General features: G+C 68.6%; 52 protein-coding genes and 4 tRNA genes (2 of these 56 cut by a window edge). 29 read left to right on the top strand and 27 right to left on the bottom strand.

The genetic code is table 11. The features are described from left to right. On the top strand, positions 1-288 hold the final stretch of the coding sequence (locus A4W93_RS10770; RefSeq protein WP_407081706.1) for an NAD+ synthase. The gene continues 1,392 nt to the left of window position 1, outside the view; the window shows 288 of its 1,680 coding nt (coding positions 1,393-1,680); the start codon falls outside the window, past its left edge; its stop codon occupies positions 286-288. Positions 289-330: 42 nt separating this feature from the next. Continuing rightward, positions 331-669, top strand: coding sequence for a P-II family nitrogen regulator (locus tag A4W93_RS10775; protein WP_056662224.1), 339 nt, complete (start codon positions 331-333; stop codon positions 667-669). A 55-nt stretch (positions 670-724) separates the two neighbouring features. Here A4W93_RS10775 and A4W93_RS10780 read toward each other — a convergent pair whose 3' ends face one another. The 6 genes from A4W93_RS10780 to A4W93_RS10805 are packed head-to-tail and all read right to left on the bottom strand — an operon-like array spanning position 725 to position 4,037. Then, the gene (locus A4W93_RS10780; RefSeq protein WP_085750608.1) at positions 725-1,303 is read right to left on the bottom strand and encodes an LOG family protein; all 579 of its coding nucleotides are present in this window, start codon (positions 1,301-1,303) and stop codon (positions 725-727) included. A 14-nt stretch (positions 1,304-1,317) separates the two neighbouring features. After that, on the bottom strand, positions 1,318-1,698 hold the full coding sequence (locus tag A4W93_RS10785) for a diacylglycerol kinase (RefSeq protein WP_085750609.1): 381 nt from the start codon (positions 1,696-1,698) through the stop codon (positions 1,318-1,320). A gap of 27 nt (positions 1,699-1,725) precedes the next feature. Beyond that, a complete protein-coding gene (locus A4W93_RS10790) occupies positions 1,726-2,241 on the bottom strand; it encodes an RDD family protein (RefSeq protein ID WP_085750610.1) in 516 nt (171 codons plus the stop codon). Further along, positions 2,238-2,993 carry a DUF3106 domain-containing protein gene (locus A4W93_RS10795; protein ID WP_157782144.1) on the bottom strand — a complete coding sequence of 252 codons (756 nt, stop codon included), beginning with the start codon at positions 2,991-2,993 and terminating at the stop codon, positions 2,238-2,240. The genes A4W93_RS10790 and A4W93_RS10795 overlap by 4 nt, the downstream gene beginning before the upstream one ends. 31 nt (positions 2,994-3,024) lie before the next feature. Beyond that, positions 3,025-3,474 carry a DUF3619 family protein gene (locus A4W93_RS10800; RefSeq protein ID WP_085750612.1) on the bottom strand — a complete coding sequence of 150 codons (450 nt, stop codon included), beginning with the start codon at positions 3,472-3,474 and terminating at the stop codon, positions 3,025-3,027. Then, complete coding sequence (locus A4W93_RS10805; protein ID WP_085750613.1) at positions 3,471-4,037, bottom strand: RNA polymerase sigma factor; 567 nt, start codon at positions 4,035-4,037, stop codon at positions 3,471-3,473. The genes A4W93_RS10800 and A4W93_RS10805 overlap by 4 nt, the downstream gene beginning before the upstream one ends. A gap of 257 nt (positions 4,038-4,294) precedes the next feature. Here A4W93_RS10805 and A4W93_RS10810 point away from each other — a divergent pair, with 257 nt between their 5' ends. The 7 genes from A4W93_RS10810 to pbpG all read left to right on the top strand — a co-directional run bounded on the left by A4W93_RS10810 (position 4,295) and on the right by pbpG (position 13,554). Beyond that, positions 4,295-6,076 (top strand): acetolactate synthase 3 catalytic subunit, encoded by a 1,782-nt coding sequence (locus A4W93_RS10810; RefSeq protein ID WP_099959891.1) that lies wholly within the window; start codon positions 4,295-4,297, stop codon positions 6,074-6,076. A gap of 163 nt (positions 6,077-6,239) precedes the next feature. Beyond that, a complete protein-coding gene (ilvN, locus tag A4W93_RS10815; protein ID WP_085750614.1) occupies positions 6,240-6,731 on the top strand; it encodes an acetolactate synthase small subunit in 492 nt (163 codons plus the stop codon). 47 nt (positions 6,732-6,778) lie between these two features. Beyond that, complete coding sequence (gene ilvC / locus A4W93_RS10820; RefSeq protein WP_085750615.1) at positions 6,779-7,795, top strand: ketol-acid reductoisomerase; 1,017 nt, start codon at positions 6,779-6,781, stop codon at positions 7,793-7,795. Between the two features lie 129 nt (positions 7,796-7,924). Beyond that, a complete protein-coding gene (gene pssA, locus A4W93_RS10825; protein WP_085750616.1) occupies positions 7,925-8,764 on the top strand; it encodes a CDP-diacylglycerol--serine O-phosphatidyltransferase in 840 nt (279 codons plus the stop codon). Between the two features lie 242 nt (positions 8,765-9,006). Then, entirely contained in the window at positions 9,007-10,692 is a 1,686-nt protein-coding gene (gene leuA / locus A4W93_RS10830; protein ID WP_085750617.1) for a 2-isopropylmalate synthase, read from the top strand. A 51-nt stretch (positions 10,693-10,743) separates the two neighbouring features. After that, positions 10,744-12,285: a 2-isopropylmalate synthase gene (locus A4W93_RS10835; protein WP_085750618.1), complete on the top strand. Its 1,542-nt coding sequence runs from the start codon at positions 10,744-10,746 to the stop codon at positions 12,283-12,285. Between the two features lie 177 nt (positions 12,286-12,462). Further along, complete coding sequence (pbpG, locus tag A4W93_RS10840; RefSeq protein WP_085750619.1) at positions 12,463-13,554, top strand: D-alanyl-D-alanine endopeptidase; 1,092 nt, start codon at positions 12,463-12,465, stop codon at positions 13,552-13,554. Between the two features lie 72 nt (positions 13,555-13,626). Here pbpG and A4W93_RS10845 read toward each other — a convergent pair whose 3' ends face one another. The 4 genes from A4W93_RS10845 to hpnC all read right to left on the bottom strand — a co-directional run bounded on the left by A4W93_RS10845 (position 13,627) and on the right by hpnC (position 17,437). Then, positions 13,627-14,391, bottom strand: coding sequence for an IclR family transcriptional regulator (locus A4W93_RS10845; RefSeq protein WP_085750620.1), 765 nt, complete (start codon positions 14,389-14,391; stop codon positions 13,627-13,629). A gap of 75 nt (positions 14,392-14,466) precedes the next feature. After that, complete coding sequence (hpnE, locus tag A4W93_RS29615; RefSeq protein ID WP_085750621.1) at positions 14,467-15,747, bottom strand: hydroxysqualene dehydroxylase HpnE; 1,281 nt, start codon at positions 15,745-15,747, stop codon at positions 14,467-14,469. Next, a complete protein-coding gene (gene hpnD, locus A4W93_RS30370) occupies positions 15,747-16,583 on the bottom strand; it encodes a presqualene diphosphate synthase HpnD (protein WP_085750622.1) in 837 nt (278 codons plus the stop codon). Before hpnD ends, hpnE begins: the two co-directional genes overlap by 1 nt. Then, positions 16,580-17,437, bottom strand: a complete 858-nt coding sequence (gene hpnC, locus A4W93_RS10860; RefSeq protein ID WP_085750623.1) for a squalene synthase HpnC — start codon at positions 17,435-17,437, stop codon at positions 16,580-16,582. The genes hpnD and hpnC overlap by 4 nt, the downstream gene beginning before the upstream one ends. A 160-nt stretch (positions 17,438-17,597) precedes the next feature. Here hpnC and A4W93_RS10865 point away from each other — a divergent pair, with 160 nt between their 5' ends. The 10 genes from A4W93_RS10865 to A4W93_RS10910 all read left to right on the top strand — a co-directional run bounded on the left by A4W93_RS10865 (position 17,598) and on the right by A4W93_RS10910 (position 28,595). Then, entirely contained in the window at positions 17,598-18,734 is a 1,137-nt protein-coding gene (locus tag A4W93_RS10865; RefSeq protein WP_085750624.1) for an efflux RND transporter periplasmic adaptor subunit, read from the top strand. Next, positions 18,731-21,901, top strand: coding sequence for an efflux RND transporter permease subunit (locus A4W93_RS10870; RefSeq protein ID WP_085750625.1), 3,171 nt, complete (start codon positions 18,731-18,733; stop codon positions 21,899-21,901). Before A4W93_RS10865 ends, A4W93_RS10870 begins: the two co-directional genes overlap by 4 nt. 67 nt (positions 21,902-21,968) lie before the next feature. After that, positions 21,969-22,055 (top strand) — tRNA-Leu (locus tag A4W93_RS10875). 29 nt (positions 22,056-22,084) lie between these two features. Continuing rightward, positions 22,085-23,392, top strand: coding sequence for a trigger factor (gene tig / locus A4W93_RS10880; protein ID WP_085750626.1), 1,308 nt, complete (start codon positions 22,085-22,087; stop codon positions 23,390-23,392). Positions 23,393-23,528: 136 nt separating this feature from the next. Continuing rightward, on the top strand, positions 23,529-24,152 hold the full coding sequence (clpP, locus tag A4W93_RS10885) for an ATP-dependent Clp endopeptidase proteolytic subunit ClpP (RefSeq protein ID WP_085750627.1): 624 nt from the start codon (positions 23,529-23,531) through the stop codon (positions 24,150-24,152). A gap of 134 nt (positions 24,153-24,286) precedes the next feature. Continuing rightward, positions 24,287-25,552, top strand: a complete 1,266-nt coding sequence (gene clpX / locus A4W93_RS10890) for an ATP-dependent Clp protease ATP-binding subunit ClpX (protein ID WP_085750628.1) — start codon at positions 24,287-24,289, stop codon at positions 25,550-25,552. Between the two features lie 134 nt (positions 25,553-25,686). Next, positions 25,687-28,101, top strand: coding sequence for an endopeptidase La (lon, locus tag A4W93_RS10895; RefSeq protein WP_085750629.1), 2,415 nt, complete (start codon positions 25,687-25,689; stop codon positions 28,099-28,101). A 176-nt stretch (positions 28,102-28,277) separates the two neighbouring features. Continuing rightward, positions 28,278-28,353: transfer RNA gene (locus A4W93_RS10900), tRNA-Gly, on the top strand. An 82-nt stretch (positions 28,354-28,435) separates the two neighbouring features. Beyond that, positions 28,436-28,509, top strand: a tRNA-Cys gene (locus A4W93_RS10905). 10 nt (positions 28,510-28,519) lie between these two features. Beyond that, a tRNA-Gly gene (locus tag A4W93_RS10910) sits at positions 28,520-28,595 on the top strand. A 62-nt stretch (positions 28,596-28,657) separates the two neighbouring features. On the opposite strand, the gene A4W93_RS10915 is transcribed toward A4W93_RS10910, so the two are convergent. Then, positions 28,658-28,990, bottom strand: a complete 333-nt coding sequence (locus A4W93_RS10915; protein ID WP_085750630.1) for a hypothetical protein — start codon at positions 28,988-28,990, stop codon at positions 28,658-28,660. A gap of 196 nt (positions 28,991-29,186) precedes the next feature. On the opposite strand from A4W93_RS10915, the gene A4W93_RS10920 reads away from it, so the two are divergent. Further along, on the top strand, positions 29,187-30,134 hold the full coding sequence (locus A4W93_RS10920) for an AEC family transporter (RefSeq protein ID WP_085750631.1): 948 nt from the start codon (positions 29,187-29,189) through the stop codon (positions 30,132-30,134). Positions 30,135-30,224: 90 nt separating this feature from the next. After that, on the top strand, positions 30,225-31,676 hold the full coding sequence (locus A4W93_RS10925; RefSeq protein WP_085750632.1) for a GGDEF domain-containing protein: 1,452 nt from the start codon (positions 30,225-30,227) through the stop codon (positions 31,674-31,676). Between the two features lie 4 nt (positions 31,677-31,680). On the opposite strand, the gene A4W93_RS10930 is transcribed toward A4W93_RS10925, so the two are convergent. From A4W93_RS10930 to A4W93_RS10940, 3 genes are read right to left on the bottom strand one after another with little or no spacing between them, the layout of a single operon-like run. After that, a complete protein-coding gene (locus A4W93_RS10930) occupies positions 31,681-34,212 on the bottom strand; it encodes a branched-chain amino acid ABC transporter ATP-binding protein/permease (protein WP_085750633.1) in 2,532 nt (843 codons plus the stop codon). Further along, positions 34,209-35,087 (bottom strand): branched-chain amino acid ABC transporter permease, encoded by an 879-nt coding sequence (locus tag A4W93_RS10935; RefSeq protein WP_085750634.1) that lies wholly within the window; start codon positions 35,085-35,087, stop codon positions 34,209-34,211. Before A4W93_RS10935 ends, A4W93_RS10930 begins: the two co-directional genes overlap by 4 nt. A 28-nt stretch (positions 35,088-35,115) precedes the next feature. Then, entirely contained in the window at positions 35,116-36,306 is a 1,191-nt protein-coding gene (locus tag A4W93_RS10940; protein WP_085750635.1) for an ABC transporter substrate-binding protein, read from the bottom strand. A 196-nt stretch (positions 36,307-36,502) separates the two neighbouring features. Between A4W93_RS10940 and A4W93_RS10945 the strand changes: the two genes are divergently transcribed. The 3 genes from A4W93_RS10945 (at position 36,503) to A4W93_RS10955 (ending at position 39,440) form a co-directional block, all read left to right on the top strand. After that, complete coding sequence (locus tag A4W93_RS10945; protein WP_085750636.1) at positions 36,503-37,426, top strand: polysaccharide deacetylase family protein; 924 nt, start codon at positions 36,503-36,505, stop codon at positions 37,424-37,426. After that, entirely contained in the window at positions 37,423-38,637 is a 1,215-nt protein-coding gene (locus A4W93_RS10950) for an amidase (RefSeq protein ID WP_085750637.1), read from the top strand. Before A4W93_RS10945 ends, A4W93_RS10950 begins: the two co-directional genes overlap by 4 nt. 95 nt (positions 38,638-38,732) lie before the next feature. Further along, positions 38,733-39,440 (top strand): GntR family transcriptional regulator, encoded by a 708-nt coding sequence (locus A4W93_RS10955; RefSeq protein WP_237357757.1) that lies wholly within the window; start codon positions 38,733-38,735, stop codon positions 39,438-39,440. 4 nt (positions 39,441-39,444) lie between these two features. Here A4W93_RS10955 and A4W93_RS10960 read toward each other — a convergent pair whose 3' ends face one another. Further along, complete coding sequence (locus A4W93_RS10960) at positions 39,445-40,038, bottom strand: TetR/AcrR family transcriptional regulator (protein WP_237357758.1); 594 nt, start codon at positions 40,036-40,038, stop codon at positions 39,445-39,447. A 100-nt stretch (positions 40,039-40,138) separates the two neighbouring features. Between A4W93_RS10960 and A4W93_RS10965 the strand changes: the two genes are divergently transcribed. After that, positions 40,139-40,954: a metal-dependent hydrolase gene (locus A4W93_RS10965; RefSeq protein ID WP_085750640.1), complete on the top strand. Its 816-nt coding sequence runs from the start codon at positions 40,139-40,141 to the stop codon at positions 40,952-40,954. On the opposite strand, the gene A4W93_RS10970 is transcribed toward A4W93_RS10965, so the two are convergent. From A4W93_RS10970 to A4W93_RS11010, 9 genes are all read right to left on the bottom strand, one after another. Further along, complete coding sequence (locus A4W93_RS10970) at positions 40,955-41,995, bottom strand: NAD(P)/FAD-dependent oxidoreductase (protein ID WP_085750641.1); 1,041 nt, start codon at positions 41,993-41,995, stop codon at positions 40,955-40,957. Between the two features lie 75 nt (positions 41,996-42,070). After that, a complete protein-coding gene (fdxA, locus tag A4W93_RS10975; RefSeq protein ID WP_085750642.1) occupies positions 42,071-42,394 on the bottom strand; it encodes a ferredoxin FdxA in 324 nt (107 codons plus the stop codon). Between the two features lie 56 nt (positions 42,395-42,450). Beyond that, the gene (cobA, locus tag A4W93_RS10980; RefSeq protein WP_085750643.1) at positions 42,451-43,194 is read right to left on the bottom strand and encodes a uroporphyrinogen-III C-methyltransferase; all 744 of its coding nucleotides are present in this window, start codon (positions 43,192-43,194) and stop codon (positions 42,451-42,453) included. A gap of 7 nt (positions 43,195-43,201) precedes the next feature. Then, positions 43,202-44,509: a sulfate adenylyltransferase subunit 1 gene (locus A4W93_RS10985; protein WP_085750644.1), complete on the bottom strand. Its 1,308-nt coding sequence runs from the start codon at positions 44,507-44,509 to the stop codon at positions 43,202-43,204. Beyond that, positions 44,509-45,468 carry a sulfate adenylyltransferase subunit CysD gene (cysD, locus tag A4W93_RS10990; RefSeq protein WP_085750645.1) on the bottom strand — a complete coding sequence of 320 codons (960 nt, stop codon included), beginning with the start codon at positions 45,466-45,468 and terminating at the stop codon, positions 44,509-44,511. Before cysD ends, A4W93_RS10985 begins: the two co-directional genes overlap by 1 nt. Beyond that, positions 45,465-46,226: a phosphoadenylyl-sulfate reductase gene (locus A4W93_RS10995; RefSeq protein ID WP_085750646.1), complete on the bottom strand. Its 762-nt coding sequence runs from the start codon at positions 46,224-46,226 to the stop codon at positions 45,465-45,467. The genes cysD and A4W93_RS10995 overlap by 4 nt, the downstream gene beginning before the upstream one ends. Before the next feature lies 1 nt (position 46,227). Continuing rightward, on the bottom strand, positions 46,228-46,716 hold the full coding sequence (locus A4W93_RS11000; RefSeq protein ID WP_085750647.1) for a DUF934 domain-containing protein: 489 nt from the start codon (positions 46,714-46,716) through the stop codon (positions 46,228-46,230). A 3-nt stretch (positions 46,717-46,719) separates the two neighbouring features. Then, positions 46,720-48,414 (bottom strand): nitrite/sulfite reductase, encoded by a 1,695-nt coding sequence (locus A4W93_RS11005; RefSeq protein ID WP_085750648.1) that lies wholly within the window; start codon positions 48,412-48,414, stop codon positions 46,720-46,722. Between the two features lie 21 nt (positions 48,415-48,435). Continuing rightward, the gene (locus A4W93_RS11010; protein WP_085750649.1) at positions 48,436-49,203 is read right to left on the bottom strand and encodes a sulfite exporter TauE/SafE family protein; all 768 of its coding nucleotides are present in this window, start codon (positions 49,201-49,203) and stop codon (positions 48,436-48,438) included. Positions 49,204-49,372: 169 nt separating this feature from the next. Here A4W93_RS11010 and A4W93_RS11015 point away from each other — a divergent pair, with 169 nt between their 5' ends. Further along, positions 49,373-50,299: a patatin-like phospholipase family protein gene (locus A4W93_RS11015; RefSeq protein ID WP_085750650.1), complete on the top strand. Its 927-nt coding sequence runs from the start codon at positions 49,373-49,375 to the stop codon at positions 50,297-50,299. Positions 50,300-50,450: 151 nt separating this feature from the next. Here A4W93_RS11015 and phaP read toward each other — a convergent pair whose 3' ends face one another. Next, entirely contained in the window at positions 50,451-51,005 is a 555-nt protein-coding gene (phaP, locus tag A4W93_RS11020; protein ID WP_085750651.1) for a TIGR01841 family phasin, read from the bottom strand. 174 nt (positions 51,006-51,179) lie between these two features. Between phaP and A4W93_RS11025 the strand changes: the two genes are divergently transcribed. Together A4W93_RS11025 and A4W93_RS11030 are read left to right on the top strand one after the other, a co-directional pair. Then, positions 51,180-51,623 (top strand): acyl-CoA thioesterase, encoded by a 444-nt coding sequence (locus A4W93_RS11025; protein ID WP_085754124.1) that lies wholly within the window; start codon positions 51,180-51,182, stop codon positions 51,621-51,623. After that, positions 51,620-52,624 carry a 2-hydroxyacid dehydrogenase gene (locus tag A4W93_RS11030; RefSeq protein ID WP_085750652.1) on the top strand — a complete coding sequence of 335 codons (1,005 nt, stop codon included), beginning with the start codon at positions 51,620-51,622 and terminating at the stop codon, positions 52,622-52,624. The genes A4W93_RS11025 and A4W93_RS11030 overlap by 4 nt, the downstream gene beginning before the upstream one ends. Before the next feature lie 4 nt (positions 52,625-52,628). Here A4W93_RS11030 and A4W93_RS11035 read toward each other — a convergent pair whose 3' ends face one another. Continuing rightward, on the bottom strand, positions 52,629-53,516 hold the full coding sequence (locus tag A4W93_RS11035; protein ID WP_085750653.1) for a ZIP family metal transporter: 888 nt from the start codon (positions 53,514-53,516) through the stop codon (positions 52,629-52,631). A 132-nt stretch (positions 53,517-53,648) separates the two neighbouring features. On the opposite strand from A4W93_RS11035, the gene A4W93_RS11040 reads away from it, so the two are divergent. Next, complete coding sequence (locus A4W93_RS11040) at positions 53,649-53,891, top strand: hypothetical protein (protein WP_085750654.1); 243 nt, start codon at positions 53,649-53,651, stop codon at positions 53,889-53,891. Here the strand turns inward: A4W93_RS11040 and A4W93_RS11045 are convergent. Then, on the bottom strand, positions 53,888-55,439 hold the 3' portion of the coding sequence (locus A4W93_RS11045) for an ATP-binding protein (protein WP_085750655.1). 818 nt of this gene lie beyond the right edge of the window; only the last 1,552 of its 2,370 coding nucleotides appear in the window; the start codon falls outside the window, past its right edge; it ends in the stop codon at positions 53,888-53,890. The genes A4W93_RS11040 and A4W93_RS11045 overlap by 4 nt on opposite strands.

Here is a 55,439-nt window from a genome sequence, read left to right on the forward strand (position 1 = left end):
ATCATCACGCGCCCGCCGTCGGCCGAGCTGCGCCCGGACCAGAAGGACCAGGACAGCCTGCCGCCGTACGAGGTGCTCGACGCCATCCTCCAGCGCTACATGGAGGACGACCAGTCCATCGACGAGATCGTCGCCGCGGGCTTCTCGCCGGCCGACGTGGAGCGGGTCACCCGCCTGATCAAGATCAACGAGTACAAGCGCCGGCAGGCGCCCGTGGGGATCCGAATCACCCACCGGGCCTTCGGGCGAGATTGGCGTTACCCGATCACGTCCGGCTTCCGCGCTTAAACTAGGCCTATTCCCATCAGATCCATCAGTTCTGGAGACCTCATGAAACAAATCACCGCGATCGTGAAACCGTTCAAGCTCGAAGAAGTGCGCGAGGCGCTGGCGGAAGTCGGGGTCACCGGGCTGACGGTCACCGAGGTGAAGGGCTTCGGCCGCCAGAAGGGCCACACGGAGCTGTACCGTGGCGCCGAGTACGTGGTCGACTTCCTCCCGAAGGTGAAGGTCGAGGTCGTCGTGAAGGACGGCGACGTGGACCGCTGCATCGAGGCCGTCGTGAAGGCCGCCAAGACCGGCAAGATCGGCGACGGCAAGATCTTCGTCACGGCCGTGGAGCAGGTCGTGCGCATCCGCACCGGCGAGACGGACGAAGCCGCGGTCTGAGCCCCGTCCCGCTCATGACAAGGCCCGCGTCACGCGGGCCTTTTCCATGGTGCGGTCAGATGAGGCGGTAGTCGTCGGGGGCCGTGGCGCCGTCGGCCATCACACCCAGGCGTGCCAGCAGCGTGCGCGGGTCGGTGTGCACCTGCAGCAGCTCGTGCTGGGCGGCGCGCATGAAGCCCTTGCCGGTGGACTGGTCGAGGAAGGCGAGCAGCGCGTCGTAGTAGCCCGCCACGTTCAGCAGGCCCACCGGCTTGTCGTGGTAGCCCAGCTGGCGCCACGTCCACACCTCGAAGAGCTCCTCGAACGTGCCGATGCCGCCGGGCAGGGCGACGAAGGCGTCGGCCCGCTCGGCCATCATCGTCTTGCGCTGGTGCATGGTCTCGACGACGTGCAGTTCGGTGAGGCCCGGGTGGCCCAGCTCGCGTGCCATCAGGCTTTCGGGGATCACCCCGATCACCGGGGCGCCCGCGGCCAGGGCCGCGTCGGCGACGATGCCCATCAGGCCCGCCCGGCCGCCGCCGTACACCAGCTGCCAGCCCTCGCGGCCGATCAGGGTGCCGACGGCGCGGGCGGCGTCGGCGAAGGCCGGGTCGGTGCCCGGGCTGGAACCGCAGTAGACACAGAGGGTGCGCATGGTCGGTCGCCTCCTCAGGCGAAGAATCGTTGCCAGATGATGGTGAGCCACGTCGCGCTCGCGAGCAAGACGGACAGGAACACCGCGGCGCTCGCCTGGTCCTTCGCCCGCTTCGAGAGTTCGTGGCGGTCGAACGAGATGCGGTCGATGGCCGCCTCGATGCCGGAGTTCAGCAGCTCGACGATCATCACGAAGACGATGGCGCCGATCAGCAGCAGCTTCTCGAGCCACGTGGGGCCGAGCCACAGGGCGATGGGCACGAGCACCACGGCGGCCCACGTCTCCTGGCGGAAGGCGCTCTCGCCCTGGTAGGCCGACTTCAGGCCGTCGAACGAATAACCGATGGCGTGGACGATCCGGTCGAAACCGAGGCGTCCCTTGTAGGGATTGGTCATGGCGGGCGATTGTGCCTCGCGCGCGTGTCAGCGCGTCGACGGTTGGGGCACGGCGGGTTTGACGTCGATCAGGCGCGTGCCCGAGATCAGGTCGTGGAGGAACTGGCGCTGCGGCAGCAGGAGGGCCGAGAGCCCGTACAGGACGCCCCAGACGCCGATGACCCAGAGGCGGTGTTCGCCGTGCCACAGCAGGGCCGGGGGTGCGACCCACAGCGTGGCGACCAGGTAGCGGGCGACCGCGCGGGTGCGGGAGATGGGCTGGCCGAGCGTGTCGACGACCTTGATGTGCCAGGTCTTCATGGGCAGGGTCTGCCCGTGGCGGCTCCAGAACCATGTGAAGTAGACGCCGTAGACGCCGAACGCGATGAATTCGGAGAGGGTGTCCTGCGGGCGCCCGGCGATGGCGAGCAGGCCGGCGCCGATGGCCCCGCAGATGAGACCGACGCCGAACATCACCAGCAGTTCGTACACGACCGAAGCGAAGCGCCGGCGCACGCTGGGCGTCTTGAACGGGAACGGGCCGGCGGCCGCCGGGGCCGTCATGGGCGGTCGAGCACGATGGGGGTGGAGGCGGCCGACGCGGTGCGCGTGGCCGCGGCCTGGGCGCCGCGTTTCGGCAGCAGCGTCTTGCTGTCGACGAACGAGGCGCCGGCCGGGATCTTGGGCAAGCCGGGCTGCTGGTGGACCGGCGGGGCGGGGCGCTTGGTCACGAGGTTCGTGGTGGCGCCGGGCTGGGCCTGGGCGATGGACGGGGCGATGGCGGCCGGCCGCTGGGCGTAGGCGGTGTTCGGGACGACGTTGGACTTCGCGGCCGGCTCGTCGCGGCGCGGGCGGCGGGCGGGGCTGCTGGCCGGGGCGGCGCGGGCGGCCAGGTCACGCTGCTGGTCGGACGACAGCGACTGGTAGGCCTCCCAGCGGGCCTTGCGGTCCTCGGCCGGCAGGCGCTGGGCTTCCTTGTAGTTCAGCCGCGCCTGGCCGCGCTGGGCCGGCGTCATGTTGGCCCAGTCGGTCATGCGGGCCTGGATGCGCTCGCGCTCCTCGGGGTGCATCGACGGCAGCTTGTCGGCCACCTCGATCCACTTGGTCTTGCGGTTCGCCTCGATCGAGTTCCATTCCTTCTGGAGCGGACGCAGCGCGTTCTGCTGCGCCGGGGTCAGCGAGTTCCAGGAGCGTCCCTCGCCCGCGTGGGCGGATGCGCGGGGCGAGCCGCCCGTCTGCGCGTGCGCGGCGAAGCCGGCCGCGCCTGCGAGCGCACACGCGAGGCACCACGAGAGGACGGAGCGGGAAACAGGCACGGTTCGGATCCGATCGGTCAGGCGGGACAAATCAATCTTGCGGGGACTTGAGGAACTCCAGGAAACCCGGGTCGCTGTAGGCGGACGGGGGCAGGTCGTCGGCGAGCAGCGAGGCGTCGATCTCGGCGGCCGCGGAAATCTGGTTGCTGCCGTGCCAGTCCTGGATCAGCACGAGGCCGGCCACGAGGGCCACGAGCGGCAGGATGGCGCCGAGCTTGACCCACCAGCCGCCGCCCGAGTCGGACCCGGCGCCCGGCCAGGTGAGCACCGGACCGGCCTGCGAGGGGGCGGTGGCCGCGGCCGTCTGCGTGCGCAGGGCGCGGGCGCGCTGCACCGCCTGCTCGCGGGCGACGCGCAGGCGCTCGGTGATGTCCTGGGGCAGGGCGTCGGCCTGTTCGGTCAGTCGTGCGGTGGCGCGGAGGGCGAAGCGGGCTTCGAGGGCGTCGAGGTTCGGGGCGGGTCCGGGGCGGTGGTTGTTCATAGCGTGATTCCCTTGGTCTTCAAGCTCGCTGCCAGCGCATGGACGGCCCGGGAGCAGTGCGTCTTCACGCTTCCTTCCGAGCAGCCCATCACCGCCGCCGTCTCGGCGACATCGAGTTCCTCCCAGTAACGAAGCAAAAAGGCTTCCCGTTGACGCGCTGGGAGACGTTGCACCTCGCCGTCGATCAAAAGCAGGATCTGAGCCCGTGACACGGAGTCTGCGGCACTTTCCGTGACGGAATCCTCATCCTGGCCGGCGAGGGTTTCGAGCAGGTCGAAGTCGGCGTCGTCACTCGACGACTCGAAGTCGGAAAAGTTCCGGAAGAGGGCGCCGCGCACCTTCTGGCGCCGGAACCAGTCCATGGTGGCGTTCGAGAGGATGCGCTGGAACACGAGCGGCAGCTCCGCGGCCGGGCGGTCGCAGTACTTCTCCGCGACGCGGATCATGGCGTCCTGGACGATGTCGAGGGCGGCATCGTCGTCCCGCACGGCGTAGACCACGCGCTTGAACGCGCGCCGCTCGACGCTTTTCAGGAAATCGGACAGTTCTTTGTCGGATGCCAAGGAGATGCGCCCGAGGGAAATCAGGCAGGGTCGGAAACGGGGCGGATTATCGCATTCGGGCGCTCCCGTGCCGGTCGGGTATGTGACTGGTGTGTCAATCCGATGCCATAATCCCATCCTTGCACAACAGTTAGATCTCGATTGGGCGCCCGACCCGGGTGCTCTCTTTTGGATTCAGCAGGCACCACACCCGCCCCACGAAGGCGAGGAGAGGTGCACCGATGGTTTTTCGTCAGAGAAATTCACAAAGGTTCGAAATGGACATGTCTGCCACAGAAAAGCGCGCCGCCACGGCGCCGGCCCCCGCGGCCAACACTTCCCCCTCCACCGACCCGAACGGGTCCGAGATCCTCGTCAAGTGCCTCCAGGCCGAAGGCGTCAAGTACCTCTGGGGCTACCCCGGCGGTGCGGTTCTCTACATCTACGACGCCCTCTACAAGCAGGACACCATCCACCACGTGCTGGTGCGCCACGAGCAGGCCGCCGTCCACGCGGCCGATGGCTACGCCCGCGCCACGGGTGACGTCGGTGTCGCCCTGGTCACGTCCGGCCCGGGCGTCACCAATGCCATCACCGGCATCGCCACGGCGTACATGGACTCCATCCCGATGGTGATCATCACCGGGCAGGTCCCGACGGCCGCCATCGGCCTCGACGCCTTCCAGGAGTGCGACACCGTCGGCATCACCCGCCCGATCGTCAAGCACAACTTCCTCGTGAAGGACGTGCGCGACCTGGCCGCCACGATGAAGAAGGCCTTCCACATCGCCCGCACCGGCCGTCCCGGCCCCGTCGTGGTCGACATCCCGAAGGACGTGTCCCTCCACACCACGCCGTTCCACTACCCGGCCTCGGTGGAGATGCGCTCGTACAACCCGGTGCGCAAGGGCCACGGCGGCCAGATCCGCAAGGCCGTGCAGCTGCTGCTGGCGGCGAAGCGCCCGTACATCTACACCGGCGGCGGTGTCATCCTCGGCAACGCGTCGGCCGAACTGCGCGAGCTGGTCAACCTGCTCGGCTTCCCGGTCACCAACACGCTGATGGGCCTCGGCGCCTACCCGTCGTCGGATCCGAAGTTCCTCGGCATGCTGGGCATGCACGGCACGTACGAAGCCAACATGACCATGCAGAACTGCGACGTCCTGCTGGCCGTGGGCGCCCGGTTCGACGACCGCGTGATCGGCAACCCGAAGCACTTCGCCTCGGTCGAGCGCAAGATCGTCCACATCGACATCGACCCCTCGTCGATCTCGAAGCGCGTGAAGGTCGACATCCCCATCGTGGGCGATGTGAAGGACGTGCTGCAGGAGCTGATCGCCCAGATCAAGGAAGCCCAGGCCAAGCCCGACGCCAACGCGTTGAACACCTGGTGGAACCAGATCGCCGAGTGGCGCAAGCGCGAGTGCCTGGTCTTCAAGAACAGCACCGAGGTCATCAAGCCGCAGAGCGTGATCGACACCCTCTGGCGCCTCACGAAGGACGGTGACACCTACATCACGTCCGACGTGGGCCAGCACCAGATGTGGGCCGCGCAGTACTACCGCTTCGACGAGCCGCGCCGCTGGATCAACTCCGGCGGCCTGGGCACGATGGGCGTGGGCCTGCCGTACGCCATGGGCATCAAGCTGGCCAAGCCCGACGCCGATGTGTTCTGCATCACCGGCGAAGGCTCGATCCAGATGTGCATCCAGGAGCTGTCCACCTGCTTCCAGTACAAGACGCCGGTCAAGATCATCTCGCTGAACAACCGCTACCTGGGCATGGTGCGGCAGTGGCAGGAGCTCGACTACGGCAAGCGCTACTCGCACAGCTACATGGAAGCGCTCCCCGACTTCGTCAAGCTCGCCGAGGCCTATGGCCACGTGGGCCTGAAGATCGAGAAGCCGTCCGACGTGGAAGGCGCCCTGAAGGAGGCCATCCGCCTGAAGGACCGCACCGTGTTCCTCGACATCCGCACCGATCCGGGCGAGAACGTCTGGCCCATGGTGCAGGCCGGCAAGGGCATCTCCGAAATGCTGCTGGGGTCCGAAGACCTGTGACCCGCTGAACGCGCGCCAGGGGCGGGTTGGCACGACCTCCCGCCCGAACGCACGCGGAACGCGTCGAACGTTTCGACCCACTTCCCAACACTTCATCTGGAACATCGTGGCCAAGCGCCGCTGGTTACCGCCAGCGGCGTGAAGAGCGCGGTGACACGAGACCATGAAACACATCATTGCCCTGCTGCTCGAGAACGAGCCCGGCGCGCTGTCGCGCGTGGTGGCCCTCTTTTCCGCCCGCGGCTACAACATCGAGAGCCTGACCGTCGCCCCCACGGAAGACGCATCGCTCTCGCGCATGACCATCGTGACCACTGGGTCCGACGACGTCATCGAACAGATCACCAAGCACTTGAACCGGCTCATCGAAGTGGTCAAGGTGGTGGACCTCACCGAAGGCAGCTTTACCGAGCGTGAACTCATGCTCATCAAGGTGCGCGCGGTGGGGAAGGAGCGCGAGGAGATGAAGCGCATGTCCGACATCTTCCGCGGCCGCATCATCGATGTGACCGAGAAGAGCTACACCATTGAACTCACCGGCGATTCCAGCAAGCTCGATGCCTTCCTCGAGGCCATCGACCGCACCGCCATTCTTGAAACCGTGCGTACCGGCGCCAGCGGGATCGGTCGCGGCGAGCGCATCCTGCGCGTCTGATCCACCCCCGACCCGCTATTACTTGAACTGATTTTTAGGAGCGATACATGAAGGTTTATTACGACAAGGACGCCGACCTCAGCCTCATCAAGGGCAAGAACGTCACGATCATCGGCTACGGCTCGCAAGGCCACGCCCACGCCCAGAACCTGAACGACAGCGGCGTGAAGGTCACCGTCGGCGTGCGCAAGTCCGGCGCGTCGTGGGGCAAGGCCGAGAAGGCCGGCCTGAAGGTCGCCGAGATCGCCGACGCCGTGAAGTCGGCCGACGTCGTCATGATCCTGCTGCCGGACGAGCAGATCGCCGCCGTCTACAAGGAAGAAGTCGAGCCGAACATCAAGCAGGGCGCCTCGCTCGCTTTCGCCCACGGCTTCAACGTGCACTACGGTCAAGTCGCTCCCCGCGCCGACCTGGACGTGTGGATGGTCGCTCCGAAGGCCCCGGGCCACACGGTGCGCGGCACCTACTCGCAAGGTGGCGGCGTGCCCCACCTGATCGCCGTCTACGCCGACAAGACCGGCAAGGCGCGTGACCTGGCCCTGAGCTACGCGGCTGCCAACGGCGGCGGCAAGGCCGGCATCATCGAGACCAACTTCCGCGAAGAAACCGAAACCGACCTGTTCGGCGAGCAAGCCGTGCTGTGCGGCGGCGCCGTCGAGCTGATCAAGGCTGGTTTCGAGACGCTGACCGAAGCCGGTTACGCGCCCGAGATGGCGTACTTCGAGTGCCTGCACGAGCTCAAGCTGATCGTCGACCTGATCTACGAAGGCGGCATCGCGAACATGAACTACTCGATCTCGAACAACGCCGAGTACGGCGAGTACGTGACGGGTCCGCGTGTCGTGACCGAAGCCACCAAGGATGCGATGCGCCAGTGCCTGAAGGACATCCAGACCGGCGAATACGCGAAGAGCTTCATCCTCGAGAACAAGGCCGGTGCCCCGACGCTGCTGTCGCGCCGCCGCCTGACGGCCGAGCACCCGATCGAACAGGTCGGCGAGCAACTCCGCGCGATGATGCCCTGGATCAAGAAGAACCGCCTGGTCGACCAGAGCAAGAACTGATCACCCTGGCAAGCCGCTTCGTGCGGCTTCCCACGATCAATGGCCGCAAGGGAAACCTTGCGGCTTTTTTGTTGTGCGCTGCGTTATCCTCTCGCTCCGATGAATTCCCCCGCTTCCCCGGTCCCTCCGATGCACGACGGCGACAACCCCACGCTGGAGGTGGACGACGCCCCGGCGCGCCCGCGCCGCAAGGGCATCTACATCCTCCCGAACCTGTTCACGGTGGCGGCCCTCTTCGGCGGGTTCTACGCGATCGTGATGGCGATGAACGGCCGCTTCGAACAGGCCGCCGTCGGCGTCTTCTGCGCGATGGTGCTCGACAGCCTCGACGGCCGCGTGGCCCGCATGACGAACACGCAGAGCACGTTCGGCGAGCAGATGGACAGCCTGTCCGACATGGTGTCGTTCGGCGCCGCGCCCGCGCTGATCGTCTACGAATGGGCCCTGACCGACCTCGGCAAGCTCGGCTGGATCGCGGCCTTCGTGTACTGCGCGTGCGCCGCGCTGCGCCTCGCGCGCTTCAACACGAACCTCGCCGTCGTCGACAAGCGCTTCTTCCAGGGCCTGCCGAGCCCCGCTGCCGCGGCGCTGGTGATGGGCTTCATCTGGGTCATGGATTCGTTCGGTTTCCAGGGCGGCCGCGAGAACAGCTTCCTGTTCCCGCTCTGGCTGTCGTGGACGGCCTTCGCCTTCACGCTGTACGCCGGCCTCACGATGGTGACGAACGTGCCGTTCTACAGCTTCAAGGATGTGAGCTTCAAGCGCTCGGTGCCGTTCATCGTGATCGTGGCCATCGCGTTGGCCATCGCGCTGATCACGCTGCATCCGCCCATCGTGCTGTTCGGGCTGTTCTGCATCTACGGCACGTCGGGCTACGGCGTGTACGGGTGGAAGCGGGCGAAGGGACGGCCGGTCAGCGTGATCGCCACGTCCACCGACGAACCCGACGAAGAGGGCCTGCATCGGTGACAGGGTGGCCGTTCGTGTGAACCCGCACACCACGGCCCCACGACAAGTGCTATATTTGCTGCCATGACGTCGTTCAACGCACTTTCGCTGCTAGGTCTAGGCCACCTCCGGGCCCGCTGACCAGTCACGTCTTTTCGTTTCTTTCGTCTCAAACGGCCCGCATGCAACCAGCATTGGGCCGTTTTGCTTTTTCCTCTCCCGTCTGCGCTGGTTGCCACCCTGAACCCTCCCAGGAGCATCCCATGTTGAAGCAACCGCAGCAGAAATACCGCCCCTTCGCCGCCATCAAGCTCGCCGACCGCCGCTGGCCGGACGCCGAACTGACGGCCGCGCCGATCTGGCTGAGCACCGACCTGCGCGACGGCAACCAGGCCCTCATCGAACCGATGGACCTGGCGCGCAAGCTGCGCATGTTCGAGATGCTCGTGAAGATCGGCTTCAAGGAGATCGAGGTCGGCTTCCCGTCGGCGTCGCAGACCGAGTTCGACTTCCTGCGCCAGCTCATCGAAGAGAAGCGCATCCCCGACGACGTGACGATCCAGGTGCTCACGCAGGCCCGCGAGCCGCTGATCCGCCGCACGTTCGAGGCGCTGCAGGGCGTGCCGCGCGCCATCGTGCACCTCTACAACGCCACCGCGCCGGTGATGCGCAACGTGGTGCTGGGCCTCGACCAGGACGGCGTGGTGGACCTCGCCGTGACCCACGCGAAGCTCTTCAAGCAGTTGGCCGACGAGCAGCCCGGCACCGACTGGCGCTTCGAATACTCGCCCGAGACCTTCTCGGACACCGAACTCCCGTTCGCGCTGCGCATCGTCGATGCCGTCACCGAAGTCTGGGCGCCCACGCCCGAGCGCAAGTGCATCGTCAACCTGCCCACCACCATCGAGCGCTGCACGCCGAACGTGTTCGCCGACATGATCGAGTGGATGCACCGCCACATGGCCCGCCGCGACAGCATCGTGCTGTCGGTCCACCCGCACAACGACCGTGGCACGGGCACGGCCACCGGTGAACTCGCGCTGCTGGCCGGCGCCGACCGCCTCGAGGGCTGCCTCTTCGGCAACGGCGAGCGCACCGGCAACCTCGACCTCGTCAACGTCGCGCTCAACCTCTACACGCAGGGCATCCCGCCGAACCTCGATTTCTCGGACATCGACGAGGTGCGCCGCTGCGTCGAGCACTGCAACCAGCTGCCCGTGCACCCGCGCCATCCGTACGTGGGCGACCTCGTCTACACGTCGTTCTCGGGTTCGCACCAGGACGCCATCAAGAAGGCCTTCGCCGTCGCGAAGCCCGGCGACGTCTGGGACATTCCGTACCTCCCCATCGACCCGAAGGACCTCGGTCGCAGCTACGACGCGGTGATCCGCGTGAACAGCCAGTCGGGCAAGGGCGGCATCGCCTACCTGCTCGAGGCCGAGTACGGCATCGAACTCCCGCGCCGCCTGCAGATCGAGTTCAGCCAGGTGGTCCAGGGCGTGATGGACGACACCGGCAAGGAGCAGAGCGCCGCCGACATCTGGGGCATCTTCGAGCGCGAGTACGGCATCCACGAGGTGTCGGTGGCGCACCCGGTCATCACCACGCGCGAGCAGGGCGTCGTGTCGCTCGAGGCCGACGTGTCGGCGGGCGGCCGCCAGATGAGCGTGAAGGGCGCCGGGTCCGGCCCCATCGACGCGTTCGTCGCGGCGCTGCATGCGCACGGCCACGGCGTCCGCGTGCTCGACTACCACGAGCACGCCATCGGCAGCGGCGCGGACGCCCGCGCGGTCGCCTACCTCGAGCTGCGCATCGACGACGCCACCAGCCTCTTCGGCGTCGGCATCGACTCGGACATCGTCTCCGCGTCGATGAAGGCGATCCTGTCGGGCGTGGTCCGCGCGAAGCGGCAAGCCGCAGCGCCGGCAGCGGTCGCTTCCGTGGCCTAAGATTCACGTTCGGGCTGCCCGCATCGCATTCAGAAAAACAGGAGCTTCACCATGGCCGACAAACTCATCATCTTCGACACCACGCTCCGCGACGGCGAGCAGTCCCCCGGCGCCTCGATGACCAAGGACGAGAAGCTGCGCATCGCGCGCCAGCTCGAGCGCCTGAAGGTCGACGTGATCGAGGCCGGGTTCGCGGCCTCGTCCAACGGTGACTTCGAGGCGGTGCGGGCCATCGCCAACGCCATCAAGGACAGCACCGTCTGTTCGCTCGCGCGCGCCAACGACCGCGACATCTCGCGCGCGGCCGAGGCGCTGAAGGGTGGGGCCTCCACGCGCATCCACCTCTTCCTGGCGACCAGCGCGCTGCACATGGAAAAGAAGCTGCGCATGACACCCGACCAGGTGTTCGAGCAGGCGAAGCTGTCGGTCGCGTTCGCACGCAACCTGACGGGCGACGTCGAGTTCTCCCCGGAGGATGGCTACCGCTCCGACCCGGACTTCCTGTGCCGTGTGCTGGAAGCGGTGATCGACGCCGGCGCCACCACGCTGAACATCCCCGACACCGTGGGCTACGCGGTGCCGGAGCTGTACGGCCAGTTCATCCTCGACCTGCGCACGCGCATCCCGAACTCCGACAAGGCGATCTGGTCGGTGCACTGCCACAACGACCTGGGCATGGCGGTCGCCAACTCCCTGGCCGGCGTGAAGATCGGCGGCGCTCGCCAGATCGAGTGCACCATCAACGGCCTCGGCGAACGGGCGGGCAACTGCTCGCTGGAAGAGGTCGTGATGGCCGTCAAGACTCGCAAGGACTACTTCGGCCTGCAGTTGGGCATCGACCCCTCGCAGATCGTGCCCGCGTCGCGCCTCGTGTCGCAGACCACGGGCTTCGTCGTGCAGCCGAACAAGGCCGTGGTGGGCGCCAACGCGTTCGCGCACGCCTCGGGCATCCACCAGGACGGCGTGCTGAAGGCGCGCGACACCTACGAGATCATGCGCGCGGAAGACGTGGGCTGGTCGGCCAACAAGATCGTGCTGGGCAAGCTGTCGGGCCGCAACGCCTTCAAGCAGCGCCTGCAGGAGCTGGGCATCTCGCTCGAATCGGAAGCCGAGGTCAACGCGGCCTTCGCCAAGTTCAAGGAGCTGGCGGACCGCAAGAGCGACATCTTCGACGAGGACATCGTGGCCCTGGTGATGGACGAGTCCGTCACGGCCGAGCAGGAGCACTACCGCCTGCTGTCGCTGTCGCAGCGCTCGGAGATGGGCGAGCGGCCGTTCGCGAAGGTGGCGTTCGCCGCGGGCTCCGAGGAGTTCCACACCGAGAGCGAGGGCAACGGCCCGGTCGACGCCAGCCTGAAGGCCATCGAGTCCCAAGTGAAATCTGGCGCGGAAATGCTGCTCTATTCCGTGAATGCGATCACGTCGGGAAGCACAGAATCGCAGGGTGAGGTGACGGTTCGTCTTCAACATGGAGGACGGGTCGTCAACGGTGTGGGGGCTGACCCCGACATCGTGGTGGCATCCGCCAAGGCGTACCTCTCGGCGTTGAACAAACTGCACAGCAAGAACGAGCGCGTTGCGGCCCAGGGGTGAACCCGGGTACATTTCGTCACAGACCCTGACACCATCAGGGTTGGCTTGAGGAAAGGCACGTAAGTTTCTGATCTTGTGTGCTTTTTTTCTTTCGCCTACACTTGGTGCATCGAGCGTGAAGGGGTTGTTGTGTTGCGATTTACGCCAAATTCTGTTTCCGGTCTTCTGCGTGCGCTGATGGTGCTGGTCGTGACTGTCTCCGTTCCGCTTGCGGCCGGGGCAGCTGCGGCGAAGTCGCATCCCGTCAAGAAGAAGCCCGCTGTCTCCGCCAAGGCCGCACCGTCGGCCAAGGGTCGTGCCGTCGTGGCCCGTACCGGCGCTTCGAAGCGTTCGGTCGCCGTGCTCCGCAAGGGCCGCCAGGTCGCCGTGCGGTCGCGTGCCGCGGTCGTCCACGCCGAACCGGCCCGCGCGTCGTTCGGCCAGCTGTCGGGCCTGCATGGCACCACCGATCCGCTCGACCTGAAGTCCAGCGTCGCGCTGGTCCTCGACCAGGACACCAACGAAGTCCTGTTCAGCAAGAACTCCCAGGCCGTGCTCCCCATCGCGTCCATCACGAAGCTGATGACGGCCGTGGTGGTCACCGAGGCCCACCTGCCGCTCGACGAGATCCTCACGGTCTCGCAGGACGACGTCGACACCGAGAAGGGCAGCCGTTCGCGCCTGGCCGTCGGCACCTCGCTCACCCGCGAGGAAATGCTGCACCTCGCGCTGATGTCCTCCGAGAACCGTGCCGCCCATGCGCTGGGCCGCTACTACCCCGGTGGCCTCCCGGCCTTCGTGTCCGCCATGAACCACAAGGCCGCCGAGCTGGGCATGAGCGACACCCGCTACGTCGAGCCCACCGGCCTGTCGAGCCGCAACCAGTCGAGCGCCCGTGACCTGGCCACGCTGGTCAAGCACGCCCACGGCCACCAGATCATCCGCGACCTGTCCACGTCCCTCGAATACCAGGTGGCGGTGGGCCAGCGTCAGCTGCAGTACCACAACACCAACGGCCTCGTGAAGAACCCCGAGTGGGAGATCGGCCTGCAGAAGACCGGCTACATCTCGGAAGCCGGCCGCTGCCTCGTGATGCAGGCCAAGCTGGCCGGCCGCCAGGTCATCATGGTCTTCCTCGACTCCGCCGGCCGCTACTCCCGCATCGGCGACGCCGAACGCGTGCGCAAGTGGATCAACGAAACCCTGCCGGTCGCCCACCCCGTCACCGCCGCGCCACACGTGCCCGTGCTGCCCACCGTGACGCTGACGGCGCCGAAGGTCACGTCCTGATCACTGGTTGGTGGTGCCCTTGAACGACGGCCCTCTCGAGGGCCGTTTTTCTTGGGGCGTTCTCCGGGAGCGTCAGCGATGGCCGAGGGCGGCCGAGATCTGTGACGCGGTCGCCTTGAGCCGCTCCAGCCAGCCTTCCTCCAGCCGGTCCGCCGGCGCCGAGATCGACAACCCCGCCACCAGCTTGCCCTGGTCGTCGAGGATGGCCGCGGCCATGCAGCGCACGCCCAGTTCCAGTTCCTCGTCGTCGCGGGCGGTGCCGTACTGCAGCACCTTCGACAGCTCGCGTTCGAGCGACGGCACGTCGGTGATGCTGTTCTTCGTGTGGCCGGCCAGGCCCGTGCGGGTGGCGTAGGCGCGCACGCGCTGCGGGTCGTCGTGGGCCAGGAAGAGCTTGCCCACCGAGGTGAGGTGCAGCGGTGCGCGGCCGCCCACGGCCCGCACCACCTGCATGCCGGAGCGTTCGCTGTAGGTGCGCTCGATGTAGACGATCTCGTCGCCCTGGCGCATCGACAGGTTCACCGGCTGGTGGGTGAGCTTGTGCAGCTCGCGCATGGGGCCCAGGGCCGCGTCACGCACGTCGAGGCGGGCCTTCACGAGGTTGCCCAGCTCGAGGAGGCGCATGCCCAGGCGGTAGCTGCCGGCCTCGGGCCGGTCCACGTACCGGCCGACCGTGAGGTCGTTCAGGATGCGGTGGGCGGTGGACGGGTGCAGGCCCGTCTGCTCGCTGATCAGCTTCAGCGAGACCGGGTCCTGGTGGGACGCCAGCAGGTCCAGCAGCGAGAACATGCGCTCGAGCACCTGGATCGCTGGTTTCTGATCCTCTTTGCTTTTCATGCCAACCATTGTGAACCAAAACGGCCAAGTTTTTGCATCGCGAAATTCATGGCGGGGGCGGTTCTCGCCCCGGCGTCAGGCGTCGAGCGCCGAACCGGCGGCCAGCCCCGCCCGGATCGCGCCTTCGAGCGTGGCCGGGTAGGGGCCTTCGGTGTAGTCGCCCGCGGCGAAGAGGCCCGGGCGCACCGTCATCGGCGGGCGCTTCAGGCCCGGGGTGCACAGGAAGGTGGCGCGCTTCTCGTTGACGGCCCGCAGGCCCGTGAGCGGCGCGCGCAGCTGGCCGGCCAGGGCCTGCTGGCCCTGGCGCAGCGTCGCGGCCATGGTCGCGTCGGCGCCCTGGGCGACCCACGGGGCGGCGCCGCTGACCACGAAGGCGAGCACGCCTTCCATGCCGCAGAGGATGCCGAGGTCGAACACGAACTGGGCGGGCTGGCGGCTGTCGCTGCGCAGCGCCATCATGGGTTGGGGCAGGCGGGTCTCGGGGCTGTGGGCGTACACGGTGACGATGGGTTCGTACTGCAGCCCGCGCGCCGTTTCGGCCCAGCCGGGCTCGAATCCTTCGGTCAGGCGCGCGGCCTCGTGCGCGGTGCAGGCGAGCACCACGGCGTCGAAGGCCGTGCCGTCGACGTCCCAGCCGCCCTCGGTCCGCGGCGACAGCGAATCGACGCGTCTGGACAGGTGGACCTCGGCGCCTCGGGCGGCGAGCCAGCGGCCGGCCGGGTCGGGCCACAGCGCGCTCAGCCGCCAGCGGGGCAGCAGCAGGTCGGCCGAGCCGGGGCCGCTGAACAGGGCGTCCTTCAGCACGCGCAGGAAGACCTGCGCGCTCGCCTGGTCGGCGGGGGTGTTGAGCGCGGCGACACACAGCGGGTCGAGGAGGGCGTCGCGCACGGCGGCGGGCAGCCGGGCGGTGAGCTGGGAGACGGTCCACGTCGGATCACACCGGAACCCGCGCAGCGCCCAGCCGGCGGCCGTTCGCAGCAGGGCCCATTTGTCCTGGCGGGTCCAGCCCGGGTAGGTCGCGATGGCGCGCAGGAACGCGGGGATCGGCTTGCCCGCGGCCATCTGCAGGCCCGTGCCGTCGGGGTAGGTGACCCGCAGCGGCAGGCGGCGCAGCGCGCGCGTGAGGTCGACACCCACGAGCTGCATCAGCGCGAGGGTCTCGGTGTAGGCGCCGATCAGGATGTGCTGCCCGTTGTCGAGCGCCATGCCGTGGCTGTCGATCTGGCGCGCCCGGCCGCCGAGTTGCGGTGCCATCTCGAGGACGGTGACGTGGTGGCCGGCGCGGGTCGCGTGGACCGCGGCGGCGAGACCCGCCCAGCCGCCGCCGATCACCGCGACACGGCGTGGCCCCGCCATCAGCGTACCGTCCAGTTGGTGCGTGCGGCGATCCAGAGCTTGCGCAGCGGCGTCAGCGACGTGCGCTGGTGCAGCACCTGGAAGTCCTGCGCCTCGATCTCGCGCAGCAGCGTGCGGTAGATGTGGGCCATCATCAGCCCCGGCTTCTGCGCGCGGCGGTCGGCCGCGGGCAGCAGCGCGATGGCCTCGTCGTAGAGGCGGTGCGACCGTTCGGCCTGGAACTTCATCAGCGCGGTGAAACGCTCGCTGTAGCCGCGGTTGAGGATCTCGTGCGCCTTCACATCGAACTGCTGGAGCTCGTTGATCGGGAGGTAGATGCGGCCGCGCCGCGCGTCGTCGCCCACGTCGCGGATGATGTTCGTGAGCTGCATCGCGAGGCCCAGCTTGTGGGCGTACTGCACCGTGCGTGCGTCGGTGCGCCCGAAGATGCCCGAGGCCACCTCGCCCACGACGCCGGCCACGAGGTGGCAGTACCTCGCGAGGCCGGGGAAGTCGAGGTAGCGCGACTGGTCGAGGTCCATCTGGCAGCCGTCGATCACGGCGTTCAGGTGCTCCAGGCGGATGTCGAACGCGGTGGTGTGCGGCATCAGCGCCTTCGTCACCGGATGGCTGGGTTGGCCGGCGAAGGCCGCGGCCGCTTCCTTGCGCCACCACGCGAGTTTCGTGGCGGCGACTCCGGGGTCCTGCACCTCGTCGACCACGTCGTCGACCTCGCGGCAGAAGGCGTAGAAGGCGGTGATGGCCGCGCGACGCGGCGGCGGCAGGAACAGGAAGGCGTAGTAGAAGCTGGAGCCGCTCTTGGCGGCCTTGTCCTGCACGTATTGTTCGGGGGTCATGGTCGTGCTTTCTGGAGACTCCGGGCAGCCGGACGCCGCATGCAGCAAGCGCGCCAGCCCATCGTCACGATGTCGGTCAGGCCCAGGGTGGGCCGGGTCTTCAGGCTCGCGTGGTCGAGCGCCGCGATGCGGTCGAGGATGCGCAGGCCACCCTGCACCACGAGGCGCAGTTCCCAGCCGGCGCGCCCGGGCACGGTGAACACGAGCGGGCTGCCGGCATTCATCATGTCGCGGGTCCACGTGGCCATCTCGGCCACCAGGGCGCGGGTGGCCGGGGTGTCCTGCCGCGACAGCAGGGCCTCGGGGGGCACGCCGGCGCGTTCGCAGTCGGCCAGCGGGATGTAGAGGCGGCCGCGGGCGGTGTCCACGCTCAGGTCCTGCCAGAAGTTGGCGAGCTGCAGCGCGGTGCAGATGCGGTCCGACTGCTGCAGGCTGTCGGCGTCGTGGATGCCGTAGAGGTGGAGCAGCAGGCGGCCCACCGGGTTGGCCGAGCGCTCACAGTAGCCGAGCAGGTCCTGGCGGTCGGTGTACCGGTGCTGCACCAGGTCCTGTTCGAAGGCGCTCAGCAGGTCGTGCAGCAGGGGCAGCGGAAGCGCATGATGGGCGATCTCGCGCTGCAGCGGCCCGAACACCTTCGCCCACCGGGCGCCCGGCGTGGCGCCGCCCGCCACCGCCACCAGTTCGGCCCGGTAGGCGCGCAGGTCGTCCAGGCGCTGCGCCGCCGGGGCGTCGCCTTCGTCGGCCAGGTCGTCGGCCGTGCGGGCGAAGTGGTAGATCGCCGTGATCGGCGGGCGCAGTGCCGGGGGGCACAACACCGAGGCCACGGGGAAGTTTTCGTAGTGTTCGATGCTCATGGGGCAGGGGCGTCAGCGCGCATTGTCGCTGCTTCGTGCGAGGTTCCCGATGACGGTTCCCCGCGGTGTGACCTTCGTTGACACCGCCCGGGCCTGGAGCATACATTACTGACCAGTCAGTCATTTAAAACAACGCCGCTCACCGCCGACGAGGATCCCCATGCGTCCGTCCTTGCTGTTCCCCTTCCTGTTCGGCGCGGTGGCGCTGGCCGCCTGCTCCAAGCCCGAGCCCGCACCGGATCCCGTGCGGGCCGTGCGCACCCAGACCGTGTCGGCCGTCTCGACCGGTGGCACCCACGAGTACGCGGCGGAGGTGCGGGCCCGCACCGAATCGCGCCTCGGGTTCCGGGTGGGCGGCAAGATCGTGCGGCGGGCCGTGAACCTCGGCGACGCGGTCAAGCCCGGCCAACTGCTGGCCCAGCTCGACCCGCAGGACCTCAAGCTCGGGCAGGATGCCGCCCGGGCCGCGCTCACCGCCGCGCAGGTCAACTTCGAACAGGCCGAGGCCGACTTCAAGCGCTTCAAGGAACTGCGTGACCAGGGCTTCATCAGCTCCGCCGAACTCGAACGCCGCGACACGTCGCTGAAGGCCGCGCGCGCCCAGCTCGACCAGGCCCGCGCCCAGTCGAACGTGCAGGGCAATCAGGCGGCGTACGCGTCGCTGGTGGCCGACGTGGCCGGCGTGGTCACCGCGGTGGAAGCCGAGCCGGGCCAGGTGGTGGCCGCGGGCGCGCCCGTGGTGCGCGTGGCCGTCGACGGCCCGCGCGACGTGGTGTTCTCCGTGCCCGAGGACCGCGTGGGTGCCGTCAAGGCGCTCTCGGCGAAACCGGGCAACCTGACCGTGCGCGGCTGGGGCACCGACACGCCGCCCATCCCGGTCACGCTGCGCGAGATCGCCGCGTCGGCCGACCCGGTCACACGCACCTTCCTCGTCAAGGCCGACATGGGCACCGGTCCCGAGGCCCGCGCGATGCGCCTGGGCCAGACCGCCACCGTGATCGCCGCGTCCGAGAAGGTCGACGGCATCGTCAAGCTGCCGTTCGCGGCGCTGCGCGAGGACCACGGCAAGTCGGCCGTGTGGATCGTGGACCCGGCCTCGATGACGGTCAAGAGCCACCTCGTGCAGGTGGCCGGCGTGGACGGCAACGAGGCGGTGGTGACGGGCGGCCTGTCGCCCGGCATGGTGGTCGTCACGGCCGGCGTGCACGTGCTCAATCCGGGCCAGAAAGTGAAGTACTACGCCGAGTCGGGATCACCGGCCGTGGCTGCCAACGCCGCCTCGGTGACCGCCAAATGAGCGCGGCCGCGAACGAGGAACCGGGGCAGAAGGCCAACATCTCCCGGTGGGCGCTGGAGCATTCCGCGCTCACGCGCTACCTGATGGTGGTGCTGATGGTGCTGGGCCTCGCCGCCTACTTCCAGCTGGGCCAGGACGAGGACCCGCCGTTCACCTTCCGCGCGATGGTGGTGCGGGCCTACTGGCCCGGCGCCACCGCGCAGCAGGTCGCCGAACAGGTCACCGACAAGCTCGAGAAGACGCTGCAGGAGGTGCCCTACGCCGACAAGATCCGCAGCTACTCGAAGCCCGGCGAGACGCTCATCATTTTCCAGGTGAAGGATTCGTCGCCGCCGAAGGAGATGCCGCAGATCTGGTACTCGGTGCGCAAGAAGATCGGCGACATGCGTGCCACGCTGCCGTCGGGCGTGCAGGGGCCGTTCTTCAACGACGAGTTCGGCGACGTGTACGGCAGCATCTACACGCTGTCGGCCGACGGGTTCTCCACCGTGGAGCTGAAGGACCAGGCCGACGAGGTGCGCCAGCGCCTGCTCAAGGTGAAGGACGTCAGCAAGGTCGAGATCTTCGGCGCGCAGGACGAGAAGATCTTCATCGACGTCTCGCAGAAGCGCCTGGCGCAGCTGGGCCTCGACTTCAATGCGGTGCTCGCGCAGCTGGGCCAGCAGAACGCGGTGGAGAGCGCCGGCAGCTTCAACGCGCCCACCGACATGGTGCAGGTGCGCGTGGCCGGGCAGTTCAACTCCGTCGAGGAGCTGAAGAACTTCGCGATCCGCGCGGGTGGCACGAGCTTCAAGCTCGGTGACATCGCCACCGTGCGCCGCGCCACCATCGACCCGCCGCAGGTGAAGGTGCGCCACCAGGGCAAGGAGGTGATCGCGCTGGGCGTGTCCATGGCCAAGGGCGGGGACATCATCGGCCTCGGCAAGTCGCTCGAGGCGGCGGCGGCTCAGATCCGCGCGGACCTGCCCGTGGGCATCGAGATGACCCAGTTCCAGAACCAGTCCACCGTGGTCGCCACGTCGGTGAACGAGTTCGTGAAGGTGCTGATCGAGGCCGTGGTGATCGTGCTGGCCGTGAGCTTCGTGAGCCTGGGCCTGCACTTCAAGCCGAACTCGTGGCGCTTCACGATCGACTGGCGGCCGGGTCTCGTGGTGGGCATCACGATCCCGCTGGTGCTGGCGATCACGTTCGTCGCGATGTTCTACTGGGGCGTCGGCCTGCACAAGATCTCGCTCGGCTCGCTGATCATCGCGCTGGGCCTGCTCGTGGACGACGCGATCATCGCGGTCGAGATGATGGTGCGCAAGCTGGAGGAGGGCTACGACAAGGTGCGTGCCGCCACCTTCGCGTACGAGGCCACCGCGCTGCCCATGCTGACGGGCACGCTCATCACCGCCGTGGGCTTCCTGCCCATCGGCATGGCCAAGTCCACGGTGGGCGAGTACACGTTCGCGATCTTCGCGGTCACCACGGTGGCGCTGCTGATCTCGTGGGTCGTGTCCGTGTACTTCGTGCCGTACCTCGGCACGCTGCTGCTCAAGCGCCCGCCGCACGCCGGCGAGGCCGGTGCGCCGCACGAACTCTTCGACACGCCGTTCTACGTGCGCTTCCGCAAGCTGGTCGACTGGTGCGTGCGCCGGCGCTGGATCACCATCGGCCTCACCGTGCTCGCGATGGCGCTGGGCGTGGTGGGCATGGGCAAGGTGCAGAACCAGTTCTTCCCCGATTCCAGCCGGCTCGACCTGCTGGTGGACCTCTGGTATCCCGAGGGCACGTCGTTCCAGGCCAACGAGGACATCACGAAGAAGGTGGAGGCGCGCCTGCTGAAGATGGACGGCGTGAACCACGTCGCCACCTGGGTGGGCAGCGGCCTGCCGCGCTTCGCGCTGGTGCTCGACCAGATCTTCCCGCAGAGCAACGTCAGCCAGATCGTCGTGCTGCCGAAGGACCTGGCGGCGCGGCAGCAGCTGCTCCACGCGCTGCCCGAGATCCTGGCCACCGAGTTCCCCGAAGTGCGCGGCCGCGCGAAGCTGCTGCCGAACGGCCCGCCGGTGCCGTATCCCGTGCAGTTCCGCGTGGTGGGGCCCGACGCGACGAAGGTGCGGGCGTACGCCGACGAGGTCAAGGACGTCATGCGCACCAACGAGCTGCTGCGCGGGCTGAACGACAACTGGAACGAGTCGGTCAAGGTGCTGCGCCTCGACGTGGACCAGGACAAGGCGCGGGCGCTCGGCGTGTCGAGCCAGGCCATCGCCCAGGCCGCGCGCATCAGCAATGCCGGCACCACCGTGGGCCAGTACCGCGACGGCGACAAGCTGATCGACATCGTGCTGCGCACGCCGCAGGCCGAACGCGCCGCGCTCACCGACCTGCAGAGCGCGTACGTGCCGTCCACGTCGGGCCGCAGCATCCCGCTGAGCCAGCTGGTGCGCGCCTCGTTCGTGTGGGAGCCGGGCGTGGTGTGGCGCGACGGCCGCGACTACGCGGTGACCGTGCAGGCCGACATCGTCGAGGGCATCCAGGGCGCCACCGTCACGGCGCAGCTGAACCCGCTGTTCGAGCCCATCCGCGCGAAGATGCCGCCGGGCTACCGCGTCGACATCGCCGGCGCCGTGGAGGAAAGCAGCAAGGGGCAGGGCTCGATCGCCGTGGGCGCGCCGCTGATGCTCTTCATCATGTTCACGCTGCTGATGCTCCAGCTGCACAGCTTCAGCCGCGCGGTGCTCGTGTTCCTCACGGGGCCGCTCGGGCTGCCGGGCGTGGCCGCGGCGCTGCTGATCCTCAACCGGCCGTTCGGCTTCGTCGCGCTGCTCGGCGTGATCGCGCTGATCGGCATGATCATGCGCAACTCGGTGATCCTGATCGACCAGATCGAGCAGGACCGCGCGAAGGGCGTGCCCACGTGGGACGCCATCGTCGAGTCGGCGGTGCGCCGCTGCCGTCCGATCATCCTGACCGCGGCGGCCGCCGTGCTCGCGATGATCCCGCTGTCGCGCAGCGTGTTCTGGGGCCCGATGGCCGTCGCCATCATGGGCGGCCTCATCGTCGCGACGGCCCTCACGCTGCTGGCTTTGCCCGCGATGTATGCGGCCTGGTTCCGCGTCAAACGGCCCGAGGATGAGGCTCGTGAGAACGCGGATGGACGGGTGCCCGCCACAACCGGCTAAAATGCCCGGCTGACCGAATCGCAACGGGGGAAGTCCAGGCTTCCCCCTGTTATTTTCCAGGTGCTTCGCGCGGGTGGCGAAATTGGTAGACGCACCAGGTTTAGGTCCTGACGCCAGCAATGGTGTGGGGGTTCGAGTCCCCCCCCGCGCACCAGCAACGAACGAAACCAGAGAGTCAAGAAAATGGCTGTGACTGTAGAAACCCTTGAGAAGCTCGAACGCCGCATCACGCTGACGCTCGCCGCCGACGTGATCAACAACGAGGTGGCGAACCGCCTCAAGCGCCTGTCGCGCACGGTGAAGGCCGACGGCTTCCGCCCGGGCAAGGTGCCGATGAGCGTCGTGTCGCAGCGCTACGGCTACTCCGTGCAGTACGAAGTCATGAACGACAAGGTCGGCCAGGCCTTCGAGGAAGCCACCCGCGAAGCCAAGCTCCGCGTCGCCGGCGCCCCGCGCATCACCGAAAAGGAAAACGCGCCCGAAGGCCAGATGACCTTCGACGCCACCTTCGAGGTGTACCCCGAGGTCAAGCTCGGCGACCTGTCCACCGCCGAAGTGGAGCGTGTCTCCACCGACGTGACGGACGCCGCCATCGACAAGACCGTCGACATCCTGCGCAAGCAGCGCCGCACGTTCGCCCAGCGTCCCGCCGGCGAAGCCGCCGGTGAAGGCGACCGCGTCACCATCGACTTCGAAGGCAAGATCGACGGCGTGCCGTTCGACGGCGGCAAGGCCGAAGGCTTCCAGTTCCTGATCGGCGAAGGCCAGATGCTCGAGCAGTTCGAGAAGGCCGTGCGTGGCATGAAGGCCGGCGAATCGAAGACCTTCCCGCTGCAGTTCCCCGAGGACTACCAGGGCAAGGACGTGGCCGGCAAGGAAGCCGACTTCCTCGTCACGGTCAACAAGATCGAAGTGCAGAACCTGCCCGTGGTGGACGAGGCCTTCGCGAAGTCGCTCGGCATCGCTGACGGCACGGTGGACGCGCTGCGCGCCGACATCAAGAAGAACCTCGAGCGCGAAGTGAAGTTCCGCGTGCTGGCCCGCAACAAGGGCGCCGTGATGGACGCCCTGGTGAAGACCGCCGAACTCGACCTGCCGACGGCCCTCGTCAACGGCGAGATCGAGCGCATGGTGGAAGCCGCCCGCGCCGACCTGAAGAAGCGCGGCGTCAAGGACGCCGACAACGCCCCGATCCCGTCCGAGATCTTCAAGGACCAGGCCGAGCGTCGCGTGCGCCTGGGCCTCGTCGTGGGTGAACTGGTGCGTGCCAACAACCTGTCGGCCAAGCCCGAGCAGCTGCAGGCCCACATCGAGGAAATCTCGCAGAGCTACGAGAAGCCCGCCGAGGTGGTCCGCTGGTACCTCAGCGACCGCCAGCGCATGGCCGAAGTCGAAGGCGTCGTGATCGAGAACAACGTCGCAGAATTCGTGCTGGGCAAGGCGAAGGTGTCCGACAAGGCCCTGCCGTTCGACGAACTGATGGCCGGCTGATCGCCGACATCCCCCCGTCGAAAGGGTGCCGGGCCGCAGGGGTCGGCACCCTTTGCCGCTTCTTCGTGCGGTGCTTCCCTTGTCGTTTCATAATCGACCCCAACCTGTCGCACAACAACCTCTCTCAAGGACACACATGAGCGCGCTGGAAACTCAAGGTTTGGGCTTGGTGCCCATGGTCATCGAACAGTCGGGCCGCGGCGAGCGCGCGTACGACATCTACAGCCGCCTGCTGCGCGAGCGGGTGATCTTCCTGGTGGGCCCGGTCAACGACCAGTCGGCCAACCTGGTGGTGGCGCAGCTGCTGTTCCTGGAGAGCGAAAACCCCGACAAGGACATCTCGCTCTACATCAACTCGCCGGGCGGTTCGGTGAGCGCCGGCATGTCGATCTTCGACACGATGCAGTTCATCAAGCCCGATGTCTCCACGCTGTGCATGGGCATCGCCGCCAGCATGGGCTCGTTCCTGCTGATGGCCGGCGCCAAGGGCAAGCGTTTCGCCCTGCCGAACTCGCGCGTGATGATCCACCAGCCGTCGGGCGGCGCCCAGGGCCAGGCCACGGACATCGAGATCCATGCCCGCGAGATCCTCAAGACCCGCGAGCAGCTGAACCGCATCTATGCCGAGCGCACCGGCCAGCCCATCGAGAAGATCCGCAGCGACATGGAACGCGACTTCTTCATGGACCCGGAGGAGTCGAAGGCCTATGGCCTGATCGACCAGGTGATCAGCAAGCGCAACCCGCCGATCAACCCCTGATTGGCCATCCCGGCCGGAAGGTTGTTTCCAGGCCGGTAACTGCGATCGAAACGGGGCCTTATTCACCGTCAAGGCCCCGTTTTCTTTTGCTCTATCATTGACCCAGCCTTTCCCACCCCAAAGCGCGTAGATCCATGGCCGACAAAAAAGGCTCCTCGAGCGAAAAAGTCCTCTATTGCTCCTTCTGCGGCAAGAGCCAGCACGAGGTCAAGAAACTGATCGCCGGGCCCTCCGTTTTCATCTGCGACGAGTGCATCGAGCTGTGCAACGACATCATCCGTGATGAAGTGCCCACCGAAACGCCCGACGCACGGGCCGCCAAGTCCGACCTGCCGGTGCCGGCCGAGATCAAGGCCAGCCTCGACAACTACGTGATCGGGCAGGACACCGCCAAGCGCACGCTGTCCGTGGCCGTCTACAACCACTACAAGCGGTTGAAGCACATGGCCACGTCGAAGGACGAGGTCGAGCTCGCCAAGAGCAACATCCTGCTGATCGGCCCCACGGGCTCCGGCAAGACGCTGCTGGCCCAGACGCTCGCCCGCCTGCTGAACGTGCCGTTCGTGATCGCCGACGCCACCACGCTGACCGAAGCCGGCTACGTGGGCGAGGACGTCGAGAACATCATCCAGAAGCTGCTGCAGAACTGCAACTACGACGTCGACAAGGCGCAGCGCGGCATCGTCTACATCGACGAGATCGACAAGATCTCCCGCAAGGCCGACAACCCGTCCATCACCCGCGACGTGTCGGGCGAGGGCGTGCAGCAGGCACTGCTCAAGCTCGTCGAGGGCACGATGGCCTCGGTGCCCCCGCAGGGCGGCCGCAAGCACCCGAACCAGGACTTCCTGCAGATCGACACCACGAACATCCTGTTCATCTGCGGCGGTGCGTTCGACGGCCTCGAGAAGGTCATCCAGAACCGTTCCGAGAAGTCGGGCATCGGTTTCGGCGCCACCGTGCACACGAAGAGCGAGAAGCGCGTGTCCGAGGTGTTCCGCGAAGTCGAGCCCGAAGACCTGATCAAGTTCGGCCTGATCCCCGAGCTGGTGGGCCGCCTGCCGGTGGTCGCCACGCTGGGCGAGCTGACCGACGACGCGCTGGTCCAGATCCTCACCGAACCGAAGAACGCGCTGCTCAAGCAGTACCAGAAGCTCTTCGCCATGGACGGCGTGGAACTGGAAGTGCGCCCGTCCGCGCTGATGGCCATCGCCCGCAAGGCGCTCGCCCGCAAGACCGGCGCGCGGGGCCTGCGCTCCATCATGGAACTCTCGCTCAACGACACCATGTTCGACCTGCCCACGCTGGAAGGCGTGGCCAAGGTCGTGCTCGACGAGCACACGATCGAGGAAAACGCGAAACCGCTGCTGGTCTACCACGAGACCAAGGCGAGCGCGTGAGCACCGAGTTCGACGTTCGACCGCTGACGCTGTACCCGAGACAGGGATCCTGAGCGCCCGACCGGCTCCGCCCGCGACGGCTTCTTGCAATTCACCCTCCGGCCCCTACATGGGCTGGAGAAAGAGAGGTTCCAATGTCTGGACATCCTGTTTTGCCCGCTGAGCCGATCACGCTGCCGCTGCTGCCGCTGCGCGACGTGGTGGTCTTCCCCCACATGGTGATCCCGCTGTTCGTCGGGCGTCCCAAATCCATCAAGGCCCTCGAGGCGGCCATGGAAGCCGGCCGGCAGATCATGCTGGTCGCGCAACGCGCCGCCGGCAAGGACGAACCCAAACCCGACGACATGTTCGAGGTGGGCTGCGTCTCCAGCATCCTGCAGATGCTGAAGCTGCCCGACGGTACCGTGAAGGTGCTGGTCGAAGGCATCCAGCGCGCCAACACCCATGGCATCAGCGACAACGGCGAGCACTTCGTCGCCGAGGTCACGCCGGTGCCGCCCGAGGCCGACACCAAGCCCGAGATCGAGGCCCTGCGCCGCGCGGTCACGCAGCAGTTCGACCAGTACGTCAAGCTCAACAAGAAGATCCCTCCGGAGATCCTCACGTCCATCGCGGGCATCGACGACGCCGGCCGCCTGGCCGACACCATCGCCGCGCACCTGCCGCTCAAGCTCGAGAACAAGCAGTCCGTGCTGGACCTGTTCGCCGTCGACAAGCGCCTCGAGAAGCTCCTGGAGCAGCTCGAGCACGAGGTCGACATCCTCCAGGTGGAAAAGCGCATCCGTGGCCGCGTCAAGCGCCAGATGGAAAAGAGCCAGCGCGAGTACTACCTGAACGAGCAGGTCAAGGCCATCCAGAAGGAGCTCGGTGACGGCGAAGAAGGCGCCGACATGGAGGAGCTGGAGAAGAAGATCATCGCGGCGAAGATGCCGAAGGATGCGCGCAAGAAGGTCGACGCCGAGCTGAAGAAGCTCAAGCTGATGTCGCCCATGTCGGCGGAAGCCACCGTCGTGCGCAACTACATCGACACGCTGGTCAACCTCCCCTGGACGAAGAAGACCAAGATCAAGCACGACCTGCAGTTCGCCGAGCAGGTGCTGAGCGAGGACCACTACGGCCTCGAGAAGGTCAAGGACCGCATCCTCGAGTACCTCGCGGTGCAGCAGCGCGTCGACAAGGTCAAGGCGCCCATCCTGTGCCTCGTGGGCCCCCCGGGCGTGGGCAAGACCTCGCTCGGCCAGAGCGTGGCGCGCGCCACCGGCCGCAAGTTCGTCCGCATGGCGCTGGGCGGCATGCGCGACGAGGCCGAGATCCGCGGCCACCGCCGCACCTACATCGGCTCCATGCCGGGCAAGGTGCTGCAGAGCCTGTCCAAGGTCGGCACGCGCAACCCGCTGTTCCTGCTCGACGAGATCGACAAGCTGGGCATGGACTTCCGTGGCGACCCGTCGAGCGCGCTGCTCGAGGTGCTCGACCCGGAGCAGAACCACACGTTCAGCGACCATTACGTCGAGGTCGACTTCGACCTGTCCGACACGATGTTCATCGCCACGTCGAACTCGATGAACATCCCGCCGGCGCTGCTGGACCGGATGGAAGTCATTCGCCTGTCGGGCTACACCGAGGACGAGAAGTTCCACATCGTCCAGAAGTACCTGCTGCCCAAGCAGTCGAAGAACAACGGCGTCAAGGACGAGGAGATGGAAGTCACCGAGTCCGCGATCCGCGGCATCATCCGCTACTACACGCGGGAAGCCGGCGTTCGTTCGCTCGAGCGCGAGGTGTCGAAGATCTGCCGCAAGGTGGTCAAGGGCATCCAGCTGAAGCAGTACACCGAGAAGGTGGTCGTCACCGACGAGAACCTCAACGAGTTCCTCGGCGTGCGCAAGTACAGCTACGGCCAGGCGGAGAAGCGCAACCAGATCGGCCAGGTGGTCGGTCTCGCGTGGACCGAGGTGGGCGGCGACCTGCTGACCATCGAGTCCACCGTGATGCCGGGCAAGGGCGTCATCATCCGCACGGGTTCGCTCGGCGACGTGATGAAGGAATCGGTCGAGGCCGCACGCACCGTGGTGCGCAGCCGCGCCGCACGCCTGGGCATCAAGGACGAGCTCTTCGAGAAGCGCGACATCCACATCCACGTGCCGGATGGCGCCACGCCGAAGGACGGCCCGAGCGCGGGCGCGGCGATGACGACGGCCTTCGTGTCGGCGCTCACGGGCATCCCCGTGCGCGCGGACGTCGCGATGACCGGCGAGATCACGCTGCGTGGTGAAGTCACGGCCATCGGGGGCCTCAAGGAAAAGCTGCTCGCCGCGCACCGCGGTGGCATCAAGACCGTGCTGATCCCCGAAGAGAACGCGAAGGACCTGCAGGACATCCCCGCGAACGTGAAGAACCAGCTCGAGATCGTGCCGGTGAAGTGGATCGACCAGGTGCTCGAAGTGGCGCTCGAATCGGCCCCGCAACCGCTGGCCGACGAAGAGCCGCCGAAGGTCGAGCCCAAGCCGGAAGCGGCGGCGGGCACGGGTGATTCGCTGAAGCACTGATCACGTCTTGCCGTGAACGGGAAGGGCCCTGCGAGAGCGGGGCCCTTTTGCATTCTTGAGTGCGTGAAGCGGCCTTGAAGAAAGTTCGACGAAACACTTGCGCTCCTTTCGTCTTTCGTCATATACTCTTGTTCTCGGTTGATGACGCACGAACAGCGCTGAAGCAAACGAGATATGCGGGTGTAGCTCAGTTGGTAGAGCGCAACCTTGCCAAGGTTGAGGTCACGAGTTCGAGCCTCGTTACCCGCTCCAAAATGCAAAGGGAAGCTTCTCGCGAGGCTTCCCTTTTTGCTAAGCTCTCAGCGTTTCGAGAGCCAGTTCGAAGAGATATCACGGCGCGATAGCAAAGCGGTTATGCAACGGATTGCAAATCCGTCCAGTCCGGTTCGACTCCGGATCGCGCCTCCAGGTTTTCAGAGCGGGTGTAGCTCAGTTGGTAGAGCGCAACCTTGCCAAGGTTGAGGTCACGAGTTCGAGCCTCGTTACCCGCTCCAGGTGCCCAAAGGGACGCTTCTCACGAAGCGTCCCTTTTGTGCTTCTGGGCCGCTCGAAAGGCCTACTGCTTCGGCTTGGCCCCGGGCGCACCGTCCGCATGCGGCTCGGTGCCCGGCGCCGGCTGCTTGTTGGTGGCCTTGGCCGGCTTCGATGAGGACTTCTTGGGTGCCGTGCCCGCGCCGGGGGCGCCATCGGCATGGGGTTCCGTGCCGGGTGTTGGCGTGGCGGTGCCGTGCTTGGCGGGTTTGTCGGCCTTCTTCGCCGCCGGCTTGGCACCGGGGGCGCCGTCGGCGTGGGGCTCTGTGCCTGGTGCCGGCTGCTGCTGCGCGAAGGCTGCTGTGGTGGCGCCGAGCGCGAGGGCCGCGGCGATGAGCAGGGGAGTGGGGAATTTCATGACGAGGTCCTCCAGGTTAAAGACACACCCTTGTCATTCTTGATCCGTTCCGGGACGCGGAGCTATTGCACCTTGGGGCAGGAGGGACGTGCGAGGGTCGCCCATTCCGTTCGCGGATCGCGCGCCGCGGTGGTGCACGGCGAGCGCCCCGCGCTGCGGGTCGGCACAATGACGGTCCCCGCAGTCCCGTTTCCCCATGTTCGACGTCCTCTCGATCACCGGCCCGATCTACATCGCCATCGCCCTCGGCTACGCCGTCACCCGCGCCGGGCTGTTCGACAAGGCCGACATGCGGACCTTCGGGAAGTTCGTGATCAGCATCGCGCTGCCCGCGCTGGTGTTCCGCACGCTGGCCACGCGGCACATCGCCGAGGTGCTCGACCCCACGTATTTCCTCGCCTACTGCGGCGGATCGCTGCTCACGTTCGCCGGGGCCTTCTTTCTCTACCGGCGCCTGGGGCTGCCCGACATCGCCAGCACCTTCCGGGCGATGGGCATGTCGTGCTCGAACAGCGGCTTCGTGGGCTACCCGATCGCGCTGCTGACCATCGGCCCCGTCGCAGGGGTCGGGCTCTCGCTCAACATGGTGGTGGAGAACCTCGTGATGGTCCCGCTGCTGCTGACGCTGGCCGAGCGCGGCCGTGGTGCCGGCGGGCCGTGGTACCGCGCGGCGCTCGATTCGTTGCGCCGCCTTGCGAAGAACCCGCTGATCCTCGCGATGGCCGCGGGGCTGCTGATCTCGATCGCGGGCTGGTCGCTGCCGGCTCCGGCGCTGCGGGCGGTTGACCTCTTCGCCGGTGCGAGCGCGGGCATCTCGCTGTTCGTGATCGGCGGCAACCTCGTCGGCCTGCCGCTCAGGGGCCTCGGCCGCCGCGTGGCGCCCATCGCGTTCGGCAAGCTGGTGGTGATGCCGACGGCGGTGGCGCTGATGCTCGCGCTGCTGGTGTGGGCGGGGCTGCCGCCGCTGTCGCCCGAGTTGAAAGCGGCCGCCATCCTGATGGCCGCGATGCCGATGATGAGCATCTACCCGATGCTGGCCCAGGCCTACGGCCAGGAGGACGTGGCCGCTCCGGCGCTGCTGGTGACCACGCTGGCCTCGTTCTTCACCCTCAGCAGCCTGCTCTGGGTGATGCGGCACGTCTGACAAACGGCGCACAGCGGGGCACTGCCGGTTTTACCGGCTGGTCCGATTGGCACACAATGCGAGGTTTTCGCCGAAGGCCCGCCCCCGAAGATGCCCACCACGCCCCCGTCGAGTTCCGCCGCTGCCACCTCCGGGAGTTCCCTGGGCGCGGCCGTGCTGCGAAAGGACGTCGCGCTGGTGTTCTCCGCGGTCTTCCTTGCCGCGCTGCTCGGCATCCTGACCCGGCCCAGCGCCTACCTGGCGGCGTTCTGGCCCGCGAACGCGGTGCTGCTGGGCCTGATGGTGCGCGAGGCGCGCCTCGCCCGCGCGCACGGCTGGATCAGCGCCATCGCGGGCTACCTCGCGGCGGACTTCCTCACGGGCGGCAAGCCACTGCCCACCCTGGCGCTCACCGCAGCCAACCTGTGCGGCGTCGTGGCCGGGGTGTGGCTCTACGCGCGCGTCGTGCCCGGCTCGCGCCGCCTGCAGCGGCCGCTGGCCATCCTGCACCTCTACTGCGTCACCGTGGTGGTGGCGCTCGCCGCGGGTTTGCCGGGTGGACTCGCGTCGGCGCACTTCTTCGGCAGTTCGTTCTCGAGCGGCTTCGTCTTGTGGGTCAGTGCCGAATGGGTCAATGCGCTGCTCGTGCTGCCGGTGGTGATCTCCGCGCCCACGCTGCCGTGGCGGCGCTGGGCCGCCGTGGCGCGCGCGGAGTTGCGCCAGTTGGAATGGGAGCGGGCCGCACCGCTGCTGGCGTTGCTGGCCGCACAAGCCGCGGGCATGTGGGTCGGCGGACCCGGCGGCGTGGCCTTCCCCGTGGCGGCGCTGCTGTGGTGCGCGCTCACCTACACCGTCTTCACCACCGCGCTGATCTCCTTCGTGTCCTGCACGGTGCAGTTCGCGGGTGCCGCGGCCGGCTTCTTCGACGTGCCGCTCGAACCGGTGCACGCGCACTCGCTCGTGTCGATCCGGCTGGGCATTGCGCTGCTGTCGCTCGGGCCACTGGCCGTGGCCGTCTCCAACGCATCGCGGGCCGAGGCGCTGGCGCGGTTGGACCGCGCCGTGAGCCACGACCACCTGACCGGCGTGCTGGCCCGCGGCGCGTTCCTGTCCCACGCGGGGCGGCTGCTGAACCGGCTGGCCGGCGAAGGGCAGGGCGTGGCCGTGCTGATGCTCGACGTCGATCACTTCAAGCTGGTGAACGACCGCCACGGCCATGCGAGCGGCGATGCCGTGCTCGCGGGCTTCGCGGCGCTCGCCACGTCCGCACTGCGTCCCGAAGACCTCGTGGGACGCCTCGGCGGCGAGGAGTTCGCGGCGGTGCTGCCACGCACCTCGCTCGACGACGCGATGCACGTGGCCGATCGCCTGCGCGCCCGCGTGGCCGAGGAGGGCTTCGAGGTCGCGCGCGGTGGCACGCTGCACGTGACGGTCAGCATCGGCCTCGTGCGGGTGGACGACGCGGCCGGCATGTCCATCGAGACGCTGCTGGCGCGCGCCGACGAGGCGCTCTACCGCGCCAAGGCCCAGGGCCGCAACGCCGTCGTGCGCGCCGTCGTCTGACCCCTCAGTGCCCGCCGCCGAGGTAGGCCTTGGCAAGTGCCGGGTCGGCGGCGATCTCCTCGGCCGATCCCTCCGCCACCACGCGCCCGCCCTCGACCACGAAGGCACGGTCGGCGATGGCCAGGGCCAGTGCCGCCATCTGGTCGACCAGCAGCACCGTGAGGCCCTCCTGGCGCAGCGTGTCGAGCGCCTGGAACAACTCTTCGATGACCTTGGGCGCGAGGCCCAGCGACGGTTCGTCGAGCAGCAGGATGCGGGGCTTCGACATCAGCCCGCGCGCGATCGCGAGCATCTGCTGCTCGCCGCCCGACAGCAGCCCGGCGCGCTGCGCCTGGCGCTCGCGCAGGCGGGGGAAACGCACGAACATCTCCTCCAGGCGCGCCTCGCGGCCTTCGGGGTGCAGGAAGGCGCCCAGCAGGATGTTGTCGCGCACGCTCAGTTCCGGGAACACCTGCCGGCCCTCGGGCACGAGCACGAGGCCCTGCCGCACGATGTCTTCCGGCCCGAGGCGCGTGAGGTCCGCGCCCTGCAGGTGGATGCCGCCCTGCACCGGCCGGTGCAGGCCCGCGAGCGCCCGCATCAGCGTGGACTTGCCCGCGCCGTTCGCGCCGAGCAGCGCCACGACTTCGGACGAGCGCACCTGCAGGTCGATGCCGTGCAGCACGTCGACCGATCCGTACGAGGCGACGAGCTTGCCGACGCCCAGCATCTCGGGCGCCGAGGCGGCCTCGCGCGACGCGCGGCGCGGCGGCGCGTTGACCGAGGCGCCCAGGTAGGCCTGCAGCACCTTCGGGTCCGCCTGCACCTCGGCGGGCGTGCCGGTCGCGAGGTGCTGCCCCGCATCGAGCACCACCACGCGGTCGGACACACCCATCACCAGTTCCATGTCGTGTTCGATCACGAGCACGCCGACGCCGGTGGTGGCGATGCGGCGCAGCAGATCCGCCAACCGCGCCTTGTCCTCGCGGCTCAGGCCCGCGGCGGGTTCGTCGAGCAGCAGCACCTGCGGGTTGGTGGCGAGCGCGCGGGCGATCTCGACGAGGCGCTTGTCGACGTGGGCGAGGTCGGCCGCGCGCGTGGCCGCCGAACCGGCGTAGCCGCAGAAGGCGAGCAGCGCGCGGGCGCGTTCGCGGCGGGCGGGGTCCTCGAAGCCCGCCGGCGAGAAGAGGGCGCCGAGCCGGCCGCCGGCCAGCGCGATCACGACGTTGTCCTCGACGCTCAGGCCGCCGAACAGCAGCGAGGTCTGGTACGTGCGGGCGACGCCCTTGCGCGCGGCCTGGAACGCGGGCGCGCCATGCAGCTCGCGGCCTTCGAGGTGGACGGTGCCTGCGGTCGGGACATACAGCCCGCTCAGCATGTTGAGCACCGTGGTCTTTCCGGCGCCGTTGGGGCCGATCAGGCTCGTGACCTGGGCGGGATGCACCTCGACGTCTAGGCCCTCCACGGCACGCAGGCCGCCGAAGCGCATCGTGAGGCCCTTCGCCACGAGGCGGCCGCGCTGGCGGTCGAGCCACGCGAGGGCGCCGGGCGCGGCCGGGGGCACCGGCACGAAAGGCATCGGGCGCGCGGTCCAGCGGCGCAGCAGGCCGGCCACGCCGGTGGGCGCGGCCCACAGCACGAGCAGCAGCATCACGCCGAAGCACAGCAGCCGGTAGGCCTCGAGGCTCGACAGCAGTTCGGGCAGCAGCCCGACGATGACCGCGCCGATCACGGGGCCGGCCACCGAACCCGTGCCGCCGATCACGACGACCAGCACGAACAGCAGCGACTGCGAGAAGCCGAACGACTGCGGCGTGACGATGCCCGACAGCGGTGCGAAGAGCCCGCCGGCCAGGCCCGCGGCCGCGGCCGACAGCGAGAAGGCCACGGTCTTCACGACCAGCGGATCGAGGCCCACGGACTGCGCGGCGGTTTCGCTGTCGCGCACCGCGCGCATCGCCGCGCCCCAGCTGCCGCGCGAGAGGCGCGTGAACAGCACGAGCACTGCGCCGGCCGTCACCACGGCGAGCGCCGCGACGGCGCGTTCGCCGGTCAGCCACCCGAGGAACGAGAAGCCCGGCACACCCATGATGCCGTTCTGCCCGCCGGTGAGGTCGCGCATCTCGACGATGGCGTGTTCGACGATGAAGCCGAACGCGATGGTGATCATCGCGAGGTACGGGCCCTTCACGCGCAGCGCCGGCAGCGCGAGCAGCGCGCCGAGCACCGCGGCGAGCAGCGCGCCGAGCGGCCACGCCACCCACACGCTCACGCCGAACTTCGTGGTCAGCACCGACACCGTGTAGGCACCGATGGCGTAGAAGCCCACGTGCCCGATGGACATCTGGCCCGTGAGCCCGATCAGCACGTTCAGGCCGATGCCCACGATGGCGAACAGCGCGACGTTCGCGAGCACGAACACGTGGTAGCCGTTGACCGTGGCGGCCGCGACGACGCCCGCGGCGACCACGGCGATGCCGGCGGTCCACTGGGCGATGGAGGGACCCTGCGGTGCCGCCGAGGCGGGCAGGGTGATTCGGTCGGCGAGGGTGTTCATACTTTCTTGACCTCGGCGCGGCCGAAGAGACCGTTGGGACGCCAGGCGAGGGTGGCGATCACGAGCGAGAACGTGATGATCTGGGTGTAGCCCGAGCCGAGCAGCACGGTCACGAGCGATTCGGACACGCCGAACACGAGGCCCGCCACCATCACGCCCCACGGGCTCAGGATGCCGCCGAGGATGGCGACGGCGAAGGCCTTCAGGCCGAACAGCGTGCCCATGTCCGCGTGGATGTTGAAGAGCGGTGCGATCAGCACGCCCGCCACCGCGGCGAGCAGCGCCGACAGCGCGAACGACGCGGCCACGAGCCGCTTGACGGGAATGCCCATCAGCCGGGCCGCGTCGCGGTTCTGCACGACGGCGAGCATGCCCACGCCCCAGCGCGTGCGGCGCGCGACGAAGTGCAGCGCGGCCGCGAGCGACAGGCCCACGATGGGGATCAGGATCTGCAGCGGGTACACGCCGAGGCCCAGGTCGCCGAAGCGCACGGGCGCCTCGGCGAGGGGCGACGGCATGCTGCGCGGCTCCTTGCCGAACGTGAACAGCACGACGTTGTCGAGGATGATGCCGAGCGCGACCGTGGCCATCAGCCACGAGTCGGACCCGCGGCTGACGAACGGCCGCACCGCGAGCCATTCGACGAGCCAGCCGTAGAGCGCGCAGAGCGCGAGGGCCAGCAGGATCGCGAACGCGACCGGCCAGCCGAGCGTCTGCGCGAACGTGAACGTCAGCACCGCGCCGAGCATCATCGAACTTCCCTGGGCGAAGTTGACGGTGCCCGACACGGCGTACGTGACGTAGAAGCCGAGCGCCATCAACCCATACATGCTCCCGAGGCCCAGGCCGCTCAGGAACGCCGACAACATCAACATCGTGCGGTACCGTCCGTTCGTCCGGAGATCAGTTGACGGTCACGCCGACCGGCACGATGCGGTTGTCGATGAACTGCGTCCACACGTAGTCGTCGACCCCCACCGCGTCGTGCACCGTCGCGCTGAACGGCTTCACGTAGGTCTTGATCAGGCCTTCGTGGCGGTCGATCTTGTAGAAGCCCTGGCGCACGGCGTCGCCGTCGGTGCTGCCGGCTGCGGCGATGGCCTTGGCCGCGAGGTGCATGCCGTCGTACGCGTTGGCCACGCCCACGGCCGGGGTGATGTCGCCAGGGCCCTTCACGTTCGGGTACTTGGCCATCATCGTCTTGATCACGCGTTCGCCCACCGGACCCTGCTTGCCGAAGAAGCTGTAGGTCTGGATGAAGTGCACGTCCTTGGCGTTGGGGCCGGCCAGTTCCGTGAAGCGGCCGCCGGCGGGGCCCCAGTGCGAGACCACGGGCACCTTCCAGCCCATGCGGTCGAGCGACTTGACCACCTGGGCCGACGGGCCCACGTTGCCCACGAGGAACAGCGTGTCGGCGCCCGCGGCCTTCAGGCGCGTGAGCTGCGGCACGACGTCGAGGTCGTTCGCCTCGAACTTCTCGACCCCGACCGAGGCCACGCCCTTCTCGGCGAGCGCGGCCTTCAGGCCCTTCTCGTTCGACTCGCCCCACGGGTTGTTGACGAGGATCATCGCGGGCTTCGTCGCCTTGAACGTCTTCTGCGCGTACTGCAGCATGGCCTTGTCGACGATCTCGTCGACGGCCGACACGCGGAACGCGAAGTTCGGGTTCGCACCGTTTTTCGTGATGGCGGTGCCCGCGGCCCACGGGCCCATGAACGGCACCTTCTCCTGGTTGGCCACCGGCACGATGGCCATCGACACCGGCGTGTCGAGGCCGCCGAACAGCACGGCCACCTTCTCCTTGAAGATCAGCTCGCGCGCGGCCACCACCCCCTTGGCCGGGTTCGATTCGTCGTCGCGGCGCAGCAGCTCGAGCTTGCGGCCGCCGAGCAGGCCACCCGACGCGTTGATCTCGTCGATGGCGAGCGTGAGGCCGCGCGTGAGCGCTTCGCCGGCGAGGGCCGACTGGCCCGACAGCGCGGTGACGAGGCCGATCTTGATGGTGTCGGCGGCGAGGGCGCTGCCGGCCATCGCGGTGGCGAATGCGGCGGCGGCGAGCTGGGTGAGGACGAGGCGGCGGGTCGGTCGGGACATGGCGTACTCCAGGGGATAGGTCCCGGGGAAATGCAATCGCCGTGCCACCTTGTGAACAACGTGCTCTATAGATTGTCAACAATCGGCACATGACTTGCTGACAAACATTCGAGCGAATTGTTCGCACGATGTTGGGGCTGGAAATGCCCCGGAATGGAGATTCCCGAATGACGCATGAACCAGAAACGGGCGCGCGATGAGCAGCCGCTACGTCGACGGCGTGCCCGGCCACGACCGCTTCCCCTATGTGCCCATCACGCGGCGCCCCGACTACCGCTGGCCGAACGGCGCGCGGCTCGCGGTGTACCTCGGCTTCAACCTCGAGCACTTCGCGTTCGGTGAAGGGCTCGGCGCGTGCATCGGCCCTGCGAGTGCGCACCCCGACGTGCTGAACTACGCGTGGCGCGAGTACGGCAACCGCGTGGGCGCATGGCGCTGCCTCGAGCTCTTCGACCGCCTCGGGCTGCCGGCGGCGAGTCTCGTCAACACCGCGCTGTACGACCATTGCCCCGAACTCGTCGAAGCCTGCGTGGCGCGTGGCGACGAACTGGTGGGGCACGGCCACACGAACGCCGAACGCCAGGCCGAACTCGACGAGGCGGCCGAGGCCCGGCTGCTGCTGGCCTGCCGCGAGCGCATGCGCCACCACAGCGGGCAGGCGCCCGCGGGCTGGCTGTCGCCATGGATCTCCGAGAGCCGGCACACGCCCGACCTGCTCGACGAGGCGGGCTACACGTACACGCTGAACTGGTGCCACGACGACCAGCCGGTGCCGATGCGCACACGCAGCGGCCGCGCGATCTGGTCGGTGCCGTACCCGCAGGAGCTCAACGACATTCCGATGATCGTGGCGCGGGGCATGGACGCGAAGGACTTCACGCAGATGATCGTCGACAACACCGACGAGATGCTCGAGCAGTCCGCCGCGCAGCCGCTCGTGATGGGCCTCGCGCTGCACCCGTACATCGTGGGCCAGCCCTACCGCCTGCGGCACCTGCGCCGCGCCCTCGAACACCTCGCCGCGGCCCGTGACCGCGGCGACCTCTGGTTCACGACCCCCGGCGCGATCTGCCGGCACGTGGACACCTTGCTGAACGACCGCCTGGAGACCCGCCGATGACCGCTTCCCCTTCTTCCGAGTTCCCCATCGACGACACCGTCGGCGCCTGGGTGCCCCATGGCCGCTTCGTCGTGAAGGGCGCCGGCGGCGGGCCGCTCGCCGGCCTGTCCTTCGCCGCGAAGGACCTGTACGACGTCGCCGGCCACGTGACCGGCGCGGGCAACCCGACCTGGCTGCTGACCCACGGCCCCGCGGCGCGCAACAGCCCGGTCGTCGACCGCCTGCTCGAATCGGGCGCGACGCTGTTCGGCAAGGTGCTCACCGACGAACTCGCGTACAGCATCCTCGGCGAGAACCTGCACTACGGCACGCCGCTGAACCTGCGTGCGCCGGGCCGGGTGCCGGGCGGCTCGTCGAGCGGGTCGGCCGCGGCGGTGGCCGCGCGCCTCGTGGACTTCGCGCTCGGCACCGACACGGGCGGCTCCACGCGTGTGCCGGCGAGCTACTGCGGCCTGTGGGGCCTGCGCACCACGCACGGCCTGCTGCCCGCGGCCGGCCTCGTGCCGCTGAGCCCCGGCTACGACACCGCGACCTGGCTCGCGCACGACGGCCTCACGTTCGAACGCGTGGGCCAGGCGCTGCTGCCGGCCTCGGACTTCCTGCCGCGCCGTTGTGTCGTGTGGAGCGACACGTGGGCGCAGGCCGACGCGGTGTTCCAGGCGCCGCTGCAGCAGGCGAGGGACGTGCTCGTGCGCCAGCTGCGCCTCGACGTGGAGACCTTGCCCGTCGCGGGCGACCGCGGCCTCGAGGCCTGGCGTCAGGTGTACGTGGGTGCGAGCGCCAGCGAGGCCTGGCAGGTGCACGGCGAGTGGATCACGGCGAACGCGCCCCGGTTCGCGCCCGGCATCGCCGCGCGTTTCGACGGCGCGAGCCGCATCGGCGTGCAGGACGCGGCCACGTCGCGTGTCGAGGCCGCGGCCATCCGTGCGCAGGTGAGGGCGCTGATCGGTGACGATGGCGTGGCGCTGGTGCCGTCGGCGTCGAGCCCGCCGCCGCTGCGCGGCGCTCCCGAAGCCGACGTCGACGCGTTGCGCGCCCGCACGATGCGCATCACGTGTGTCGCAGGTCTGGCGGGGCTGCCGCAGGTCAGCCTGCCGTGGTCCGGTCCGGCCGGCGAGCCCATCGGCCTGTCGCTGGTGGGCCCCGCCGGCAGCGACCTCGCGCTGATTCGCCTCGCCCGCGAACTGGCGGCGGGCCTGGCGGCGGCGTGATGGAACCGGCCTGTTGTGGCAAGCTCGCGCACAGCCGATCTTCCGAACCCGCCTCTCCGACGATGCCCCGCACCCGCCAGACGCCCCCCGAGCCCTTGACCCCGCCCGTCGTGCTGCCCTGGGAGCCCCAGGAAGGCGAGGACGAGGAGGGGCGCATCTACCGCGCGGTGTTCGAGAGCGTGATGAACCAGCGGCTGCAGCCGGGCACGAAGCTGCCCGAGCACCAGCTGTGCGAGCTGTTCGGCGTGAACCGGTCGGTGGTGCGCAAGGTGCTGCAGCGGCTCGCGCACGACCACATCGTGCAGCTGCGGCCCAACCGGGGCGCCATCGTCGCGATGCCGTCGATCGAGGAGACGCGCCAGATCTTCGAGGCGCGCCGCGGGCTCGAGGCGGTCATCGTGCGCCTGGCCGCCACGCGGGTCACGAAGGCCGACGTGGCCGACCTGCGCCGGCGCCTGCAGGCCGAACACGAGGCCATGCACCGGGCCGACCAGCCCGCATGGGCGCGGCTCGCCAGTTCCTTCCACCTGAAGCTGGGCGAACTGTCGGGCAACCCGATCCTGCTGCGCTATCTCGCCGAGATGATCTCGCGCTGCTCGCTGATCGTCGCGCTGTACCAGCCGCCGGGCAACGCGTCGTGCGAACACGATGAACACGAGCGCATCGTCGACGCCATCGAACGCGGCGACGGCGATACGGCGGTCGCGCTGATGGACCAGCACCTCGGTGAACTGGAGCGCCATGTGGCCGTGCGCCCCGAAGCGCCCGAGCCGAGCCTGGCCGCGCTGCTGGGCCTCGGTTGACCGGTCAGCGCGGGCGTTGCGCCACGGCGCGCACGAGTTCGCACGACGGCCCCACGAGGTCGTCGAGGGTCGCGTGGTTGCACTCGATGGCCTGCAGCACCAGTTCGTGGATGCCGCCCACCACGGCCATCGCGAGCGCCGGCGTGAACTCGGCATGGGCGCCGGAGCTGGGACGTTCGGCCACCTGGAGGATGAACGCGGCGATCTCCTCGTGGACCCGGCGGCGCGCCGCCAGCCCCGGTGCACCCAGCGCGATGATGTCGATGAACAGCGTGCGCAGCAGCACCGGGCTCAGCGACAGGCAGCCCAGGTAGGCGCGCATCGCGCCTTCGAGCTGGCCCTGCCACGAGTGGGCGGGGTCGATCGCGGTCTGCAGCACCTTCAATGCTTCGTGGCTGGCCGCGTCGTACAGCGCGATCAGGCAGTCGGACTTGGTGGCGTAGTGTTCGTAGAACGTGCGGCGCGACACGCTGGCTTCGCGCACGATGTCGGCGATGGTGGTGTCGGCGTACCCCTTCTCGGCCACCGCGCGGGCCATGCCTTCCAGCAGGCGGCGGCGGTGTTCCAGGGGTTCGGATTCGGAGACTCTGGCAAGCATGGGGCTGGCGTTGGTACTTGACAGTACCATGGTTCGGTCACATCATCGGATCTCGTTGGTACGAAGGCGTACTGTCACATCCGGCATCAGGAGCCGAATCATGACCGATCTGGTGGTCCGCCGCCTGCTCATCGACCTCGAAGCGCCGTTCGATCGCCACTGGTGCGGCGGCGATGCCTTCCTGTCCGCGTGGTTCAACGCGCTGTCGATGAGCTTTCCCGTCGGCGAGCAGTTCTTCATCGACTCGGTGCGCAACGGCCACAAGGCCCTGCCGCCCGATCGCCATGCTGCGCTGAAGGACGAGGTACAGGGGTTCGTGGGCCAGGAGGCCACGCACCGCCGCATCCATGCGCTGTTCAACGGGCACCTCGAGCGCCAGGGCTTCGTCAACGACTGGGGTCCGAAGGCGCTGGAGCGCATGAAGCTGCTGGAAGGCTTCGACGTGCGCCATCCGGTGGCCATCACCGCGGCCAACGAACACTTCACGGCCATCTTCGCCGACTGGCTGCTGGCCCATCCCGAGGTGTTCGGGAGCGCCGAGCCGCGGCTGCGCACGATGTGGCTGTGGCATGCCGCGGAGGAGTCGGAGCACAAGAGCACCGCGCTCGACGTCTATCGCGCGCTGGGTGGCGACGAAGGCTGGCGCCGCACCTGGTTCCGCCGCGTGACGATCATTTTCCTGACCGACACGGTGATCCAGACGGTGAAGAACCTGCGGCGCGACGGCACGCTGTGGCGGTGGTCCACGTGGCGCAGCGCGGCGCGGCACCTGCTCGCGCGCGACGGCCTGCTGCGCGAGTCGTTCAAGCCGTGGCGCGCGTACTTCCGCGAGGGCTTCCACCCGAACGACCTGCACAGCGACCTGGCCGAACGGTGGCTCGCGGACAACGCGAACGCGTACCGGCCGGTGAACTGATCAGGGGGACGGCACGCCCAGCAGCTCGTGCAGGCGCGTGCTGGTGGTGGTGTACTGCAGCTGGATGCGCTGGTCCGGGTAGACGAGCGCCGCGATGCCGAACGAGGCGAGGGCCGCCTCGTGGAAGCCCGACAGGATCAGGCGCTTCTTGCCTGGGTAGGTGACCACGTCGCCCACCGCGAACACGCCCGGCACGCTGGTCTGGAAGGTGCCGGTGTCGACCACCACCTGCTTCTTCTCGAGCACCACGCCCCATTCGGCGAGCGGGCCCAGCTTGGGGCTCAGGCCCAGTCCCACGACCAGAAGGTCCAGCGGCAGGCGCAGCGTCTGCGCGTCGCCGTGGGTGATCTGCAGCGCGGCGAGGCGGCCATCGGCCGCTTCCTCGAGACCGGTGGGCTGGCCCGCGACGAAGGTGAGGGCGCCGGACGCGATGCGTTCGCGCACATGCTCGATGGTGGCGGCCTCGGCCTGGAACACGTCGCGGCGGTGCAGCAGCGTGACGCTGCGGGCGCGGTGCGGGCCGGGTTCGCTCAGTGCGAGGGCGGCGTCGAGCGCGGCATCCACGCCTCCCGCCACCACCACGTCGCGGCCGGCGAACGGCTCCAGCGACCGCAGTCCGTGGAAGACCTGGGTGTCGAAGTGCCGCTCGAGGCCGGGAAGGGCGAGCCGGCGCGGCTGGAACGAGCCCACGCCGCCGGCGATGACCACGGCCTTCGCGAGGAAGGTGGTGCCGGCGGAGGTGCCGACGAGCAGCCGGCCGTCGTCCTGCCGTTCGAGCGAGGCCACCTCCTGGCCCAGGTGCAGCTGCGGCTTGAAGGGCTCGACCTGCTTCAGCAGGTTGTCGACCAGCTCGCGCGCCGAACAGGCGGGGATGCCGGGGATGTCGTAGATGGGTTTGTCGGGGTACAGCTCGATGAGCTGGCCGCCGGGGACGTGCAGTGAGTCGACGACGTGCGCGCCGATCTCGAGCAGGCCGAGTTCGAACACCTGGAAGAGGCCGGCGGGGCCGGCGCCGATGACGAGGGTGTCGGTTTCGATCATTCGCTGGTCATCCCGGCGAAGGCCGGGATCTTGTGCGGAGGCCCGGGGTCCCGGCCTTCGCCGGGATGACGTGCTTTATTTGATCAGCTCGGACAGCTTGCCCGTGCGATCTTTCCACTCGTCCGCGTCGGGCAGCGCCGCCTTGCGCTTCGTGATGCTCGGCCAACCCTTGGCGAGGTCGGCGTTGATCTTGATCATGTGCTGCTGGTCACCCGGCACATCCTCCTCCGGCATGATCGCGTTGGCGGGGCACTCGGGGATGCACACCGCGCAGTCGATGCACTCGTCGGGATCGATCGCGAGGAAGTTCGGACCTTCGCGGAAACAATCGACGGGGCACACGTCCACACAGTCGGTGTATTTGCACTGGATGCAGGCTTCGGTGACGACGTGGGTCATGGCTGGATGCTGGTTTGAACTTCGAATGGGGTTCGCGCGGAGCGAAACCGTTGATTTTAGCCCTTTGCCGGGGCGTTTGCGCCTCCGGGGAGGATGGGCGAGGGGTCGAGCGGCGCGGCACCCGCGCCCACGACCACGACGGCCGGGCGGTCTTCGTGCACCGGACCGGCGTCGCCCAGCGTGGCCACGGTGTGGTCGCTGTGGCGGCTGTCGGGCCAGCCGGCCTTCGAGACGATGCTGACCGGCGTGTCGCCCGGCCAGCCGGCCGCCATCAGCCGGGTCGACAGCGCGGCGAGCTGCTTGCCCGCCATGTAGAAGACCTCGGTGTCGGCCGTGCGGGTGGCGTTCATGTCCCCCGTGCGGGTCATCGCGGTGGTGAGGCTCAGGCTGCGCCCCTCGCCGCGGCGGGTGAGGGGGCGCGCGGCCGCAGCGGCCGCGGCCAGCGCCGACGTCACGCCGGGCACGACCTCGCAGGGGATGCCGGCCTTCGCCAGCGCCTCGAGTTCCTCTTCCAGGCGGCCGAAGATGCTGGGGTCACCACCTTTCAAGCGCACGACGAGCGTGTGCTCCTGGGCGTACCGCACCAGCAGGTCGTTGATCTCGGCCTGGTCCATGCTGTCGGGCCGGAAGCCCCGCTTGCCGACGTGGAACCACGTGGCCTTCGGGGCGAGGTCCTGCAGCGCCGGGTCGGTCAGCGCGTCATACAGCACCACGTCGGCGGCGGCGAGACGCTGCGCGCCGCGCACCGTGATGAGGTCGGCCGCACCCGGGCCCGCACCGATGAAGACGACGCTTCCCATGGTGGCCTCAGGCCGCGCCCTTCACGAGCAGCGCGCCGCTCGTGCGGTTGCTGGCCGGGTCGACGATGATCAGCGCACCGCCTACGCGGTTCTGGCCGTAGGCCTCGACCGGCAGGGCCTGCTGCGTCTCGATCACGACCTGGCCGATCTCGTTGACGGCCAGCTCGTGCGCGTCGATCTTGTCGAGCGTGTGGATGTCCAGGCGGCTCTCGATGCTGGCGATGCGCGCCTGCACCCAGCGGTTGCCGTGGCGCACCCAGTACTTGCGGCCGACGACGGCGGGTTCGGTGTCGAGCCAGGCGAGCGTGGCGCTGAAGCGTTGCGTCTCCTTGACCGAGCCGGGCGTGCCGATCCAGTCGCCACGGGACACGTCGAGCTGGCGGTCGAGCACGACCCCGGCCGACTGGCCGGCGGTCACGACGTCGACCACGGACCCGGCGAGGCGCACCTCGGCCACGACGGCCTCCTGGCCGCTCGGGAACAGCTGGACCTTGTCGCCCGCCTTGACCTGTCCGTGGGCGATGCGGCCCCACAGCGTGCGCGGCTGGTTGCCGGTGCCTTCGCCTTCGCGGGCGACGTACTGCACGGGGATCAGCAGGTCGCCGTCCTTGCGCTCCTGCAGCGCGGGCAGGCTCTCCAGCACCTGCAGCAGCGACGGGCCGTCGTACCAGTCGGCGTCGAGCGGCTGCGTCACGTTGTCGCCGCGCAGTGCCGAGACCGGGATCACGCCCGCGACCTCGATGCCCGCGTGTTTCGCGAAGGCCAGCAGCGCGTCGCGCGTGGTGTTGAAGGCGAGGGCGGGGTCTTCCACCGCGTCGAGCTTGTTGACCGCGAAGACGATGCTGGGCACGCGCAGCAGGTGGGCCAGCAGTGCATGGCGGCGGGTCTGCGGCAGCAGCACCACCGGCTTGGCCGTCACGTCGATCTTCGTGATGTCGACGAGCACCACGGCGGCATCGCTGCCGGCCGCGGCCGTGACCATGTTGCGCGTGTACTGCTCATGGCCGGGGGCGTCGGCGATGATGAACTTGCGCTGCTTCGTGGCGAAGTAGCGGTAGGCCACGTCGATCGTGATGCCCTGTTCGCGTTCGGCTTCGAGGCCGTCGGTGAGCAGCGACAGGTCGATCGGGGCGCCGGCGGCGCGCTTCTCGAGCGTGTCGAGCTGGTCGGCCAGGATGGCGCGGCTGTCGAACAGCAGGCGGCCGATCAGCGTGCTCTTGCCGTCGTCGACGCTGCCGGCCGTCAGGAAGCGCAGGGCGCGGTGGTCTTTCACGGCGGGGGCCGCGGCAAGGACTGCGGCGTGGGGGGCGGTCATCAGAAATACCCTTCTTTCTTGCGGCGTTCCATCGAGGCGTCGGAGGTGCGGTCGTCCATGCGGGTGGCCCCGCGTTCGCTGACCGTGACCTTCAGCGTCTCGGCGACGATGTCGGTGGCGTTGGCGGCCGGGCTCTCGACCGGGCAGGTGCAGGTCATGTCACCCACGGTGCGGAAGCGCACCTCGGCGGTCTCGACCGTTTCACCGGCCTCGGGCGGCGTCACCTCGGTGAGCGGCACGAGCAGGCCCTTGCGGCGGATGACCTGGCGCTGGTGCGCGAAGTACAGGCTCGGCAGGGGGATGTTCTCGCGGGCGAGGTACAGCCACACGTCGAGCTCGGTCCAGTTGCTGATGGGGAACGCGCGCATGTGCTCGCCCGGCTTGATGCGGGTGTTGAACAGCGTCCACAGTTCGGGGCGCTGCTCCTTCGGCTGCCATTGGCCGAAGCTGTCACGGTGCGAGAAGATGCGCTCCTTCGCGCGGGCCTTCTCCTCGTCGCGGCGGGCGCCGCCCAGCAGCACGTCGAAGCGGTGTTCCTCGATGGCTTCCAGCAGGGCCACGGTCTGGTGGCCGTTGCGCGATTCGAGGGGGTGCGACAGGCGCACGGTGCCGCGCTTGATGGAGTCTTCGAGGTGGCCCACCACGAGACGTTCGCCCATCTCGGCCACGCGGCGATCACGGAACTCGATCACTTCGGGGAAGTTGTGGCCGGTGTCCACGTGCAGCAGCGGGAAGGGCAGGCGGCCCTTGAACTCGCCGTCGGCGCCGCGGTTCTTGAAGGCCTTCTCGGCCAGGCGCAGCACCACGCAGGAGTCCTTGCCGCCCGAGAACAGCAGCGCGGGGCGCTCGAACGCGGCGACGGTCTCGCGCAGGATGAAGATGGCCTCTTCCTCGAGCCAGTCGAGGTGAGTGTGGTCGAGCTCGGGCAGCAGTTGCTCCACGGTCAGCGGGGCGTTCATGGACGGTCTCCAATCAGGGAAGAAACGACGGGCTCCTCGGCCGCGTCGTCGTGGACGTGCAGGCCGCACTCCTTGGCTTTCTCGTCCTCCCACCACCAGCGGCCGGCGCGGAAGTCCTCGCCGACGGCGATGGCGCGCGTGCAGGGCTCGCAGCCGATGCTCGGCATGAACTCGTCGTGCAGCGGGTTGTAGGGGACGTTGTTCAACGCGATGTAGTGCCAGACGTCGTTCCACGTCCAGTCGGCCAGCGGGTTGTACTTGACGCGGCCCTTGTCGTCGGGTTCGACGAAAGGCACGTCGCCGCGGTTGTTCGATTGCTCGCGGCGCAGGCCGGTGACCCACGCCGTGCGGCCGTTGAGCATGCGCGACAGGGGTTCCAGCTTGCGGATGCCGCAGCAGCCCTTGCGCAGGTCGAGGCTCTCGTACATCGCCTTTTCCCCGTACGACTTGACGAAGTGGATCACGGCGTCGGCCTCGGGGCGGTACACCTCCACCGGCAGCTTGAAGTGTTCCTCGATGCGCGGGATGAGCGCGGAGGTCTGCGCATGCAGTTTGCCCGTCTCGAGCGTGCCGAGGGCGATGGCGATCTTGTGGCGGGCGATCAGGTCGGTGACGACCATGTCTTCGGCGCCGAGGCTCGTGGCCTGCACAACCGTCCCCGCGTGGTCGCGGGCGGCTGCCTGGAGCACCGAGACGGCGTGGGCCACGCGGTCGTCGAAGCCCTTGGTGGCGCGGTCGTAGAGGGCGATGGCGGTCATGTCAGCTCCGGGCGAACACGGGGTGGTTGTCCTCGACGTCGCCCTGGTAGTGGCCGGCGTTGTCGAAGAAGTGCAGCGCACGTTCGGCGTGTTCCTTGATCTGGTCGCCGCGCAGCACGACGGCATCGAAGCCGGTGCGCTTGAGCAGCGGCATCATGTCGACGAGCACTTCACCGGTGGCGCGGATCTCGCCCTGGAACTTGTAGCGCGAGCGCAGGATGCGGGCCTGGCTGTAGGCGCGGCCGTCGACCCACTTCGGGAAGTGCAGCGCGACGAGCGAGAGCTGGGGCAGGTCGTCCTTCAGCGATTCGATCTCCTCGGCGTTGTCGAACGAGACGCCGACCGGCATGTCCTTCGGCCAGTGGGCGCGCACGGCGTGCCACTGCATGTAGGTCAGCAGGCTGTGCGGGGCCGGGGTGAGCGTCACCATGGGGCCGTCCTCGCCCGTGATGGTGTGCCATTGGTCGTGGTGGGTGTCGATGAACTTCATGGGTCAGGCGGCCTTGGCGGTGGCACGGCGGGCGGCGTTGGCCGCGGCCTTGAAGGAGTCGAGGCCGACACGTTTGACGGTGTCGATGAACAGCTCGTTCGCGGCGCGTTCGTGGCGGTAGGTTTCGATGACGGCTTCGATCACGTCGGCGACTTCCTCGGCGGCGAAGGACGGGCCGATCACGCGGCCGGCGACGGCGTCGCCGCTGATGCGGGAGCCATCGGAACCGCCGAGCGAAACCTGGTACCACTCCTTGCCGTCCTTGTCGACGCCGAGGATGCCGATGTGGCCGCTGTGGTGGTGGCCGCACGAGTTGATGCAGCCGCTCATGTGCAGGTCGATGTCACCGATGTCGTACAGCTCGTCGAGGTCGGCGAAGCGGTCGGCGATGGCCGCGGCGATGGGGATCGAGCGGGCGTTGGCCAGCGCGCAGAAGTCGCCGCCCGGGCAGTTGATCATGTCGGTCAGCAGACCGATGTTGGGCGATGCGAAGGACGCGGCCTTGGCGGCTTCCCACAGCGCGAAGAGTTCGTCTTCACGGACCCACGGCAGCACGAAGTTCTGGTCGTGCGACACGCGGATCTCGCCCTGGCTGAAGCGGTCGGCGAGGTTGGCGGCCTGGTCGAACTGCTCGTCGGTGGCGTCGCCCGGGGCCTGGCCCGCGCGCTTGAGCGACAGGGTCACGGCGCGGTAGCCGCTGACCTTGTGGCCGTGCACGTTGCGTTCCATCCAGCGCTTGAACGCGACGGGAGCGTCGGCCGCCACCTGGAAGCCCGAGACGTACGGGGTCACGCCTTCGGGCACGACGAAGCTCGCGGCGACGCGGTCGAGTTCGGCCTGGGGAATGACGTGGGCGGCACCGTCGGTGTCGTGCTCGAGGATGTTCTTGTACTCGGCCTCGACGTCGTCGATGAACTTCTGGCCTTCGGCCTTCACGAGGATCTTGATGCGCGCCTTGTACATGTTGTCCCGGCGGCCGTGGCGGTTGTAGACGCGCACGATGGCCTCGATGAACACGAGGATCTGCTGCCAGGGCAGGAATTCGCGGATCACGGTGCCCACGACCGGCGTGCGGCCCATGCCACCGCCCACGAGCACGCGGAAGCCGATCTCGCCGGCCTCGTTCTTCAGCAGGTGCAGGCCGATGTCGTGCCAGGCCGTGGCGGCGCGGTCTTCCGTGGCGCCGGTGACGGCGATCTTGAACTTGCGCGGCAGGAAGGCGAACTCGGGGTGCAGCGTGCTCCACTGGCGCAGCACTTCGCAGTACGGGCGCGGGTCGAGGATCTCGTCGGGGGCGATGCCCGCGAAGCAGTCCGTCGTGGTGTTGCGGATGCAGTTGCCGCTGGTCTGGATGCCGTGCATGTCGACCGACGCGAGCACGTCCATCACGTCCGCGCTCTTGTCGAGCGGGATCCAGTTGTACTGGACGTTCTGGCGCGTGGTCAGGTGGGCGTAGCCGCGGTCGTACTCGCGGGCGATGCGGGCCAGCGCGCGGATCTGGCGCGACGTCAGGTCACCGTACGGCACGGCGACGCGCAGCATGGGCGCGTGCCGTTGCACGTACCAGCCGTTCTGCAGCCGCAGCGGGCGGAACTCGTCGTCGCCCAGCGTGCCGGCGAGGTTGCGCTCCAGCTGGTCCCGGTACTGGGCCGCACGCTGCTTGACGAACTGGCGGTCGAAGGAGGTGTACTGGTACATCGTGAGGAATGTCGTTGGTAGTCAGTGGATGACCTTGAGGCCGGCGGTCACGAGCGAGATGCAGAGCAGCGCGCGGACCAGGCCATCAGGCATTTTTTTCGTGAGCTGGGCCCCGAGCCAGATGCCGGGGAGGGATCCCACCAGCAACGCGGCCAGCAGACCCCAGTTCACATGCCCCATTGTCGCGTGTCCGATGCCGGCCACGAGCGTGAGCGGAACCGCATGGGCGATGTCGGTGCCCACGAGGCGCCTCGCCTCCAGGCGCGGGTACAGCAGAAGGATGAGCGTGGCACCCACCGCGCCGGCCCCGATGGAGCTCAGCGTGACCAGCACGCCGAGGATCAGCCCGGAGGCCACGGTGAACGCCGGCTTGCGCGATTCGGGGATCCAGCGCTCGAGCTTGAGGCCCACGCCGTGCCAGACGCCCTTGAAGGCCACCGTCACCGCCGTCAGCAGCAGCGCGATGCCCAGCGCGAACGTGAGCGTGCTGGCCCAGCCCTTCGTGATGCCGGTGAAGTGCATCAGCGCGAGCGTGGCGAGCGACGCCGGGATGCTGCCGGCCAGCAGCAGGCCCGTGATGCGGTAGTCGACGTGCCCGTGGCGCTGGTGCGCGACCGCGCCCGAGGTCTTCGTGATGGCCGCGAACCAGAGGTCCGTGCCGATGGCCACGGCCGGGTTCAGCTTGAAGAAGGTGAGCAGCAGCGGGGTCATCAGCGACCCGCCCCCGACGCCCGTCATGCCGACGATGGCGCCCACGCCAAACCCGCTCAAGATTGCAATTGGATCCATGTGCCACGTTGATCATTTCGGTGCCTCGTCACGGCGTGAAGAGCCCATGAACCGACCAGAGCAGGAAATGTAAGCAGCATCTATATATATGCGAAGAACATTTTTGTTGATTGTTTATTCGTTGGCTTGATAAAGCGGCGGCGTCACGCCGTCCTTCTACAATTTCCGGATGCGATTCCTGTCCCTTTCCCGTGCCGCCACGGTGACACTGCTCGCCGCAGCCTTGGCCGCCTGCCAGACCGCCCCGGTCGCCACCCCGCCCGTCGTCACCCCGCCGCTGGTCACCACACCCGATCCGGTGGCCGTTCCCAAGGTGCCCAAGCCACCCCGCATCGGGCTGGCGCTGGGTGGCGGCGCGGCCCGCGGCTTCGCCCACATCGGCATCATCCAGGTGCTGGAAGAGAACGGCATCAAGCCGGACCTGGTCGTCGGCACGTCGGCCGGCAGCCTGGTCGCGGCCCTCTACGCGTCGGGCAAGGACGGTTCGGCGCTGGCCGCCACCGCCCAGAACATGGACGAGTCGATGTTCACCGACTGGGCCTTCCCCGGCCGCGGCATGATCCGCGGCGAGGCGCTCGCCCGGTTCGTGCGCGAGCAGACCGGCGGCAAGACCATCGAGTCGATGAAGGTGCCGCTGGGCATCGTGGCCACCGACCTCGACAACGGCGCGCCCATCCTGTTCCAGCGGGGCGATCCGGGCGTGGCGGTGCGGGCGTCGAGCGCCGTGCCGGCCGTGTTCCAGCCGGTGCGCATCGGCACGCGGGAGTACGTGGACGGCGGGCTGGTGTCTCCGGTGCCGGTGCGTTTCGCCCGCCAGATGGGCGCCGACCTGGTCATCGCCGTCGACATCTCGGCCGTGCCCGACGGCGCCGCCACCGGCGACCCGATGCGCATGCTGCTGCAGACCTTCGCGATCATGGGGCGCAGCATCAACCACTTCGAGCTGCGCGAGGCCGACCTGGTGTTGCGACCGAAGCTGAACGGCGTGTCGGGCGCCGACTTCACGTCCCGCGCGAAGTCCATCCAGGCTGGGCGGGCTGCGGCGACCGAGGCCCTGGCGGACCTGCGCAACCGCATCGCCGCGAAGACCCGGTAAAAGAAAAGCCCCGTGAACTTGCGTTCACGGGGCTCAAGATACCGGTTGGTACCGAGAAGACAACCTTCAAAACACCCGCAAGGAGTCACTTGCGGAACCTGTCTGAGAGGCGGCCCGGAAAAAAGTTCCGGGCTTCTCGGTGCCGCGGGAATCAGGCAGCGCGCTTGGCCTTGGCCGTGGCGGTTTGCGTGGCCTTGACGGCGCTGGTGGTCACGGCCTGGAAGTTGGCTTCGGCGACTTCAGCGGCCTGCTTGGCGGCCTTGTGGACGCTTTCGTAGGCGTTGTTGGCGGCGGCGACGGCCGACTTGACCAGGGCCACGGCGTTTTCGGTGCCGGCCGGGGCGTTCTTGACGGCGTTGTCGACGACCGACAGGAACTTCTTCTGGGCTTCCGAAGCTTGCGCTTCAGCGGCCTTGCCGAGGTCGGCGTTGGTGGCGGCGGCGATGTCGTACACGTGGCGGCTGTAGGCGGCGGCCTTTTCGGCGGCCGGTTGCAGCAGGCCGGCTTGCAGGGCCAGCAGCTCCTGGGCGTCCTTGGCGTTCAGCGCGGCTTGCGTGGTCTGGGCGACTTCGCCCAGGGCGGCCTTCGCCACTTGCAGGTTCAGCTCGACGAGCTTCTCGACGCCTTCGAAAGCCTTGCTGGTCAGGCCGAAGAGGGTCTCGACATTGGCCTTGTGAGCGGCAACCAGTTGTTCTGCGGTCAGCATGGTGAGTTCTCCAGTGGGTATCGTTCAGGAACCTGATACAGCCTTTGTTGCGCTGCACCATGGCACGAAGTATTGCGCAGGCCGGACACCATTTCAACCCCTAATTGCTGCAACGCAGCATATTAGGGATGGACTTCTAAAAGCCCGTGTCGATGGAACAATGGTCACATGAACATGCCCGCCGCCCGACCCGCCCCCGAGCCCCGCGACGCCTACCGGCACTTCACGTCCCTCACCACCCGCTGGATGGACAACGACGCCTACGGCCACCTGAACAACGTCGTCTACTACAGCCTCTTCGACACGGCGGTGAACCGCTATCTGATCGAGGCCGGCGCGCTGGACATCCAGCGCAGCCCGGTGATCGGCCTCGTCGTCGAGACCCACTGCAACTACTTCTCGTCGATCGAGTTCCCGCAGTCGGTGGACGCCGGCCTGCGGGTGGCGCACCGCGGCAGCTCCAGCGTGCGCTACGAGATCGGCCTCTTCGCCGCCGGCCAGCCGCTCACGGCCGCCCGGGGGCATTTCATCCACGTGTACGTCGACCGCGAAACCCGCCGGCCGGCGCCCCTCCCACCCGAACTGGTCCGGGCGCTCGACGCCCTGGTGTCACCATGACGAAACCTTCCGTGCTGGTCGCCCGCGCGGTGTTCGACGACGTCGTCGACCGCCTGCGTGAACACTTCGACGTCGAGACGAACCCGGGCGACCAGGTCTTCCCGAAGGCCGAACTCATCGAACGCCTGAAGGGCAAGCAGGGCGCGCTGACCACCGGCAGCGAGCGCATCGACGGCGAGGTGCTGGCCGCGAACCCGCAGTTGCGCGTCGTCAGCAACATCGCTGTCGGCTACAACAACTTCGACGTGCCGGCCCTCGACGCCCGCGGCGTGCTCGGCACGAACACCCCCGACGTGCTGACCGAGACCACGGCCGACTTCGGCTTCGCGTTGATGATGGCGACGGCCCGGCGCATGGCGGAGTCGGAGCACTTCCTGCGGCGCGGCGAGTGGAACCGCTGGTCGCTGACGATGTTCGCGGGCAGCGACGTGCACGGCGCCACGCTGGGCATCCTGGGCATGGGGCGCATCGGCCAGGCCATCGCCCGGCGCGGCGCGCTCGGCTTCGGCATGAAGGTGCTGTATCACAACCGCTCCCGGCTGGCGCCGGAGGTCGAGGCCTCGCTGAATGCCCGCTACGTCGACAAGGCGACGCTGCTGCGCGAGTCCGACCACCTGGTGCTGGTGCTGCCTTACTCGGCTTCGTCGCACCACGCGATCGGCGCGGCCGAGCTGGCGCAGATGCGACCCACCGCGACGCTGACCAACATCGCCCGGGGCGGCATCGTCGACGACGCGGCGCTGGCCGAGGCGCTGAAGGCGGGCCGCCTGGCCGCGGCCGGGCTCGACGTGTTCGAGGGTGAGCCGCAGGTGCACCCGTCGCTGCTCGAGGTGCCGAACGTGGTGCTCACGCCCCACATCGCGAGCGCCACGCTGGCCACCCGCCGGGCGATGGCGAACCTCGCGGCCGACAACCTGATCGCCGGCCTGGGCTTCGGCCCGGACGCCGGCCGGCCGCCGACGCCCATCAACCCGAACGTGCTGCCGCTGCGTTCGGCCTGAGGTCTCAGCCGAGGGCGGTGTCCATCACCATCATCAGGCAGAAACCGAGGGCGAGGCCCAGCGTCGCGGCGGTCTCGTGGCCGTTGCGGTGCGATTCGGGGATCACCTCGTGGCTGACGGCGAACAGCATCGCACCGGCCGCGGCGGCGAGGCCCCACGGCAACAGGGTGCCGAAGGTGCCCACGGCGAGGGCGGCGAGCAGCGCGAACACCGGTTCGACGAGGCCCGAGGCCATGCCGAGCAGGGCCGCCTTCGTGCGGTCCATGCCCGCACCCACCAGGGCCAGCGCCACCACGAGGCCTTCCGGCACGTCCTGGATCGCGATGCCCATCGCGAGGCCGCTGGCGCCCGGCGCACCGGCACCCGCCGCCACGCCGACGGCCGCGCCCTCGGGGATGTTGTGGAGCACGATCGCGATCACGAACAGCATCACCCGCGCCGGCACCTGGCCACGCGTGGTCTGGCCGTCGGTGTCGAAGTGGGCGTGCGGCCAGGCGTGGTCGAGCCACAGCATCGCCAGCACGCCGAGGATCACGCCGGTGCTGACGATCGCACCGGCCCCCCATTTCGAGTAGCCGAGGTCGCCGGCGGCCGCGAGGCCCGGGACGATCAGCGAGAAGGCCGTGGCCGCCAGCATCACGCCGGCGCCGAAGCCCAGCATGCCGTCGGCGAGGCGCACCGGGATGCTGCGGGTGATGAGCACGGGGAAGGCGCCGAGCGCGGTGGCCAGCGCGCAGAGCAGGCCGCCCTGGAGCGCCCGCACCGCCTCGTCGGACAGCGACACCTCCAGGTGCTGCCAGGCCTGCAGGCCGATCAGCACGACGCCGGCGAACACCAGGGCGAAGCCGGCGAGTCGGCGGGGCGAGGCGAGGGCGGTGGTTTTCGAGGTCATGGAGCCATCCTTTGGATCGGGATGACTCGATTCTATTTAAGAATAATTCCTATTTGCGTCGCATTTGACTATGGCGGGCATAGGTCATCGGAAGGTGGCAGACTGTCCTCGTCCCCCGACAGGAGAACCGCGATGCTTCGCCCGCCCGCCCGCTACCTTGTGATCATCGACGCCGATGGCGCCCGCACGGCCCTGCTGTTCACCGAAACGCGCGAGGACGCCGGCGAGTTCGACGCGTCGTCGGAAGAAGTGGCGGTGATGGTCAAGGGCCTGCGGCCGACCCTGTCCGCCGACGGCGCCGAGTGGGACCGGGCGCTCGCCGGCAGCAGCCGCCTCGACCGCCAGGCGGCCGAGGTCTACACGCTCGACATCTAGGCGGTCGCGGCCGCCTGCAGGTCGGCGAGGCACGCCCGGCCGTCGGCCGGGGTGTGCACGGGCAGGGCGTCCGGATCCCACGCGAGTTCCGAGGCCACGCCGGCGAAGACGTCCGGTCCCAGGCCGTCCGGCAGGTCCGCTCCCGCGAGCCGCGCGGCCCGCGCCGCCCAGCAGGTCACTGCCCGCTGCAGTCGCAGATCACCCTCCAGCAGCGGCAACGCGCTCGCCAGTGCCGCACTGGCCGCGCCGTGTTCGCGCATCGCGAGCAGCGTGCGACCGCCGAGCGCCGTGCGCGCTCCCCGTTCCAGCGGTCCCGCGGGTGACCGCGCGGCGGCCTCCAGCACTTCCGTGATGCGGTCCAAACGGTGACCTTGCAGGTACAGCGCGGCCAGTTGCAGCAGCGCGAGCGGTTCACCGTCCGCGCACGATCCCCCCGGCGCGAACACGATCTTCTCGAGGGCGCCGATCGCGCCGTCGAGGTCGCCCCGGCGCAGGCAGGCGGCGGCCGCGGCACGCCCGAACTGCGCGGCTCGGGTGGTGTCACCGGCCTGCTGCCAGTGGAATGCGAGGCGATCGGGCGGCGCGCCCTCGTGCTCCAGCCCCCTGGCCACCTCGCCGTGCATGAACTGGCGCACGGCGTCGGGCACCGAGTCGCGCACGGCGGCCTCGATCATCGGGAACGCGAACCCGCGCGCGTCGAACACGCCGGCCAGCAGCAGCTCGTTCCACTTCTCGGCCACCTTCCACGAGGACAGGCCCGCGATCTTCGCGGCCAGGCCCACGCTGAAACTGGCACCCGCCACGCTCGCGAGCTGCGCGAGGCCCTCGGCCGTGGAGCTGCACGAGCGCAGCCGCTCGAGGAGGATCGAGCGGATCTGCGGCGGCAGCGAGGCCGGTTCGGGCTCGCGCGCGGCATGCGTCTGCAGCGAGATCATCTCGACGAGCACCCCCGGCGTGCCACCGCTCATCGCGACGAGCCGGTCGGCCGCGGCCTGCACGGCGGGCACCGCGTCGGGCTCGTGGCCCATCAGCGCGAGCACCGCGTCGCGCCGCAGCGCGCCGGGATGGATCAGGTGCAGCCGGCCGTCGAGCGCGAGCTTCTCGCACAGCGCGCGCACCTTGCGGCGCCCGCGCATCGGCCGGTAGGCCAGCACGAAGTCGCACCACGGCATCAGCTCGCGGCTGGCCTGCATCACGTGGACCAGCACGTCGATGCTGGTGTCGTCGAGCAGGTGCACGTCGTCGAGGATCACGGTGCGGTAGCCGGCCTGCTGGAGCACGCCCGCCGTGCGGGCCGTGCCCAGGGCCAGCCCCTGCAGGTGGCTGGCCGAGACCTCGTCGGGATCGAGGCGCTGCAGCCCCTTCACGAACTCCAGGGCGCGGCCCATCGCCGCCTTGTGCGTCGAGGGGGCGCTCATCTGGCCCACCCGCGTGGCCAGCCGCACGAGGGCGGCGAGGGGCGCGGCGCCGTCGGCTGGTTCGATGGCCCAGTAGAACGCGGGCTGCCGGCGCGCGAACTCGCGCAGCAGCGCCGACTTGCCGGCCCCG

It is taken from the genome of Piscinibacter gummiphilus, from assembly GCF_002116905.1.
Classification (GTDB): Bacteria; Pseudomonadota; Gammaproteobacteria; order Burkholderiales; family Burkholderiaceae_C; genus Rhizobacter; species Rhizobacter gummiphilus.

Bases quoted from the DNA above. Each gene is read 5' to 3' on its own strand.
- leuA (WP_085750617.1), top strand. From the start codon at position 9,007: ATGTTGAAGCAACCGCAGCAGAAATACCGCCCCTTCGCCGCCATCAAG.
- hpnD (WP_085750622.1), bottom strand. From the start codon at position 16,583: ATGACCCCCGAACAATACGTGCAGGACAAGGCCGCCAAGAGCGGCTCC.
- A4W93_RS10845 (WP_085750620.1), bottom strand. From the start codon at position 14,391: ATGAAAAGCAAAGAGGATCAGAAACCAGCGATCCAGGTGCTCGAGCGC.
- A4W93_RS11040 (WP_085750654.1), top strand. From the start codon at position 53,649: ATGCTTCGCCCGCCCGCCCGCTACCTTGTGATCATCGACGCCGATGGC.
- clpX (WP_085750628.1), top strand. From the start codon at position 24,287: ATGGCCGACAAAAAAGGCTCCTCGAGCGAAAAAGTCCTCTATTGCTCC.
- A4W93_RS11005 (WP_085750648.1), bottom strand. From the start codon at position 48,414: ATGTACCAGTACACCTCCTTCGACCGCCAGTTCGTCAAGCAGCGTGCG.
- pbpG (WP_085750619.1), top strand. From the start codon at position 12,463: ATGGTGCTGGTCGTGACTGTCTCCGTTCCGCTTGCGGCCGGGGCAGCT.
- A4W93_RS10790 (WP_085750610.1), bottom strand. From the start codon at position 2,241: ATGACGGCCCCGGCGGCCGCCGGCCCGTTCCCGTTCAAGACGCCCAGC.
- A4W93_RS11025 (WP_085754124.1), top strand. From the start codon at position 51,180: ATGCCCGCCGCCCGACCCGCCCCCGAGCCCCGCGACGCCTACCGGCAC.
- cobA (WP_085750643.1), bottom strand. From the start codon at position 43,194: ATGGGAAGCGTCGTCTTCATCGGTGCGGGCCCGGGTGCGGCCGACCTC.
- tig (WP_085750626.1), top strand. From the start codon at position 22,085: ATGGCTGTGACTGTAGAAACCCTTGAGAAGCTCGAACGCCGCATCACG.
- A4W93_RS10780 (WP_085750608.1), bottom strand. From the start codon at position 1,303: ATGCGCACCCTCTGTGTCTACTGCGGTTCCAGCCCGGGCACCGACCCG.
- A4W93_RS10965 (WP_085750640.1), top strand. From the start codon at position 40,139: ATGACCGATCTGGTGGTCCGCCGCCTGCTCATCGACCTCGAAGCGCCG.
- A4W93_RS11015 (WP_085750650.1), top strand. From the start codon at position 49,373: ATGCGATTCCTGTCCCTTTCCCGTGCCGCCACGGTGACACTGCTCGCC.
- A4W93_RS10970 (WP_085750641.1), bottom strand. From the start codon at position 41,995: ATGATCGAAACCGACACCCTCGTCATCGGCGCCGGCCCCGCCGGCCTC.
- A4W93_RS10945 (WP_085750636.1), top strand. From the start codon at position 36,503: ATGAGCAGCCGCTACGTCGACGGCGTGCCCGGCCACGACCGCTTCCCC.
- A4W93_RS11010 (WP_085750649.1), bottom strand. From the start codon at position 49,203: ATGGATCCAATTGCAATCTTGAGCGGGTTTGGCGTGGGCGCCATCGTC.
- A4W93_RS10810 (WP_099959891.1), top strand. From the start codon at position 4,295: ATGGACATGTCTGCCACAGAAAAGCGCGCCGCCACGGCGCCGGCCCCC.
- A4W93_RS10785 (WP_085750609.1), bottom strand. From the start codon at position 1,698: ATGACCAATCCCTACAAGGGACGCCTCGGTTTCGACCGGATCGTCCAC.
- pssA (WP_085750616.1), top strand. From the start codon at position 7,925: ATGCACGACGGCGACAACCCCACGCTGGAGGTGGACGACGCCCCGGCG.
- A4W93_RS10935 (WP_085750634.1), bottom strand. From the start codon at position 35,087: ATGTTGATGTTGTCGGCGTTCCTGAGCGGCCTGGGCCTCGGGAGCATG.
- A4W93_RS10835 (WP_085750618.1), top strand. From the start codon at position 10,744: ATGGCCGACAAACTCATCATCTTCGACACCACGCTCCGCGACGGCGAG.
- cysD (WP_085750645.1), bottom strand. From the start codon at position 45,468: ATGAACGCCCCGCTGACCGTGGAGCAACTGCTGCCCGAGCTCGACCAC.
- A4W93_RS11035 (WP_085750653.1), bottom strand. From the start codon at position 53,516: ATGACCTCGAAAACCACCGCCCTCGCCTCGCCCCGCCGACTCGCCGGC.
- A4W93_RS10865 (WP_085750624.1), top strand. From the start codon at position 17,598: ATGCGTCCGTCCTTGCTGTTCCCCTTCCTGTTCGGCGCGGTGGCGCTG.
- A4W93_RS10960 (WP_237357758.1), bottom strand. From the start codon at position 40,038: ATGCTTGCCAGAGTCTCCGAATCCGAACCCCTGGAACACCGCCGCCGC.
- hpnE (WP_085750621.1), bottom strand. From the start codon at position 15,747: ATGGCGGGGCCACGCCGTGTCGCGGTGATCGGCGGCGGCTGGGCGGGT.
- A4W93_RS10915 (WP_085750630.1), bottom strand. From the start codon at position 28,990: ATGAAATTCCCCACTCCCCTGCTCATCGCCGCGGCCCTCGCGCTCGGC.
- A4W93_RS10775 (WP_056662224.1), top strand. From the start codon at position 331: ATGAAACAAATCACCGCGATCGTGAAACCGTTCAAGCTCGAAGAAGTG.
- hpnC (WP_085750623.1), bottom strand. From the start codon at position 17,437: ATGAGCATCGAACACTACGAAAACTTCCCCGTGGCCTCGGTGTTGTGC.
- phaP (WP_085750651.1), bottom strand. From the start codon at position 51,005: ATGCTGACCGCAGAACAACTGGTTGCCGCTCACAAGGCCAATGTCGAG.
- clpP (WP_085750627.1), top strand. From the start codon at position 23,529: ATGAGCGCGCTGGAAACTCAAGGTTTGGGCTTGGTGCCCATGGTCATC.
- ilvN (WP_085750614.1), top strand. From the start codon at position 6,240: ATGAAACACATCATTGCCCTGCTGCTCGAGAACGAGCCCGGCGCGCTG.
- A4W93_RS10925 (WP_085750632.1), top strand. From the start codon at position 30,225: ATGCCCACCACGCCCCCGTCGAGTTCCGCCGCTGCCACCTCCGGGAGT.
- ilvC (WP_085750615.1), top strand. From the start codon at position 6,779: ATGAAGGTTTATTACGACAAGGACGCCGACCTCAGCCTCATCAAGGGC.
- A4W93_RS10940 (WP_085750635.1), bottom strand. From the start codon at position 36,306: ATGTCCCGACCGACCCGCCGCCTCGTCCTCACCCAGCTCGCCGCCGCC.
- A4W93_RS10870 (WP_085750625.1), top strand. From the start codon at position 18,731: ATGAGCGCGGCCGCGAACGAGGAACCGGGGCAGAAGGCCAACATCTCC.
- A4W93_RS10930 (WP_085750633.1), bottom strand. From the start codon at position 34,212: ATGAACACCCTCGCCGACCGAATCACCCTGCCCGCCTCGGCGGCACCG.
- lon (WP_085750629.1), top strand. From the start codon at position 25,687: ATGTCTGGACATCCTGTTTTGCCCGCTGAGCCGATCACGCTGCCGCTG.
- A4W93_RS11000 (WP_085750647.1), bottom strand. From the start codon at position 46,716: ATGAAGTTCATCGACACCCACCACGACCAATGGCACACCATCACGGGC.
- fdxA (WP_085750642.1), bottom strand. From the start codon at position 42,394: ATGACCCACGTCGTCACCGAAGCCTGCATCCAGTGCAAATACACCGAC.
- A4W93_RS10800 (WP_085750612.1), bottom strand. From the start codon at position 3,474: ATGAACAACCACCGCCCCGGACCCGCCCCGAACCTCGACGCCCTCGAA.
- A4W93_RS10985 (WP_085750644.1), bottom strand. From the start codon at position 44,509: ATGACCGCCCCCCACGCCGCAGTCCTTGCCGCGGCCCCCGCCGTGAAA.
- A4W93_RS11030 (WP_085750652.1), top strand. From the start codon at position 51,620: ATGACGAAACCTTCCGTGCTGGTCGCCCGCGCGGTGTTCGACGACGTC.
- A4W93_RS10920 (WP_085750631.1), top strand. From the start codon at position 29,187: ATGTTCGACGTCCTCTCGATCACCGGCCCGATCTACATCGCCATCGCC.
- A4W93_RS10995 (WP_085750646.1), bottom strand. From the start codon at position 46,226: ATGACCGCCATCGCCCTCTACGACCGCGCCACCAAGGGCTTCGACGAC.
- A4W93_RS10950 (WP_085750637.1), top strand. From the start codon at position 37,423: ATGACCGCTTCCCCTTCTTCCGAGTTCCCCATCGACGACACCGTCGGC.